Origin of the sequence: Pseudomonas sp. yb_5, assembly GCF_043103865.1 — a bacterium.
GTDB lineage: Bacteria > Pseudomonadota > Gammaproteobacteria > Pseudomonadales > Pseudomonadaceae > Aquipseudomonas > Aquipseudomonas putida_Y.
Window position 1 is genome coordinate 1 of the sequence record NZ_JBICKE010000101.1, and the last position, 57,671, is coordinate 57,671.

The 57,671-nt window shown below is 62.0% G+C and carries 49 protein-coding genes and 3 pseudogenes (1 of these 52 running past the window's edge); 26 read left to right on the plus strand and 26 right to left on the minus strand.

Going from position 1 to position 57,671, the window contains the following annotated elements; all coding sequences use genetic code 11:
* The first annotated feature begins 105 nt into the window (after positions 1-105).
* Positions 106-1,116: a DUF4917 family protein gene (locus ACF8GF_RS17720; protein ID WP_176682662.1), complete on the plus strand. Its 1,011-nt coding sequence runs from the start codon at positions 106-108 to the stop codon at positions 1,114-1,116.
* Positions 1,117-1,149: 33 nt separating this feature from the next.
* On the opposite strand, the gene ACF8GF_RS17725 is transcribed toward ACF8GF_RS17720, so the two are convergent.
* Together ACF8GF_RS17725 and ACF8GF_RS17730 are read right to left on the minus strand one after the other, a co-directional pair.
* Positions 1,150-2,364 (minus strand): class I SAM-dependent methyltransferase, encoded by a 1,215-nt coding sequence (locus ACF8GF_RS17725; RefSeq protein ID WP_392487744.1) that lies wholly within the window; start codon positions 2,362-2,364, stop codon positions 1,150-1,152.
* 88 nt (positions 2,365-2,452) lie between these two features.
* Complete coding sequence (locus ACF8GF_RS17730) at positions 2,453-3,070, minus strand: TPM domain-containing protein (protein WP_176682660.1); 618 nt, start codon at positions 3,068-3,070, stop codon at positions 2,453-2,455.
* A 186-nt stretch (positions 3,071-3,256) separates the two neighbouring features.
* Here ACF8GF_RS17730 and bglX point away from each other — a divergent pair, with 186 nt between their 5' ends.
* From bglX to ACF8GF_RS17760, 6 genes are all read left to right on the plus strand, one after another.
* Positions 3,257-5,548, plus strand: a complete 2,292-nt coding sequence (gene bglX / locus ACF8GF_RS17735) for a beta-glucosidase BglX (RefSeq protein WP_176682659.1) — start codon at positions 3,257-3,259, stop codon at positions 5,546-5,548.
* A 130-nt stretch (positions 5,549-5,678) separates the two neighbouring features.
* Positions 5,679-7,436 (plus strand): ATP-binding protein, encoded by a 1,758-nt coding sequence (locus tag ACF8GF_RS17740; RefSeq protein ID WP_176682658.1) that lies wholly within the window; start codon positions 5,679-5,681, stop codon positions 7,434-7,436.
* Positions 7,430-8,764: a sigma-54 dependent transcriptional regulator gene (locus ACF8GF_RS17745; RefSeq protein WP_176682657.1), complete on the plus strand. Its 1,335-nt coding sequence runs from the start codon at positions 7,430-7,432 to the stop codon at positions 8,762-8,764. The genes ACF8GF_RS17740 and ACF8GF_RS17745 overlap by 7 nt, the downstream gene beginning before the upstream one ends.
* 253 nt (positions 8,765-9,017) lie before the next feature.
* Complete coding sequence (locus ACF8GF_RS17750; RefSeq protein ID WP_176682656.1) at positions 9,018-10,337, plus strand: MFS transporter; 1,320 nt, start codon at positions 9,018-9,020, stop codon at positions 10,335-10,337.
* Between the two features lie 300 nt (positions 10,338-10,637).
* Positions 10,638-11,003: a heme utilization protein gene (locus tag ACF8GF_RS17755; protein WP_339442994.1), complete on the plus strand. Its 366-nt coding sequence runs from the start codon at positions 10,638-10,640 to the stop codon at positions 11,001-11,003.
* A 119-nt stretch (positions 11,004-11,122) separates the two neighbouring features.
* Complete coding sequence (locus ACF8GF_RS17760) at positions 11,123-11,728, plus strand: flavin reductase family protein (protein ID WP_010952506.1); 606 nt, start codon at positions 11,123-11,125, stop codon at positions 11,726-11,728.
* Here ACF8GF_RS17760 and ACF8GF_RS17765 read toward each other — a convergent pair whose 3' ends face one another.
* Together ACF8GF_RS17765 and ACF8GF_RS17770 are read right to left on the minus strand one after the other, a co-directional pair.
* Positions 11,729-11,995, minus strand: coding sequence for a hypothetical protein (locus tag ACF8GF_RS17765; RefSeq protein WP_014859143.1), 267 nt, complete (start codon positions 11,993-11,995; stop codon positions 11,729-11,731).
* A gap of 16 nt (positions 11,996-12,011) precedes the next feature.
* Positions 12,012-12,305 (minus strand): putative quinol monooxygenase, encoded by a 294-nt coding sequence (locus tag ACF8GF_RS17770; RefSeq protein WP_209963738.1) that lies wholly within the window; start codon positions 12,303-12,305, stop codon positions 12,012-12,014.
* A 202-nt stretch (positions 12,306-12,507) separates the two neighbouring features.
* On the opposite strand from ACF8GF_RS17770, the gene ACF8GF_RS17775 reads away from it, so the two are divergent.
* Positions 12,508-13,428 (plus strand): AraC family transcriptional regulator, encoded by a 921-nt coding sequence (locus ACF8GF_RS17775; protein ID WP_176682652.1) that lies wholly within the window; start codon positions 12,508-12,510, stop codon positions 13,426-13,428.
* A 124-nt stretch (positions 13,429-13,552) separates the two neighbouring features.
* Here ACF8GF_RS17775 and ACF8GF_RS17780 read toward each other — a convergent pair whose 3' ends face one another.
* On the minus strand, positions 13,553-15,190 hold the full coding sequence (locus ACF8GF_RS17780) for a 5-guanidino-2-oxopentanoate decarboxylase (RefSeq protein WP_392487745.1): 1,638 nt from the start codon (positions 15,188-15,190) through the stop codon (positions 13,553-13,555).
* A 114-nt stretch (positions 15,191-15,304) separates the two neighbouring features.
* On the opposite strand from ACF8GF_RS17780, the gene ACF8GF_RS17785 reads away from it, so the two are divergent.
* Positions 15,305-16,180, plus strand: coding sequence for a LysR substrate-binding domain-containing protein (locus ACF8GF_RS17785; protein ID WP_392460427.1), 876 nt, complete (start codon positions 15,305-15,307; stop codon positions 16,178-16,180).
* A gap of 154 nt (positions 16,181-16,334) precedes the next feature.
* Here ACF8GF_RS17785 and ACF8GF_RS17790 read toward each other — a convergent pair whose 3' ends face one another.
* Entirely contained in the window at positions 16,335-17,204 is an 870-nt protein-coding gene (locus ACF8GF_RS17790; protein WP_103463020.1) for an oxaloacetate decarboxylase, read from the minus strand.
* Positions 17,205-17,586: 382 nt separating this feature from the next.
* On the opposite strand from ACF8GF_RS17790, the gene ACF8GF_RS17795 reads away from it, so the two are divergent.
* The gene (locus ACF8GF_RS17795) at positions 17,587-19,038 is read left to right on the plus strand and encodes an MDR family MFS transporter (protein ID WP_176682648.1); all 1,452 of its coding nucleotides are present in this window, start codon (positions 17,587-17,589) and stop codon (positions 19,036-19,038) included.
* A gap of 117 nt (positions 19,039-19,155) precedes the next feature.
* Here ACF8GF_RS17795 and ttgR read toward each other — a convergent pair whose 3' ends face one another.
* A complete protein-coding gene (ttgR, locus tag ACF8GF_RS17800) occupies positions 19,156-19,788 on the minus strand; it encodes an efflux transport transcriptional regulator TtgR (RefSeq protein WP_176682647.1) in 633 nt (210 codons plus the stop codon).
* 256 nt (positions 19,789-20,044) lie between these two features.
* Here ttgR and ttgA point away from each other — a divergent pair, with 256 nt between their 5' ends.
* The 5 genes from ttgA (at position 20,045) to ACF8GF_RS17825 (ending at position 28,281) form a co-directional block, all read left to right on the plus strand.
* Positions 20,045-21,199 (plus strand): toluene efflux RND transporter periplasmic adaptor subunit TtgA, encoded by a 1,155-nt coding sequence (ttgA, locus tag ACF8GF_RS17805; RefSeq protein ID WP_392487746.1) that lies wholly within the window; start codon positions 20,045-20,047, stop codon positions 21,197-21,199.
* Positions 21,200-21,202: 3 nt separating this feature from the next.
* Positions 21,203-24,355, plus strand: coding sequence for a multidrug efflux RND transporter permease subunit TtgB (gene ttgB, locus ACF8GF_RS17810; protein ID WP_084850834.1), 3,153 nt, complete (start codon positions 21,203-21,205; stop codon positions 24,353-24,355).
* Complete coding sequence (locus tag ACF8GF_RS17815; protein ID WP_176682645.1) at positions 24,352-25,806, plus strand: AdeC/AdeK/OprM family multidrug efflux complex outer membrane factor; 1,455 nt, start codon at positions 24,352-24,354, stop codon at positions 25,804-25,806. Before ttgB ends, ACF8GF_RS17815 begins: the two co-directional genes overlap by 4 nt.
* 452 nt (positions 25,807-26,258) lie before the next feature.
* The gene (locus ACF8GF_RS17820; protein WP_103463025.1) at positions 26,259-27,515 is read left to right on the plus strand and encodes an OprD family porin; all 1,257 of its coding nucleotides are present in this window, start codon (positions 26,259-26,261) and stop codon (positions 27,513-27,515) included.
* 241 nt (positions 27,516-27,756) lie between these two features.
* Positions 27,757-28,281: a DUF962 domain-containing protein gene (locus tag ACF8GF_RS17825; RefSeq protein WP_176682643.1), complete on the plus strand. Its 525-nt coding sequence runs from the start codon at positions 27,757-27,759 to the stop codon at positions 28,279-28,281.
* An 82-nt stretch (positions 28,282-28,363) separates the two neighbouring features.
* On the opposite strand, the gene pcaC is transcribed toward ACF8GF_RS17825, so the two are convergent.
* From pcaC to pcaR, 8 genes and pseudogenes are all read right to left on the minus strand, one after another.
* Positions 28,364-28,756 (minus strand): 4-carboxymuconolactone decarboxylase, encoded by a 393-nt coding sequence (gene pcaC, locus ACF8GF_RS17830; RefSeq protein WP_010952489.1) that lies wholly within the window; start codon positions 28,754-28,756, stop codon positions 28,364-28,366.
* 10 nt (positions 28,757-28,766) lie between these two features.
* Positions 28,767-29,558 (minus strand): 3-oxoadipate enol-lactonase, encoded by a 792-nt coding sequence (gene pcaD / locus ACF8GF_RS17835; RefSeq protein WP_392460429.1) that lies wholly within the window; start codon positions 29,556-29,558, stop codon positions 28,767-28,769.
* Between the two features lie 11 nt (positions 29,559-29,569).
* The gene (locus ACF8GF_RS17840) at positions 29,570-30,922 is read right to left on the minus strand and encodes a 3-carboxy-cis,cis-muconate cycloisomerase (RefSeq protein ID WP_392460430.1); all 1,353 of its coding nucleotides are present in this window, start codon (positions 30,920-30,922) and stop codon (positions 29,570-29,572) included.
* 9 nt (positions 30,923-30,931) lie between these two features.
* Positions 30,932-32,221, minus strand: coding sequence for an MFS family transporter (locus tag ACF8GF_RS17845; RefSeq protein ID WP_176682640.1), 1,290 nt, complete (start codon positions 32,219-32,221; stop codon positions 30,932-30,934).
* A gap of 187 nt (positions 32,222-32,408) precedes the next feature.
* The gene (gene pcaF / locus ACF8GF_RS17850) at positions 32,409-33,614 is read right to left on the minus strand and encodes a 3-oxoadipyl-CoA thiolase (protein WP_176682793.1); all 1,206 of its coding nucleotides are present in this window, start codon (positions 33,612-33,614) and stop codon (positions 32,409-32,411) included.
* Positions 33,611-33,706, minus strand: a pseudogene (locus ACF8GF_RS17855) (CoA-transferase subunit beta); the annotation flags it as partial. The gene pcaF and the pseudogene ACF8GF_RS17855, both read right to left, overlap by 4 nt.
* A 219-nt stretch (positions 33,707-33,925) precedes the next feature.
* Positions 33,926-35,272 (minus strand): MFS transporter, encoded by a 1,347-nt coding sequence (locus ACF8GF_RS17860; RefSeq protein WP_019752479.1) that lies wholly within the window; start codon positions 35,270-35,272, stop codon positions 33,926-33,928.
* A 320-nt stretch (positions 35,273-35,592) separates the two neighbouring features.
* Positions 35,593-36,402, minus strand: coding sequence for a pca regulon transcriptional regulator PcaR (gene pcaR / locus ACF8GF_RS17865; RefSeq protein WP_033723735.1), 810 nt, complete (start codon positions 36,400-36,402; stop codon positions 35,593-35,595).
* Between the two features lie 547 nt (positions 36,403-36,949).
* Here pcaR and ACF8GF_RS17870 point away from each other — a divergent pair.
* Together ACF8GF_RS17870 and ACF8GF_RS17875 are read left to right on the plus strand one after the other, a co-directional pair.
* Positions 36,950-37,150, plus strand: coding sequence for a hypothetical protein (locus tag ACF8GF_RS17870; RefSeq protein WP_003251937.1), 201 nt, complete (start codon positions 36,950-36,952; stop codon positions 37,148-37,150).
* 311 nt (positions 37,151-37,461) lie between these two features.
* Positions 37,462-38,934, plus strand: a complete 1,473-nt coding sequence (locus ACF8GF_RS17875) for an inorganic phosphate transporter (protein ID WP_003251935.1) — start codon at positions 37,462-37,464, stop codon at positions 38,932-38,934.
* Between the two features lie 121 nt (positions 38,935-39,055).
* On the opposite strand, the gene ACF8GF_RS17880 is transcribed toward ACF8GF_RS17875, so the two are convergent.
* Positions 39,056-40,531: a helicase HerA-like domain-containing protein gene (locus ACF8GF_RS17880; RefSeq protein WP_209963716.1), complete on the minus strand. Its 1,476-nt coding sequence runs from the start codon at positions 40,529-40,531 to the stop codon at positions 39,056-39,058.
* Between the two features lie 169 nt (positions 40,532-40,700).
* On the opposite strand from ACF8GF_RS17880, the pseudogene ACF8GF_RS17885 reads away from it, so the two are divergent.
* The 5 genes and pseudogenes from ACF8GF_RS17885 to ACF8GF_RS17905 form a co-directional block, all read left to right on the plus strand.
* Positions 40,701-41,717, plus strand: a pseudogene (locus ACF8GF_RS17885) (cache domain-containing protein); the annotation flags it as partial.
* Positions 41,718-41,978: 261 nt separating this feature from the next.
* A pseudogene (locus ACF8GF_RS17890) lies at positions 41,979-42,575 on the plus strand (methyl-accepting chemotaxis protein); the annotation flags it as partial.
* Positions 42,576-42,743: 168 nt separating this feature from the next.
* Entirely contained in the window at positions 42,744-43,865 is a 1,122-nt protein-coding gene (locus ACF8GF_RS17895) for a glycosyltransferase family 1 protein (RefSeq protein ID WP_176682636.1), read from the plus strand.
* Entirely contained in the window at positions 43,858-44,622 is a 765-nt protein-coding gene (locus ACF8GF_RS17900; RefSeq protein WP_176682635.1) for a DUF2334 domain-containing protein, read from the plus strand. Before ACF8GF_RS17895 ends, ACF8GF_RS17900 begins: the two co-directional genes overlap by 8 nt.
* A complete protein-coding gene (locus ACF8GF_RS17905; RefSeq protein ID WP_176682634.1) occupies positions 44,619-45,617 on the plus strand; it encodes a lysylphosphatidylglycerol synthase transmembrane domain-containing protein in 999 nt (332 codons plus the stop codon). Before ACF8GF_RS17900 ends, ACF8GF_RS17905 begins: the two co-directional genes overlap by 4 nt.
* Here the strand turns inward: ACF8GF_RS17905 and ACF8GF_RS17910 are convergent.
* Both ACF8GF_RS17910 and purU read right to left on the minus strand, forming a co-directional pair.
* Entirely contained in the window at positions 45,523-45,756 is a 234-nt protein-coding gene (locus ACF8GF_RS17910; RefSeq protein ID WP_245354948.1) for a hypothetical protein, read from the minus strand. The two genes, ACF8GF_RS17905 and ACF8GF_RS17910, sit on opposite strands and share 95 nt — an antisense overlap.
* A 92-nt stretch (positions 45,757-45,848) precedes the next feature.
* Positions 45,849-46,700: a formyltetrahydrofolate deformylase gene (gene purU, locus ACF8GF_RS17915; protein ID WP_023378897.1), complete on the minus strand. Its 852-nt coding sequence runs from the start codon at positions 46,698-46,700 to the stop codon at positions 45,849-45,851.
* A 283-nt stretch (positions 46,701-46,983) separates the two neighbouring features.
* On the opposite strand from purU, the gene mvaT reads away from it, so the two are divergent.
* Positions 46,984-47,361, plus strand: a complete 378-nt coding sequence (gene mvaT / locus ACF8GF_RS17920) for a histone-like nucleoid-structuring protein MvaT (RefSeq protein WP_176682633.1) — start codon at positions 46,984-46,986, stop codon at positions 47,359-47,361.
* Between the two features lie 73 nt (positions 47,362-47,434).
* Here the strand turns inward: mvaT and sbcB are convergent, their stop codons facing one another.
* The 3 genes from sbcB to ACF8GF_RS17935 all read right to left on the minus strand — a co-directional run bounded on the left by sbcB (position 47,435) and on the right by ACF8GF_RS17935 (position 49,795).
* Positions 47,435-48,868, minus strand: a complete 1,434-nt coding sequence (gene sbcB / locus ACF8GF_RS17925) for an exodeoxyribonuclease I (RefSeq protein ID WP_209963702.1) — start codon at positions 48,866-48,868, stop codon at positions 47,435-47,437.
* Between the two features lie 57 nt (positions 48,869-48,925).
* On the minus strand, positions 48,926-49,285 hold the full coding sequence (locus ACF8GF_RS17930) for a PilZ domain-containing protein (RefSeq protein WP_176682631.1): 360 nt from the start codon (positions 49,283-49,285) through the stop codon (positions 48,926-48,928).
* A gap of 123 nt (positions 49,286-49,408) precedes the next feature.
* On the minus strand, positions 49,409-49,795 hold the full coding sequence (locus ACF8GF_RS17935; RefSeq protein WP_003251914.1) for a hypothetical protein: 387 nt from the start codon (positions 49,793-49,795) through the stop codon (positions 49,409-49,411).
* A 180-nt stretch (positions 49,796-49,975) separates the two neighbouring features.
* Here ACF8GF_RS17935 and pyk point away from each other — a divergent pair, with 180 nt between their 5' ends.
* A complete protein-coding gene (pyk, locus tag ACF8GF_RS17940; protein ID WP_021785800.1) occupies positions 49,976-51,430 on the plus strand; it encodes a pyruvate kinase in 1,455 nt (484 codons plus the stop codon).
* Positions 51,431-51,555: 125 nt separating this feature from the next.
* Here pyk and groL read toward each other — a convergent pair whose 3' ends face one another.
* The 5 genes from groL to ACF8GF_RS17965 form a co-directional block, all read right to left on the minus strand.
* Positions 51,556-53,196, minus strand: coding sequence for a chaperonin GroEL (gene groL, locus ACF8GF_RS17945; protein WP_176682629.1), 1,641 nt, complete (start codon positions 53,194-53,196; stop codon positions 51,556-51,558).
* Positions 53,197-53,246: 50 nt separating this feature from the next.
* On the minus strand, positions 53,247-53,540 hold the full coding sequence (locus ACF8GF_RS17950; protein ID WP_003251905.1) for a co-chaperone GroES: 294 nt from the start codon (positions 53,538-53,540) through the stop codon (positions 53,247-53,249).
* Positions 53,541-53,783: 243 nt separating this feature from the next.
* Positions 53,784-54,245, minus strand: a complete 462-nt coding sequence (locus ACF8GF_RS17955) for an FxsA family protein (RefSeq protein ID WP_003251903.1) — start codon at positions 54,243-54,245, stop codon at positions 53,784-53,786.
* A gap of 65 nt (positions 54,246-54,310) precedes the next feature.
* A complete protein-coding gene (locus ACF8GF_RS17960) occupies positions 54,311-55,042 on the minus strand; it encodes a DUF2470 domain-containing protein (RefSeq protein ID WP_176682628.1) in 732 nt (243 codons plus the stop codon).
* A gap of 82 nt (positions 55,043-55,124) precedes the next feature.
* Positions 55,125-56,135: a DUF481 domain-containing protein gene (locus ACF8GF_RS17965; RefSeq protein WP_176682627.1), complete on the minus strand. Its 1,011-nt coding sequence runs from the start codon at positions 56,133-56,135 to the stop codon at positions 55,125-55,127.
* Positions 56,136-56,298: 163 nt separating this feature from the next.
* Between ACF8GF_RS17965 and ACF8GF_RS17970 the strand changes: the two genes are divergently transcribed.
* Both ACF8GF_RS17970 and ACF8GF_RS17975 read left to right on the plus strand, forming a co-directional pair.
* Positions 56,299-56,652 (plus strand): MGMT family protein, encoded by a 354-nt coding sequence (locus tag ACF8GF_RS17970; RefSeq protein ID WP_176682626.1) that lies wholly within the window; start codon positions 56,299-56,301, stop codon positions 56,650-56,652.
* A gap of 43 nt (positions 56,653-56,695) precedes the next feature.
* Positions 56,696-57,671 carry the 5' portion of an AmpG family muropeptide MFS transporter gene (locus tag ACF8GF_RS17975; protein WP_176682625.1) on the plus strand. It continues 572 nt past the right edge of the window, so 976 of the gene's 1,548 nt are visible here — the first part of the coding sequence; it begins with the start codon at positions 56,696-56,698; the stop codon falls past the right edge of the window.

Sequence of the window (57,671 nt, forward strand, 5' to 3'; positions counted from 1 at the left end):
GGCCAGCACAGACAACCCAAAACCATCGCCTTGACACCAACCCTCGCACACCTCGCATGACATGCTAAAGTCGCCCCGTTCCCCGCACCACCCAACGGACCCAGCATGCCCGCACTCGATGCCACCCTTACCCCCTGGCCAGAACTCGCCGCCCGCCACCCCTGCGACGCCCTGCTGCTGGGCAACGGCGCCAGCCGCGCAGTATGGAAGCCGTTCGGCTACTTCTCGCTATTCGAGCAAGCGCAACGCGCGGGCCGCAAGAAAGGCCTGGCGGTCAGTGACCAGGCACTGTTCAAGTCCCTGGCCACGGAACTGTTCGAGCCGGTGCTCAGCGCCCTCAACACCACCGTGCGTACCAATGCCGCCCTGGCCATCAACTCCACCGCGCCGCTGAACCGCTACTACTCGATCAAGGAAGCGTTGATCCACGCCGTGCGCACGGTGCATCTGCCCTGGCCGCTGATGCCGAAGGCGACACTGACAACCCTCAATCAGGCGCTGCGCGGCTATCGAAGCGTCTACACCAGCAACTACGACCTGCTGCTGCCATGGGCCGTGCAGCACGCCCCGAATGGCTTCGCCGAACTGTTCGACGAACAAGGCTATTTCGACGTTCGACGCACCGGCAGCGAAGGCACCCGGGTGCTGCACCTGCACGGCGGCCTGCACCTGCTCAAGCTGCCCGACGGCACCACCCGCCAGCGCAGCGCTGAAAGTGCCGAACTGCTCGATGGGTTTGCCGTGAACATCCCGGGTGAAGTACCGCTGTTCGTCAACGAAGACCGCAGCGACGAGAAACTGCGCGCCATCCGCAACTCGGACTATCTGAGCTGGTGCCTGGGGCAGCTGGCAGGGGAAAGCCAGGGGCTATGCCTGTTCGGGCAGCACCTGGACAGCAGTGACCGGCACCTGCTCGACGCTGTGCGCCAAGCCCGTCCGCAACAGCTGTCCATTGCCATTCGGCCGCTGGGCGAGGCGTCAGTGATCAATCAGAAGCAGCATTTTGCAGATCGTTTCGGGGATTTGCCGGGGACGGCGCTGCATTTCTTCGATGCCAGCACCCATCCGTTGGGGCAGGCAGCATTGGCTGTCGAAGTGCCCTCTGCTCGGCGCTGACAGCGTCCCCTGCAGGCATGCCGGTGGGTGGCGTCAGAGCAACCCATCCGCCCGCAACAATGTTTCCAGGCAATGCTCCTGCACCCCATAGAACGCCTTGAGCTGGGCAATCTTCTCCAGCAACGCCCCGTTATCCCCCGCCTGGCGCCGCTTCACCGCAAGAATCATCTTGTTCTTGTTGGTGTGCTCCAGCGAGATGAACTCGAACACCTTGGTTTCATAGCCACAGGCTTCCAGATACAGTGCGCGCAGGCTGTCGGTGAGCATTTCGGCCTGCTGGCCCAGGTGCAGGCCGTACTGCAGCATGGGTTGCAGCAACCCCGGGCTGTGCAGTTGCGGGCGGATCTGTTTGTGGCAGCACGGCGAGCACATGATGATTGCGGCGTTGCAGCGGATGCCGGTGTGGATGGCGTAGTCGGTGGCGATGTCACAGGCATGCAAGGCGATCATCACCTCGATGGCCTCAGGTACCACGCTGCGTACGTCACCACACTGGAAATCCAGGCCCGGGTGGTCCAGGCGTGCGGCCGCGGTGTTGCACAGGTCGACCATATCCTTGCGCAGTTCCACGCCTGTCACCTGTGCGTCACGGCCCAGGCTGTTGCGCAGGTAATCGTGCATGGCAAAGGTCAGGTAGCCCTTGCCCGAGCCGAAGTCGGCCACCCGCAGTGCCTGCTCGGCCGGCACCGGGGCGCTGGCCAGGGCGTGGTCGAACACCTCGATGAATTTGTTGATCTGCTTCCACTTGCGCGACATGGACGGGATCAGTGCGCCTTGTGCATCGGTCACACCGAGGTCGCGCAGAAACGGCCGCGACAGCTCCAGATAACGCTTCTTCTCGCGGTCATGCCCACTGCCCGCGTCGGCCACGCGCGGCGCCTGGGCACCGTGGCGCTGGAGCATCGGCTTGCCCTTCTTGCTGAAGGTCAGCTGCACTTCGCCGTCAGCATCGAACAGGTGAGCATTGCGGAAGCTGTCCGGCAGCAGTTCGGAAACCAGCACCTGAGCCTGGTCCAGCGGCAGGTTGCGGGTGATGTCACGGGTCTGGTGGCGGTAGACCAGCGACAGGCACGGCTGGCCCTTGACCTGCAGCGGCTTGGCAATGATCCGTTGCAAGGTCTGGTCGGCACCGACATGGCGCGCCAGCACCAGTTTGACCAGGGTTTCGCCGTGCAGAGCGGCGTTCAGCAGGTCGAGAAACTGAGCGCGCGCATCCGGCGCGGAAGAGGCAGAAGTACTGGCGGGCATGAAAAAGGGGGCCTTGGGTAGCGGAACGCCTATTCTAACGTGCCCCAAGCACCCTGTGGGAGCGCTCTCCAGAAACGCTGGTGCTCCTTCAGTCGAGAATCACCAAGCGGTTGGGCAACTCGTTGCGGGCATGGGTTGGCGGCACGTGCCGGCTAAGCAGCTCGCCACACGCCTCGATGCACTCGACAAAGCCCTGCAAGGTACGGCCCTGGCGCACCTGCTCGGCCAAGCGGGCACCGATGGCCGCGCGGGCCTCGGCATCCAGGCAGTGTTCGATACCCCGATCGACCAAGATTTCCACATGCCGCTCCGCCTCGCTGACGAAAATCAGCACGCCCGTGGCGCCTGCTGTGCGCTGCAGGTTCTGCTCGCGAAACTGCTGGCGGGCCAGGCGTGAGGCTCGCCAGCGGCGCAAGGCACGGGGGATCAGCCAGTCGGCCAGGCGCGCGTTGCGCAGCAGCAGGCACAGACCGACGAACAACAGCACGTTGCCCAGCAGCACACCACGCACGCTGGGCCAAGCCAGCAGCCAGTGCAACAGACCCGGTACGGACAGCGCCAGCACAGCGGCGCAGAGCAACGGCCAATAGGCGTAGTCGTCGGCACGGCGGGCCAGCACCGTCACCAGTTCGGCATCGGTACGCCGTTCGGCACGGGCTATGGCTTCGGCAATCTGCCGCTGATGGTATTCGTCGAAGGGCGTCATGCCGTCGGTCTCTTGAGCGTTCTTATAGTTGTTATCCCGGCATTCGGGGCTTCATCCGCAGGCGATATATTCAGGCATAATCCGCCGCTGGAAGAATTGCCCGCAAATCGTACAACAATAGCCGCCTGAAAACTTCGGTCGCGCACGTATCACGGTGGATACGGCAGCGGCCCCATAACGGAATTGATGATGAAACTGTCTTTGCTGGGCCTGGCCATGGGCCTTGCCAGTCAGGCGGCCCTCGCCGCCCCCTCCGCGCCGCCCCTGCAGGACAAGCAGGCATTCATCGAGCATCTGATCAGCCAGATGACCGAAGCCGAGAAAATCGGCCAGTTGCGCCTGATCAGCATCGGCCCGGAGATGCCCCGCGACAAGATCCGCGAGGAAATCGCCGCCGGCCGCATCGGTGGCACCTTCAACTCTCGCACAGCCCCCGAAAACCGACCGATGCAGGACGCGGCCATGCGAAGCCGCCTGAAAATCCCGATGTTCTTCGCCTACGACACCGTCCACGGCGAGCGCACCATCTTCCCGATCGGCCTGGGCATGGCCGCCACCTGGGACATGGAGGCCGTCGCCAAGGTCGGCCGCACCGCGGCGATCGAAGCCTCGGCCGACGCCCTGGACATGACGTTCGCGCCAATGGTGGATATCGCCCGTGACCCGCGCTGGGGCCGCACCAGTGAAGGTTTCGGCGAAGACACCTACCTGACTTCGAAAATCGGCCAGGTAATGGTGCGCTCGTTCCAGGGCAGCAGCCCGGCCAACCCCGACAGCATCATGGCCATCGTCAAGCATTTCGCCTTGTACGGCGCAGTGGAAGGCGGGCGCGACTACAACACGGTCGATATGAGCCTGCCGAAAATGTACAACGACTACCTGCCACCCTATCGCGCCGCGCTCGATGCGGGCGCCGGTGGCGTGATGGTCGCGCTGAACTCGATCAACGGCGTACCAGCCACCTCCAACACCTGGCTGATGAACGACTTGCTGCGCAAGGAGTGGGGCTTCAAGGGCGTGACCATCAGCGACCACGGCGCCATCCAAGAGCTGATTCGCCACGGCGTCGCCCGTGATGGCCGTGAAGCCGCCAAGCTGGCGATCAAGGCCGGCATCGACATGAGCATGAACGATACCCTGTACGGCGAGGAGCTGCCGGGCCTGCTGAAGTCCGGCGAAGTGAGCCAGCGCGAACTGGACCAGGCGGTACGTGAGGTGCTGGGTGCCAAGTACGACATGGGCCTGTTCAAGGACCCATACGTGCGCATCGGCAAAGCCGAAACCGACCTGAAGGACTACTACGGCAACGACCGCCTGCACCGCGAAGCTGCGCGTGACGTGGCACGCCGCAGCCTGGTGCTGCTGGAAAACCGCAACCAGACCCTGCCGCTGAAAAAGGCCGGCACCATTGCCTTGGTCGGCCCGCTGGCCGATGCCCCGATCGACATGATGGGCAGCTGGGCCGCCGACGGTAAACCCGTCCACTCCGTGACCGTGCGCGAGGGCTTGCGCCGCGCCGTGGACGGCAAGGCCAAGCTGGTCTACGCCAAAGGTTCCAACGTCACGGGCGACAAGGCGATCCTCGATTACCTGAACTTCCTCAACTTCGATGCCCCGGAAATCGTCGACGACCCACGCCCGCCTGCCGTGCTGATCGATGAAGCAGTCAAGGCGGCGAAGCAATCCGACGTCGTGGTCGCTGTAGTTGGCGAGTCCCGCGGCATGTCCCATGAGTCGTCGAGCCGTACCACCCTGGAGATCCCGGCCAGCCAGCGCGAGCTGATCAAGGCGCTCAAGGCCACCGGCAAACCGCTGGTGCTGGTGCTGATGAACGGCCGTCCGCTGTCGATCAGCTGGGAGCGCGAGCAGGCCGACGCCATCCTGGAAACCTGGTTCGCCGGCACCGAAGGCGGCAATGCCATCGCCGACGTGCTGTTTGGCGACTACAACCCCTCCGGCAAGCTGGCCATTACCTTCCCTCGGTCGGTGGGGCAGATCCCGATGTACTACAACCACACTCGCATCGGCCGGCCGTTCACGCCGGGCAAGCCGGGCAACTACACCTCGCAATACTTCGAAGAACCCAACGGGCCCCTTTATCCGTTCGGCTATGGCTTGAGCTACAGCAGCTTCGAGCTGTCGGGCCTGAACCTGTCGGGCAAGGATCTCAAGCGCGGCGATACGCTGGAAGCCAAGGTAACGGTCAAGAACACCGGCAAGGTTGCAGGCGAGACGGTGGTGCAGCTGTACCTGCAGGATGTGTCGGCGTCGATGAGCCGCCCGGTGAAAGAGCTGAAAAACTTCCAGAAGCTGATGCTTGAACCTGGTGAAACCCGCACGTTGACCTTCCGCATCAGCGAGGACGACCTGAAGTTCTACAATGGCCAGTTGCAGCGGGTTGCCGAACCTGGGGAGTTCAATGTCCAGGTAGGGCTGGATTCCCAGGCGGTGCAGCAGCAGAGCTTCGAATTGCTTTGACTGAAAATGGCCGCCTGTTCCGGCCTTTTCGCGGCTAAACCCGCTCCTGCAGGTGCTGCAGAGTACCTGTAGGAGCGGGTTTACCCGCGAAGAGGCCGGCCCCGATATCCCACCACCGGATCCGCCCCCAATGCCCTTTTCCTTTCGCGCCCTGCGTCTGGGGCTGATCACCCTGCTGATCGTGCTGGGTACCGCACTCAGCGCCGGCTGGGCCATGCACCAGGCCAAGCGCCAGGCCATGGAAGACGACGCCAAGCGTGCCAGCCAGCAACTGGGCCTGTACGCCAACGCACTGCACACCCTGATCGAGCGCTACCGCGCCCTCCCCGCCGTGCTGGCGCTAGACCCGGAGCTGATCGCAGCCTTGCGCGGCCCGATCGATGAAGGCGTTCAGAACGCCCTGAACCACAAGCTCGAACGTATCAATGGCGCCGCCAATTCCTCCACCCTCGAACTGCTCGACCGCACCGGCCTGGCCATTGCCGCCAGCAATTGGCGGCTGCCCAGCAGCTACGTCGGCTCCAACTACGGTTTCCGTCCCTACTTCAAGCAAACCCGCAGCCAGGGCAGTGGCCGCTTCTATGCCGTGGGCGTGACCAGTGGCGTGCCGGGCTACTTTCTCGCCAGCGCGGTGAACGACGAGCACGGCCGCTTCCTTGGCGCCATGGTGGTGAAGCTGGAATTCCCCGAGCTGGAACGCGAGTGGCGACAGGGCAACGATATCCTGTTGGTCAGCGACGCCCGCGGTATTACTTTCATTGCAAACCAGGATGGCTGGCGCTACCGCGAGCTTCAGCCGCTCAGTGGTGCCGACCGTGCCGAGCTGGCCGAAACCCGTCAGTACGACAAGCAACCGCTGGTGCCGCTCCAGCATCAGGTGCTGACGCGGTTTGCCCCCTACAGCACCCTTAGCCGCGTGCAAGGCCCCGAGGGTAGCACCGAGTACTTGTGGGAAAGCCTGCCGCTGGAAGGCGAAAACTGGACCTTGCACCTGCTGCGCAAACCGCAGGTCGCTGCCGACGGCCGTAATGCCGCGCTTGGCGCCGCCGCCGTCTGGCTGAGCCTGGTGTTCGCCGTCCTTTTCGTCAGCCAACGCCTGCGCCTGGCACGCCTGCGCCAGCGCAGCCGGCAAGAACTCGAACGCCAGGTCGAGGAGCGCACCCGCGAGCTGCGCACTGCCCAGGAAGGCCTGGTGCAATCAGCCAAGCTGGCCGCACTCGGGCAGATGTCGGCGGCCATGGCCCACGAAATCAACCAACCGCTGACCACCCAACGTATGCAGTTGGAGACCCTGCGCCTGCTGCTTGACCATGGTCGCCACGACGAAGCACGGCAAGCGCTGGAGCCGCTGGAACAGATGCTCACGCGCATGGCAGCGCTGACCAGCCACCTGAAAACCTTTGCCCGCAACAGCCCGATGGGCCTGCGCGAACGCCTCGACCTGGCAACCGTGGTCGATCAGGCCTTGCACCTGCTGGAAGCGCGCATTCGCAGCGAGGAAGTGGAGGTGGCTCTGTACCTGGCACGCCCGGCCTGGGTACGCGGCGATGCCATCCGCCTGGAGCAGGTGCTGATAAACCTCCTGCACAATGCACTCGACGCGATGATCGACAAGCGCTACAAACGCCTGGAGATCCGCATCGAACCCGACGGAGAGCTATGGCGCCTGAGCGTGCTCGACTCGGGTGGCGGCATTGCCGAAGCCGACCTGCCCAAGGTCTTCGACCCGTTCTTCACCACCAAACCGGTGGGGGAAGGGCTAGGGCTGGGCCTGGCCATTTCTTACGGCATCGTCCATGAGGCCGGCGGCCAGCTGCGGGCCGAAAACCTGCCTGGCGGCGCGCGCCTGAGCCTTACCCTGCCCCGTGACCTGGAGCCTGTATGTTGAATTCGGTGATCGTCGTCGATGATGAAGCCAGTATCCGCACTGCTGTCGAGCAATGGCTGAGCCTGTCAGGCTTCAGCGTGCAGTTGTTCGCTCGCGCCGAAGAGTGCCTGGCGCACCTGCCGCAGCACTTCCCTGGGGTGATCATCAGCGATGTGCGCATGCCGGGTATGGATGGCCTGCAATTGCTCGAACGCCTGCAAGCGAACGACCCCGACCTGCCCGTGATTCTGCTGACCGGTCACGGTGATGTACCGATGGCGGTAGAAGCCATGCGCAGCGGGGCCTATGACTTCCTGGAAAAACCCTTCACGCCGCAAGACTTGCTGGGCAGCCTGCGTCGCGCCCTGGAAAAGCGCCAGCTGGTGCTGGAGAACCGCCGGCTCCACGAGCAGGCCGACCTCAAGTCACGCCTGGAAGTCACGCTGCTGGGCATGTCCCAGGGCCTGCAACAGCTGCGCCGGCAAGTCCTGGACCTGGCCAGCCTGCCGGTAAACGTACTGATCCGCGGTGAAACCGGCAGTGGCAAGGAGCGGGTGGCCCGCTGCCTGCACGACTTTGGTCCTCGCGCCGCCAAGCCCTTTGTAGCCCTTAACTGCGCGGCCATCCCCGAATCGCTGTTCGAGGCCGAACTGTTCGGCCATGAGAGCGGTGCCTTCACGGGCGCCCAGGGTAAACGGATCGGCAAGCTGGAGTACGCCAACGGTGGCACCGTGTTCCTCGACGAAATCGAGAGCATGCCACTGGCCCAACAAGCCAAGCTGTTGCGGGTGATTCAGGAGCAGAAGCTGGAGCGCCTGGGGGCCAACCAGAGCATCAGCGTGGACCTGCGCATCATTGCGGCGACCAAGCCCGACCTGCTCGGGGAGGCTCGTGCCGGGCGCTTCCGCGAAGACCTGGCCTACCGCCTGAATGTGGCCGAATTGCGCCTGGCACCGCTGCGCGAGCGGCGGGAGGATATTCCGCTGCTGTTCGAACACTTTGCCCGTGCTGCCGGTGAAAAGCTTGGTCGCGCTGCCCCGCCGCTATCGGGTGCACAGCTGGCGCAGCTGCTGTCACATGACTGGCCTGGCAACGTGCGTGAGCTGGCCAATGCGGCGGAGCGGCATGCGTTGGGGCTGGGTTCGCCAAACATCGAGGTTGCACCTGCCGGGCAGTCGCTGGGCGAGCAAATGGAAGCATTCGAGGCGCAATGCCTGCGTGCGGCCTTGCGTCAGCATGGGGGCGAGATCAAGTCGGTGATGGAGGCGTTGCAACTGCCGCGGCGCACGCTTAACGAGAAGATGCAACGGCATGGGCTGGTGCGCGAGGATTTTATTGGGCAGGCATGAGCGGAAATCCGCTTATGACCAGGACCTGGTAGGCGAAAAACTGCTCATCACATCGAGATTTCGGACTGCTTTGCAGCCCTTCGCGGTCAGGCCCGCGCCTGCATAGGGCGGCGCAAGGCCCACTACTGTGCCGGCTTGGGGTATTTGATGCCCTCAAATGAATCAGCCCGCACCCATTTGGCACACCTTCTGCAATTGCCTTGGCAAGCTGCGCCACGGCGCGCTCCACAAAAACAACGAGAAGGTATCCCTGATGGATAACGCCACCTCCCTGCCCGCCGGGGCGGCCACCGCGCCTGCCGCAGAAAAAACCACCGCCAGCCGCTTGAAGTCGATTTTCAGCGGGTCCATCGGCAACATGGTCGAATGGTACGACTGGTACGTCTACGCCGCATTCTCGCTGTACTTCGCCAAGGCCTTCTTCCCGGCCGGCGACTCCACCGCACAACTGCTCAATACCGCCGCGATCTTCGCCGTGGGCTTCCTCATGCGCCCGATCGGTGGCTGGCTGATGGGCCTGTACGCCGACCGCAAGGGCCGCAAGGCCGCGCTGATGGCGTCGGTCCTGCTCATGTGCGCCGGCTCGCTGGTCATCGCCCTGACCCCGGGTTACGAAACCATCGGCGTCGCCGCACCTGTCCTGCTGGTCATCGCGCGCCTGCTGCAGGGCCTGTCGGTGGGTGGTGAATACGGCACCTCGGCCACCTACCTCAGCGAAATGGCCAGCAAGGAGCGCCGTGGTTTCTTCTCCAGCTTCCAGTACGTGACCCTGATCTCCGGCCAGCTCATCGCCCTGGCGGTACTGATCGTCCTGCAACAGACCCTGACCACCGAGCAGTTGTACGCCTGGGGCTGGCGCGTGCCGTTCGTGATCGGTGCGCTGTGCGCGGTGGTGGCCCTGTACCTGCGTCGCGGCATGGAAGAAACCGCCTCGTTCACCAAGAAGGAAAAGGCCAAGGAAAGCCTGATGCGCACCCTGCTGCGTCACCCCAAGGAGCTGATGACCGTCGTCGGTCTGACCATGGGCGGTACCCTGGCCTTCTACACCTATACCACCTACATGCAGAAGTACCTGGTCAACACCGTAGGCATGAGCATCAGTGACTCGACCACCATCTCGGCCGCCACGCTGTTCCTGTTCATGTGCCTGCAGCCGGTGATCGGTGGTCTCTCCGACAAGATCGGCCGCCGTCCAATCCTGATCGCCTTCGGTGTGCTCGGCACCCTGTTCACCGTCCCTATCCTCAGCACCCTGCACACCATCCAGAGCTGGTGGGGTGCGTTCTTCCTGATCATGGCAGCGCTGATCATCGTAAGCGGCTATACCTCGATCAACGCCGTGGTCAAAGCCGAGCTGTTCCCTACCGAGATTCGCGCCCTGGGCGTGGGCCTGCCGTATGCCCTGACCGTGTCGATCTTCGGTGGCACCGCCGAATACGTGGCCCTGTGGTTCAAGAGCGCTGGTATGGAGAGCGGCTTCTACTGGTACGTCACCGCCTGTATCGCCTGCTCGCTGCTGGTTTACGCGACCATGAAAGACACCAAGCAGCACTCGCGGATTACCACTGAGTAACGCTGGCCTGGCAGTACTAAAAGGGGCGCTCCATTGCATGGAGCGCCCCTTTTCTATTCAGACTTTTCCTTCTTAACGCCCTATTAATTCCACCTCATCAAGCTGCAATGGCTGGCAGAACGTTGGCGCCCGCAAGGACGCTCCCTAGCCAGGCTTGCGGCCTGAAGCACGACATACGCGCCCAAACACATCGAATAAATAGATTATTAAGCGCTGTTTTTTGCGCTTTTTAATCAAATTATTCGGCGTAGGATTAAACCCATAGAAACAAACAACTCACAAACCCCTGGAGCAACGACCATGAAAAACAAACTGATCCTTACCCTGGCCCTCTCGGTTTTCGCAGCTGGCGCCTTCGCCGAAGATGGCTTCGACCGGACCGACGCTCACACCTTTGCCGCGGCTCAAACCCAGCCCGCCAGCTACGCTGAAGACGGCTTCGATCGCACCGGTGGCCAACGCTTCGCCGAAGATGGCTTCGACCGCACCGGCGGCCAACGCTTCGCCGAAGACGGCTTCGATCGCACCGGCGGCCAACGCTTCGCCGAAGACGGCTTCGACCGCACCGGCGGCCAACGCTTCGCCGAAGACGGCTTCGACCGCACCGGCGGCCAACGCTTCGCCGAAGATGGCTTCAACCGCACCAACGCGCACCGCATCAGCTGATACCTGATTGCGAGCACCCAGCCCGGCTTCGGCCGGGCTTGATCATTTGCACGCGAGCTCAGGCTTGGCACACTAGGCACCTTGTCCACCAGGAGGTAGGGCCAACAAGGCCAGCACAGATGTATTACTACGAACCCGCCAAAGGCCACGGCCTGCCGCACGACCCGTTCAATGCCATCGTCGGTCCCCGCCCGATCGGCTGGATCTCCTCTCAGGACCGCGAAGGCCGCCTGAACCTGGCGCCTTACAGCTTCTTCAATGCGTTCAACTACATCCCGCCGATCATCGGTTTCTGCAGCGTCGGGCGCAAAGACAGCCTGAACAACATCGAGCAGACCGGTGAGTTCGTCTGGAACCTGGCCACCCGCCCCCTGGCCGAGCAAATGAACCTGAGCTGCGCACCGGTTGCTGCCGAAGTAAACGAATTCGAATTGAGCGGCCTAACTGCCGCACCGTCGAGCATCGTCAAGGTGCCGCGCGTGGGTGAAACGCCGGTAGCCTTCGAGTGCAAGGTCAGCCAGATCGTCCAGCTCAAGCGCGCCGACCAGGAACAGGTGCCCAGCTGGCTTATCCTCGGGGAAGTGGTGGCGGTGCACATTGCCGAACACCTGCTGAACAACGGCATCTACGATACCGCTGCCGCCGAGCCTATTCTGCGGGGGGGTGGCCCGGCGGATTATTTCGAGCTGGGCAACCTGTTCAAGATGGCCCGGCCGCCGGCCTGATCACCAGACCAGCTCACCCTCTTCGCTGACGCCCTGCAGGCGTTGCAGTTCGGCGGTGGCCGCTTCGTCGGCGGCCACGGCGCCCTTGAATACCTGCCCGTCGAGAACCTTGTGAAAGCGCGGCGCGCCGCCCATGCCCAAGGCTTTGACCGCGATGGCTGCGTTGTAGCCGCCACCTTCCACCGGCACCATCGCCGATACCGCTTCGAAATGAGTGAATTCCCTACGTGCCATGTTGCTGTCCGCGTGATTGAACAAGGGCGTCACTTTACCTCATTCACGCTCAATCGAAGGTATGCAAGTCCAGGCTGCTGACCACCTGGGCCTGCACCAGCTCACCGAACACCTCCAGTGTCGGCGAAGCAAAGTAACCACTCATCGCCTGCTGGTCCTGCCAGCTTCCGCTGAGCAACCACAGGTCAGCATCAGCCTGCGAACGCTGCACGGTAAAACTCAGGCAACCCGGTGTACGCCGCGAGGGCTCAAGCAGGTCACGCAGGCGCGCGCCCAGCTCTGCCGAGCGCCCGCTGCTGGCACGGATGAAAGCAAGGTGGGTGACCGGTTGGTTAAGGGTCATTGCACAATCTCCTTGAAGCAGGCGGACGGAAAAGCCAGGCTGCCAAGGTTAGGCGCTCACCCGCGCGGCGCGTTAGGCCATTACTGCACGTCGATTGCCTGATCCTGCAGCGCGGCAGGATCAGGCAATCGACATGCAGCTTTCGACTAGCGCCCGTCTTTGCCCAAACCTATGCTGCGTCGGTCAGCAGAGGAAAGCCATCATGACCACCGCCACGTCCACCGAACCGACCCTGGAACTGCAGCGCCTGGAGCTGGCCGAGCTGATCAACCGCCACGCGGGCGAGCCCCATGGCCCGGCGTCGGCCATCGATGACCTGCACCTGGTGCGCTACACCGAAAATGTGCGTTCTGTGCCCACCCTGGCGCAGCCTGCCCTGTGCATCCTTGCCCAAGGCAGCAAAAGCCTGTTCCTGGGTGACGAGCAGTACGCCTACGACCCACTGCATTACATGGTCGTTTCGGTGACCTTGCCGCTCAGTGCCGTGAGGCTGGATGCCAGCCCCGAGAACCCAAGCCTGGGCCTGCGCATGGACCTGGACCCGGCCGAGATCAGCCAACTGATCGCCGAGAGCGGACCGATGCTGGTACCCAATCGACCTTCCGGCCGTGGTTTGTACGTGGAAAGGACAGATGCCGCATTGCTCGATGCCCTGCTGCGGTTGCTGCGCCTGCTTGACACCCCCCGCGATATCGCAATGCTGGCGCCGCTGTTCCGCCGCGAGATTCTCTACCGCCTGCTGCGTGGGCCGCAGGGTTACCGGCTGTATGAAATTGCCTTGGCCAACAGCCAGACCCACCGGGTTTGCCAGGCCATCACCTGGCTCAACAACAACTTCCAACAGCCGCTGCGTATCGAGGACCTGGCACGTGAGGTCAACCTCAGCACCTCGACCTTGCACCACCGCTTCAAGGCGGTGACCTCGATGAGCCCATTGCAGTACCAGAAGCAACTGCGCCTGCAGGAAGCCCGGCGACTGATGTTGAACGACGGGCTGGAGGCGGCGGTGGCGGCTTATCGGGTGGGTTATGAAAGCCCGTCGCAGTTCAGCCGTGAATACAGCCGGCTTTACGGCGCGCCGCCGATTCGTGATGTGGCTCGGTTGCGGGCTACTGCGGTCTGAAGCTCAACATTCGCCTGCACCGGCGCTTTCGCGGGTAAACCCGCTCCTACAGGTTTTTTGCACAGATGCGAAAATTGCGCGCTGCCTGCAGGCGCGAGAGGCCGATACAGGCAATCGCAATGCTTCAACCCAACACCGCGGCCTGCCACTGATTCTGATCCACCTGAATCAAGGTCGGCCCCGTGCGCTCCACCGCTTGCCCGAGCGCCGCCTGCAATTGGGCGATATCGGCCACGTTCTCTGCTGCCGCGCCCAACGCCCGCGCCACGCCGATGAAATCCGGGGTATGGATATCCACCCCGACCGGCTCGATCGCCCGATTGACCATGTATTTCTTGATTTCCTCGTACCCCTGGTTATTCCACAGCAGTACGATCAGCGGTACCTGCGCCTCCACTGCACTGGCCAGTTCCGGCAGGGTGAACTGCAAACCACCATCACCAATCAGGCACACCGCCGGAGCGCGTTCGACGGCCTGCTCGGCACTGCCCAACCAGGCGCCCATGGCTGCTGGCAACGCGTAACCCAAGGTGCCGTACCCGGTCGAGGCGTTGAACCAGCGCCGTGGCTGCTCCATGTCGAGTGTCAGGTTGCCGGTGTACACAGGTTGGGTCGAGTCGCCCACCAGAATCGCATTCGGCAGGCGCTCTAGTATGGCGCTCAGCAAGCGCGTCTGGCTCAGGGTGGGCTGGTCCCAGTCTGCCGCCAGGACCTTGCGCAGATTGGCCACGCGGGCCACGCCCCAAGTGCTTTCGTGCACTGGCTGCGGCTGGGCTTGCAGGGCACCGAGCAGCGCTTCGGCAGCCAGCTCGGCATCGGCTACCAGCGCCAGCTCCGGCAGATAATTGCGCACGGTCTGGTCCGGGTCGATGTCAATGCGCAGCAGACTGCCCGGGATCTCGAAGCCTCCCTTGAAGGTCACGTCATAATCGGTTTCGGCCAGTTCGGTGCCGATCGCCAGCACCACGTCAGCCTCGGCCACCAGCGCCCGTGTAGCCGGTAACGACTGGGTCGAGCCGATCTGCAATGGGTGGCTGGCAGGCAGCAAGCCTTTGGCATTGATGGTCAGCGCCACCGGGGCCTGAAGGTGTTCGGCCAGGCGTGCCAGCGCAGCGCCCGCAGCCAACGCCCCGCCACCGGCCAGAATCAGCGGCCGACGTGCACTGGCCAGTCGCTCAGCCATCTGCGCCACGGCCTGAGGTGCAGCCCCTGCCCGACTACCCCGTACAGGGCGTCCCGGCAGCAGGAAGTCGGCCGGTTCAACCAGCACATCGAGCGGGATTTCGATATGTACCGGACGCGGCCGGGCACTGTCGAACACGGCAAATGCCCGGGCCAGCACCTGCGGCAAGTCGGCTGCACTCATCAAAGTGTGGGAAAACGCTGCCACACCCGATACCAGCGCCGCTTGGTTGGGCAGCTCGTGCAGCTTGCCACGGCCACCGCCCAACTGGTCACGGGACTGCACGCTGGAAATCACCAGCATCGGGATCGAGTCGGCATAAGCCTGGCCCATGGCAGTGGTGATATTGGTCATGCCCGGCCCGGTGATAATGAAGCACACCCCGGGTTTGCCGCGGGTGCGCGCATAGCCGTCAGCCATGAACCCGGCACCTTGCTCATGACGTGGGGTGATGTGACGAATGGAAGAGCCCGCCAGGCCACGATAGAGCTCCACGGTATGTACACCGGGGATGCCGAAGACATGATCGACGCCATAGCCTTCAAGGAGATTGACCAGTACTTCGCCGCAGGTTGCCATCAGGGATCACCATGAATCGTGTTGGGGTATGCCCTTATTGGACCCAAGCCACGGCTATCGCCACAATGCAAAAAAACACATACTAGCCATGTCCTGTGATCATGGCTTACTGCAATGAAACGCCTCCCGCCCCTGCCTGCCCTGCACACGTTTCTGGTCACCGCCCAGCAGTGCAACTTCACCCGCGCCGGGCAGCAGTTGCACATCACCCAAGGCGCTGTCAGCCGCCAGATTGCATCCCTCGAAGAACACCTGGGTTATGCCCTGTTCAAGCGCGAGGCCCGCGGGTTAAGCCTGACCCGTGAAGGCCTGGACTGGCTGCCGCGGGTGCAGCAGGTGTTCGCGCTGATCGAACAAGGGGTGCGCGAAGTGGGCGAGCACAGCACCACCCTGCAGCTCAAGGCCCCCACCTGTGTGATGCGTTGGCTGCTGCCGCGCCTGATGGAATGGCAGGCACTGCGCCCGGATGTGCCGGTTGAGCTGACCACGACCGTGCAGCACGGGGTGGATTTGCGTCGCGAGGGCTTCGATGCGGCGGTGGTCTATGGCAATGCGCCAAACCACGGGCTGCACGTGCGCAAGCTGTTCGATGAGCAGCTGACCCCGGTGTGCGCACCGTCACTGCGTGAAGGGCCTGTGCCGTTGCAGCAGGTGGAAGACCTGGCCCGACATATGTTGCTGCATCCCTCGCGGGATGAACACGACTGGCGGTTGTGGTTGCAGGCGGCCGGAGTGACGCTGGCCACGCATGGACCCAAACAGCATTTCGAGACACTGGACATGGCGATGGCCATGGCTTCGCAGGGGACAGGAGTGGCGATCGGTGACTGGTCGCTGATTGGCGATGACCTGCGCGGTGGGCGGTTGTGCATGCCGTTTGCGCTGAAGGTGCTGACAGGCAAGGGGTATTACCTGGTGAGCCAGGCCAGGGGTTTGCCGCCGGGGTTGCTGGAGTTGCTGGACTGGCTGGAGGGCCAGGCCAGCCTGTGACAGCCCTTTCGCGGGGTCGCCCACAGGTATGCACATGCCTTGGGATCTGTGCGGTACCAGTGGGAGCGGGCATGCCCGCGAAGCAGGCGACTCAATGGCCGACTGTGGAGTGCAACCTTGAGCGCCGTCCGTTGAATGGACGGCGCCCTGCCGATCACTCTTCGACGCTCATGTATTCCTTGGCCCAGCGAATGTAGTCTTCAGGCTGGGTGTAGGTGTGCGAGAGTTCGGTGGCACTGAGGTTTTCCGACTTGTTCTGCCGGCCACGCTGCAGCCGCAGGCAGTCGTAAGTGGCCTTGATCGCGGCAAAGTAAGCCGCATGGCCATCGACCACGATGCGCACGCCCAGACGCGCCAGGCGTTCGTCATCGCGCAGGTTCGGGTTGCCATAGGTGACCAGCATCAGCGGCACCGTCAGGTGCTCGGCAATCTGCTCGAGCTGCTCGAAGTCCTTGACCCCTACCATGCAAATACCATCAGCGCCCGCCTTCTGGTAGCTCTGGGTACGCACGATGATTTCTTCGGTGCTGAGTACGCCCGCGTTGGTACGGGCAATGATCGACAGGGACGAGTCGACTCGTGCCTCCAGCGCCGCGCGGATCTTGCCAACCCCCTCCTCGACCGGGATCAGGTCGGTAGACTTGCGCCCGAACTGGGCAGGCAGCAGGGTGTCCTCGATGGTCAGCGCGGCCACACCGGCGCGCTCCAGTTCGGTCACCGTGCGCATCACGTTCAGTGCGTTGCCATAGCCGTGGTCGGCGTCGGCCAGTACCGGCAGTTGCGCGACCCGACCAATGCGGGTGGCCTGCTCGACGAACTCGCTGAGGGTGATCAGAGCGAAGTCCGGAGCAGCCAACACCTGCAACGAGGCGACCGAACCGCCGAGGATACCGACTTCGAAGCCCAGGTCTGCGGCAATGCGTGCCGACATCGGGTCGAACACCGAGGCAGTGTGGAAACAGGAACCTGAAGCGAGCAGCTCGCGGAAGGCAAAACGCAGATCTTGGTGGGAAGCCTTGGGCATGATCACTCCGCAATAATGTTGAAATTTGAACGGTAACTACCGACCCCTGTAATCGGGTCTACCTGACCTGTTCCAACCGTCGCCATCTGGGCGGTCATGCTCGACATGCAGGCAGAGGAATAAAAGGTGTGGGAGACAGCGGACTGAAAAACCTGCGGCAATATGTTGCACCAAGCTGGTGCAAGCCCCGGATTTCAGCCTCTGTGGCATACCAACGATATCACGCAGCCATGCAGCACTGGATGAATGCGCCAATGCCGATATTGCATAGGGGATGCAGATAGTACATAGGAAGCTACCTAACTCAGGGTACAATTCGGGGGCTTCTGTGAGAGCAGGCTTGCCCGCGAAGAGGCTGCCATAGACAAAACAAGGTATTCCCGTGACCGCCGCCCTGCCCCCCACCTCCCTGCGCAACGTGCTCACCGCCCTCATGCTCGCCATCTTCCTTGGCGCTCTGGACCAGACCATCGTCGCCGTCTCGCTGCCCGCCATCTCGGCACAGTTCAGCGATGTCGGCATGCTGGCCTGGGTCATTTCCGGGTACATGGTGGCAATGACCGTGGCCGTGCCGATCTACGGCAAACTGGGCGACCTTTATGGCCGGCGCCGGATGATCCTCACCGGCATCAGCCTGTTCACCCTGGCCTCCATTGCCTGCGCCATGGCCCAGGACATGCCGCAACTGGTGCTGGCCCGGGTACTGCAGGGTATCGGCGCAGGCGGCATGGTCTCGGTGAGCCAGGCAATCATTGGCGACTTCGTGCCCCCACGCGAACGCGGCCGCTACCAGGGCTACTTCAGCAGCATGTACGCCGCGGCCAGCGTGGCTGGGCCAGTGCTGGGCGGCTGGTTGACCGAGTACCTGTCGTGGCGCTGGGTGTTCTGGATCAACCTGCCGCTGGGGCTGGTCGCCTTGTGGGCCATACGCCGTGCGCTCGGCAGCATGCCGGTGCAGCGTCGCGAGGCACAGGTGGACTACCTTGGCGCCATGCTATTGATTCTCGGCCTTGGCAGCCTGCTGCTGGGCATTACCATGGTGGGCCAGGGCCACACCTGGGCCGACCCGGCCGTGCTGGCGCTGTTCGGCTGCGCCCTGCTTGGCCTCACGCTTTTCATCGCCCACGAACGGCGCTGCCCGGAGCCGCTGCTGCCGCTCAGCCTGTTCAGCAACCGAGTGGCAGTGCTGTGCTGGGCAGTGATCTTTTTCGCCAGTTTCCAGTCCATTTCCCTGACCATGCTCATGCCCTTGCGTTACCAAGGCATCACCGGCGCCGGTGCCGACAGCGCCGCCCTGCACCTGCTGCCGCTGGCCATGGGGCTGCCCATGGGCGCCTTCACAGGAGGCCGCATGACCAGCCGGACCGGGCGCTACAAGCCGCAGATCCTGGCCGGTGCACTGCTGATGCCAGTGGCCATTTTCGCGATGGCACTGACTCCGCCGCAATCCGCGTTGCTCGCTGCGCTGTTCATGCTGCTGACCGGCATAGCCTGCGGGCTGCAATTCCCGACCTCGCTGGTGGGCACACAAAGCGCGGTGGCCAGCAAGGACATCGGCGTGGCCACCAGCACCACCAACCTGTTCCGTTCGCTGGGCGGAGCCATGGGCGTGGCGTGCATGTCCAGCCTGTTGCTGGCACTGCTGCATCAGGGTGGTTTCGAACTGTCGGTCAATCCGTTGCTGGGGAGCTTGAAGGCCGCAGAGGTGGACCTGGTGACTCAGGGACGATTGCTGGAGACGTTCAGACAACTGTTGATGGGGAGTGCGCTTGTCGCGGTGCTGGGCCTGTTTGCGGCATTCGCGCTACCCGACCGGCAATTGCGCGGCCGCTGAAAGTTGCGCAATCGCTGCGAGAGCCGCCTTGTGCTGCGCACAGCCGCAAGGCAGCCGCGCCCTTAATCCCCCCTTAACACAAACGGGAAACACTCCCTCACAATCCTTCACAAAGTGTCATTTGCGCAGAGCCGGGCTCAAGCGCAGCATATCCAGCCCGGTGTCGACCCATTTTTCGACATCACCCAACAGATCGACACTGTCAGGCAGCAAGAGCCAGCGCCCGATCAGGCCATCGACATAGGCAAACATGGCCACCGCCGCGCGCTCGACATCCAGCTCGCCAGGCAACTGGCCCCGGCGTACGGCATTGGCCAGCGCCAGGGTGATGCCCTTGTGGCAATCCAGCACCGCACACTGGCGCTGCTGGCGAATTTCACACATATCATCGGTGAACTCGCACTTGTGATGCAGGATTTCATTGATACGACGGGTTCGGGCATCGAGCACCAGCTCGTTGAACACCTGCAACAGCAGCTTGCGCATGCAGCCAAGCGGGTCGACTTCATCCTCGCTTTCGCTAGCGCGCGCCAAATGGTCATGGGTCTCGTGCAGGCTGTCGAGCAACGCCTGCACCAGCTCGGCCTTGTTATTGAAGTGCCAGTAGATCGCCCCCCGCGTCACACCCGCCAGTTCGGCGATGTCGGCCAGGGTGGTTCGCGCAACCCCGCGCTTGTAGAAAGCCCTTTCCGCCGCCTCGATGATCTGGGCGCGGGTTTCCTGGGCTTCTTCTTTGGTTCTACGGACCATGGCAGTACAACCTCATCTGGCCCGAACGCGCAGCGCGTGCGGGAAACGCTCCGGGGAACCTCTGCAGGGGCCTCTCGGATGAGCTAATCAAACGCTGAGGCAGTACCGGAGTACAGCCCAGCAGTATTTACAAACAACCATGAATGTAAGTATATTTCTTAGCAAGCTATTTATCCACCGGATAGCATTTTTTCCAGATCAAGATCTCTTCCATTACTCTTGAGCGTCTCCCTGCTCCAGCGACCCGAGGATCCTCATGCAATTCAAGCCAGCCGTTACCGCTCTGGTTTCCGCCGTCGCCCTGGCAACACTGCTCAGTGGCTGTAAGAAAGAAGAAGCAGCGCCAGCGGCGCAGGCTCCTCAGGTCGGCGTCGTGACCATCCAGCCGCAAGCCTTCACCCTCACCTCGGAATTGCCGGGGCGTACCAGTGCCTACCGCGTCGCCGAAGTGCGCCCGCAGGTCAACGGCATCATCCTCAAGCGCCTGTTCAAGGAAGGCAGTGAGGTCAAGGAAGGCCAGCAGTTGTATCAGATCGACCCTGCCGTGTACGAAGCCACCCTGGCCAATGCCAAGGCCAACCTGCTGGCTACACGCTCGCTGGCCGAACGCTACAAGCAACTGATTGACGAACAGGCCGTCTCCAAACAGGAATATGACGACGCCAATGCCAAACGATTGCAGGCCGAGGCTTCGCTCAAGAGCGCACAGATCGACCTGCGCTACACCAAGGTTCTGGCGCCGATCAGCGGCCGTATCGGCCGTTCTTCGTTCACCGAAGGTGCACTGGTGAGCAATGGTCAGACCGATGCCATGGCCACCATCCAGCAGCTCGACCCTATTTATGTCGACGTTACCCAGTCCACCGCCGAGCTGCTCAAGCTGCGCCGTGACCTGGAAAGCGGTCAGTTGCAGAAGGCTGGCGACAACGCCGCCTCGGTTCAGTTGGTGCTGGAGGACGGCAGCCTGTTCAAACAGGAAGGCCGCCTGGAATTCTCCGAAGTCGCGGTCGACGAGACCACAGGCTCTGTGACCCTGCGCGCCCTGTTCCCCAACCCCGATCACACCCTGCTGCCAGGCATGTTCGTGCATGCGCGGCTCAAGGCCGGTGTCAACGCCAACGCCATCCTGGCACCGCAACAAGGCGTGACCCGCGACCTCAAGGGCGCACCAACCGCCCTGGTGGTCAACCAGGAGAACAAGGTCGAACTGCGCCAGCTCAAGGCGAGCCGCACCTTGGGTAGCGACTGGCTGATCGAGGAAGGCCTCAACCCGGGTGACCGCCTGATCACCGAAGGGCTGCAGTACGTGCGCCCGGGCGTCGAGGTGAACGTCAGCGAAGCCACCAACGTCAAGAAGCCGGCCGGCCCTGTTCAGGCCAACGCGGCGAAAGCAGACGCCAAAGCGGAGTAAACCATGTCGAAGTTCTTTATCGATCGCCCGATCTTCGCCTGGGTGATCGCGTTGGTGATCATGCTGGTCGGGGCCTTGTCGATCCTGAAGCTGCCGATCAACCAGTACCCCAGTATCGCGCCGCCGGCCATCGCCATCGCCGTGACCTACCCGGGCGCCTCGGCGCAAACCGTGCAGGACACCGTGGTGCAGGTGATCGAGCAGCAGCTCAACGGTATCGACAACCTGCGTTATGTGTCGTCGGAAAGTAACTCCGACGGCAGCATGACCATTACCGCCACCTTCGAACAGGGCACCAACCCCGACACCGCGCAGGTACAGGTACAGAACAAGCTGAACCTGGCCACACCACTGCTGCCGCAGGAAGTGCAGCAGCAAGGTATCCGCGTCACCAAAGCAGTGAAGAACTTCCTGCTGGTGATCGGCCTGGTCTCCGAAGACGGCAGCATGACCAAGGACGACCTGGCCAACTACATCGTCTCGAACATGCAGGACCCGATCTCGCGTACTGCGGGTGTGGGTGACTTCCAGGTGTTCGGTGCGCAGTACGCCATGCGTATCTGGCTCGATCCGGCCAAGCTGAACAAGTTCCAGCTGACCCCGGTCGACGTCAAGACCGCCGTGGCCGCACAGAACGTGCAGGTGTCCTCCGGCCAGCTCGGCGGCCTGCCAGCCCTGCCGGGCACCCAGCTGAACGCCACCATCATCGGCAAGACCCGCCTGCAAACCGCCGAGCAGTTCGAGAATATCCTGCTGAAGGTCAACAAAGACGGTTCACAGGTGCGTCTGGGCGACGTCGCCCAAGTGGGCCTGGGGGGTGAAAACTACGCAGTCAGCGCCCAGTTCAACGGCAAGCCGGCTTCCGGCCTGGCGGTAAAACTGGCAACCGGCGCCAACGCCCTGGACACCGCCAAGGCACTGCGCCAGACCATCGCCGACCTGGAACCGTTCTTCCCGCCTGGAGTGAAAGCGGTATTCCCGTATGACACCACCCCAGTGGTCACCGAATCGATCAGCGGCGTGATCCACACCCTGATCGAAGCCGTGGTTCTGGTGTTCCTGGTGATGTACCTGTTCCTGCAGAACTTCCGCGCCACCATCATCACCACCATGACCGTACCGGTCGTATTGCTGGGTACCTTCGGCATCCTTGCCGCCGCGGGCTTCAGCATCAACACCCTGACCATGTTCGCCATGGTCCTCGCCATCGGCTTGCTGGTGGATGACGCCATCGTCGTGGTGGAGAACGTCGAGCGGGTAATGTCCGAGGAAGGCTTGCCGCCCAAGGAGGCTACCAAGCGCTCGATGGAACAGATCCAGGGTGCCTTGGTGGGTATCGCCCTGGTGCTCTCGGCCGTACTGCTGCCCATGGCGTTCTTCGGCGGCTCCACGGGTGTGATCTACCGGCAGTTCTCCATCACCATCGTCTCGGCCATGGGCCTGTCGGTGCTGGTTGCGCTTATCTTCACCCCGGCGCTTTGCGCAACCATGCTCAAGCCGCTGAAGAAGGGCGAGCACCACACCGCCAAAGGCGGGTTCTTCGGCTGGTTCAACCGCAACTTCGACCGCAGCGTCAATGGCTACGAGCGCAGTGTAGGCACCATCCTGCGCAACAAGGTGCCATTCCTGCTGGCCTATGCGCTGATCGTGGTCGGCATGATCTGGCTGTTCGCCCGCATCCCCACCGCGTTCCTGCCGGAAGAAGACCAAGGCGTACTGTTCGCCCAGGTGCAGACCCCGGCCGGCTCCAGTGCCGAGCGTACACAGGCTGTGGTCGACCAGATGCGCGAATACCTGCTCAAGGACGAAGCCGATACCGTATCGTCGGTATTCACCGTCAACGGTTTCAACTTCGCAGGCCGCGGCCAGAGCTCGGGCATGGCATTCATCATGCTCAAACCATGGGATGAACGCTCGAAGGAGAACAGCGTGTTCGCCCTGGCACAGCGTGCCCAGCAGCACTTCTTCACCTTCCGCGATGCAATGGTGTTCGCCTTCGCCCCGCCAGCGGTGCTTGAACTGGGTAACGCCACCGGCTTCGACGTGTTCCTTCAGGACCGCGGCGGTGTCGGCCACGAGAAGTTGATGGAGGCGCGCAACCAGTTCCTGGCCAAAGCCGCGCAGAGCAAGATCCTCAGCGCCGTGCGACCGAACGGCCTGAACGATGAACCGCAGTACCAGCTGACCATTGATGACGAACGTGCCAGCGCCTTGGGCGTGACCATTGCCGACATCAACAACACCCTGTCGATTGCGCTGGGCGCCAGCTACGTCAACGACTTCATCGACCGTGGCCGGGTCAAGAAGGTGTACATCCAGGGCGAACCAAGCGCGCGGATGAGCCCGGAAGACCTGCAAAAATGGTACGTGCGCAACGGCGCAGGCGAGATGGTGCCGTTCTCCTCCTTCGCCAAAGGCGAATGGACCTACGGCTCGCCAAAGCTGTCGCGTTACAACGGTGTCGAAGCGATGGAGATCCTCGGTGCACCGGCGCCTGGCTACAGTACCGGTGAAGCCATGGCCGAGGTCGAGCGCATTGCTGGCGAGCTGCCAAGCGGTATCGGCTTCTCCTGGACCGGCATGTCCTACGAGGAAAAACTCTCCGGCTCGCAGATGCCGGCGCTGTTCGCCCTCTCGGTACTGTTCGTGTTCCTGTGCCTGGCAGCCCTGTACGAAAGCTGGTCGATCCCGATCGCCGTGGTGCTGGTAGTACCGCTGGGTATCATCGGTGCACTGATCGCCACCAGCCTGCGCGGCCTGTCCAACGACGTGTACTTCCTGGTTGGCCTGTTGACCACCATCGGTCTTGCGGCGAAAAACGCCATTCTGATCGTCGAGTTCGCCAAGGAGCTGCACGAACAAGGCCGTAGCCTGTACGACTCAGCGATCGAAGCGTGCCGCATGCGTCTGCGCCCGATCATCATGACCTCGCTGGCGTTCATCCTGGGCGTGGTGCCGTTGACCATCGCCAGCGGCGCCGGCGCCGGCAGCCAGCACGCCATCGGTACTGGCGTGATCGGCGGCATGATCAGTGCGACCGTGCTGGCTATCTTCTGGGTACCACTGTTCTTCGTCGCAGTGTCGTCGCTGTTCGGCAGCAAAGAGCCGGAAAAAGACGTCACCCCTGAAAATCCACGTTATGAGGCTGGGCAATGACCAAGTCTTTGTTGTCCCTGGCGGTAACCGCTTTCATTCTTGGCGGCTGCTCGCTGATCCCTGACTACCAGACCCCGGAAGCGCCGGTGGCTGCGCAGTGGCCACAAGGCCCTGCCTATTCGCCGACGCAATCGGCGGATGTCGCCGCTGCTGAACAGGGCTGGCGTCAGTTCTTCCACGACCCAGCGCTGCAACAGCTGATCCAGACCGCGCTGGTCAATAACCGCGACCTGCGCGTTGCGGCGCTGAACCTCGACGCCTACCGTGCGCAATACCGCATTCAGCGCGCCGACCTGTTCCCGGCGGTTTCGGCCACCGGCAGCGGCAGCCGCCAGCGTGTCCCGGCGAACATGTCGCAAACAGGTGAATCTGGCATCACCAGCCAGTACTCGGCCACTTTGGGCGTCAGCGCCTACGAGCTGGACCTGTTCGGCCGCGTGCGCAGCCTGACCGAGCAGGCCCTGGAAACCTACCTCTCCAGCGAGCAGGCGCGTCGTTCCACGCAGATCGCCCTGGTAGCCAGCGTGGCCAACGCCTACTACACCTGGCAGGCCGACCAGGCCCTGTTCAAGCTGACCGAAGAAACGCTGAAGACCTACGAGGAAAGCTACAACCTCACCCGTCGCAGCAATGAAGTCGGCGTGGCCTCGGCCCTGGACGTCAGCCAGGCGCGCACCGCCGTGGAAGGCGCCCGGGTCAAGTACTCGCAGTACCAGCGCCTGGTCGCCCAGGACGTCAACAGCCTGACTGTGCTGCTGGGTACCGGCATTCCTGCCGACCTGGCCAAGCCGCTGGCGCTCGATGACGACCAACTGGCCGAAGTACCGGCCGGCCTGCCATCGGATATCCTCCAGCGTCGCCCGGACATTCAGGAAGCCGAGCACCTGCTCAAGGCCGCCAACGCCAACATTGGCGCAGCCCGCGCAGCGTTCTTCCCGAGCATCAGCCTGACCGCCAACGCCGGCAGCCTGAGCCCCGACATGGGCCACCTGTTCTCGGGCGGCCAGGGCACCTGGCTGTTCCAGCCGCAGATCAACCTGCCGATCTTCAACGCCGGCAGCCTGAAAGCCAGCCTGGACTACTCGAAAATCCAGAAGGACATCAACGTCGCCAAGTACGAAAAAACCATCCAGACGGCCTTCCAGGAAGTCTCCGATGGCCTGGCGGCGCGCAAGACCTTCGACGAGCAGTTGCAAGCCCAGCGCGACCTGGTGCAGGCAAACCAGGACTACTACCGCCTGGCCGAACGCCGCTACCGCATCGGGATTGACAGCAACCTGACCTTCCTCGACGCCCAACGCAACCTGTTCAGTGCCCAGCAAGCACTGATCGGAGACCGCCTGTCGCAGCTGACCAGCGAGGTCAACCTGTACAAGGCGCTTGGCGGTGGCTGGTACGAGCAGACCGGGCAGGCCAACCAGCAAGCATCGGTGGAAACACCGAAAGGCTGATCGGCCTTGTTACAAAAGTAGAAAGCCCACCCTTAGCGGTGGGCTTTGCTTTTTTTACTGCCTGTGCCGGCCTTTTTGCGGACGAGCCCGCGCAAGGGCCGGGCCTGCTGGCCAGTATCCCCTGGCGATTCACCGTCGCAGCCACCACCGTATTCGCGGGTGAACCCGCTCCTACACGGATCGTGTGGTGGACACATATCGGTGGTTGGGCGCAAGCCGTTGCAGGAGCGGGTTTACCCGCGAAGAGGCCAGCACAGGAGACTTATTAACCAACCAGAACATTCCGTTCGATTATCGCCCCGTTCCGTTTGCGGCGAATTGCCTCACCCCCGCACAACCCCGCACCATCCCCCCCACGCAACGTTGCCCAAGTTCATCAAAAAACACCCGCACCTGCAGGCCCGATCCCGCAGTGCACTGGCTCGACCATAAAAACAAGAGATTCACGACAGATGAGCATTTCGCTACCCGCACGCCAGCTGCTGCCCGGCCTGCTGGCCATGTCCTGCGCCCTCCCCGTGTTCGCCGCCAACGAAGGTGGTTTCATCGAGGACGCCAAGGCCACCCTCAACCTGCGCAACTTCTACATCAACCGCAACTTCGTCGACCCGGCCCACCCACAGGGCAAGGCCGAGGAATGGACGCAAAGCTTCATCCTCGATGCCCGCTCCGGTTTCACCCAGGGCACGGTCGGCTTCGGCGTGGACGTACTGGGGCTGTACTCGGTCAAGCTCGACGGCGGCAGAGGCACCACCAACACTCACTTGCTACCTGTGCATGACGACGGGCGCCCGGCCGATGACTTCGGCAGGCTGGGTGTGGCGCTGAAAGCCAAGCTGTCCGAAACCGAGCTGAAAGTCGGTGAATGGATGCCGGTACTGCCAATCCTGCGTTCAGATGATGGTCGCTCGTTGCCGCAAACCTTCCGCGGTGGTCAACTGACCTCCAGGGAAATCGCCGGCCTGACCCTGTACGCCGGCCAGTTCCGCGGCAATAGCCCGCGCAACGATGCCAGCATGGAAGACATGTCGCTCAACGGCAAAGCTGCCTTCACCTCCGACCGTTTCAACTTTGGCGGCGGTGAGTACAGCTTCAACGACAAGCGCACCATGATCGGCCTGTGGGATGCCCAGCTCAAGGACATCTACCGCCAGCAGTACCTCAACCTGACGCACAGCCAACCGCTGGGCGACTGGACGCTGGGCGCCAACCTGGGCTACTTCATCGGCAAGGAAGATGGCGCCGAACGTGCCGGCAAGCTGGACAACCGCACCGCCTCCGCCCTGCTTTCAGCGCGCTACCAAGGCCACACTTTTTACGTTGGCCTGCAGAAGGTCAGCGGCGATGACGCCTGGATGCGGGTCAATGGCACCAGTGGCGGTAGCCTGGCCAACGACAGTTACAATTCAAGCTTCGACAATGCCAAGGAGCGTTCCTGGCAGGTTCGCCATGACTTCAACTTCGCCGCCGTCGGCGTACCCGGCCTGACCCTGATGAACCGTTATATCAAGGGTGAAAACGTCACCGTGGGCAGCGTGGACGATGGCAAGGAATGGGCGCGGGAAACAGAGCTGGCCTATGTGGTGCAGTCGGGCAGCTTCAAGGACCTGTCGGTGAAATGGCGCAACTCGACCATGCGTCGCGACTTCAGCACCAACGCGTTCGATGAGAATCGCTTGATTGTGAGTTACCCGCTGAACCTTCTGTGAATCAAATGGCCTCTTCGCGGATGAACACGCGAAGAGGCCAGATGCCCCTCAAGTGACCTAAAGCTATAAACATTCATGCACCTTCTTTGAGGGCATGATTTGCTACAGCTGAATAAAACCCTGCCATGAATTTGCCAGTGCGAGCTGCCGCCATTCGCTGAGATGATGATAGTGGCGACTGCAGGCTATCCTGATCACTATCCGCTACAGGTGAAACCAAGCTGAACAGGGAGGCACAACAATGAAAACCCTCGTCGACCACCTGAGCCAATACGCCAACTATCACCGCGACCCGCGCAACATCTTCACCCACTTCATCGGCATCCCCATGATCGTGCTGGCAGTCACCATCCTGCTGTCACGTCCAGGCTGGGAGATAGCTGGCATCTGGCTGTCCCCCGCCCTGCTGGCAGCGGCGGCGTCGGTGTGGTTCTACCTGCGCCTGGACCTGCGCTTCGGGCTGGTGATGGGGCTGTTGCTGGGCCTATGCCTGTGGGTCGGTGAGGCGCTGGCAGTGCAGTCGACAACACTATGGCTCGGCGCCGGGCTGGGGGCGTTCGTGGTGGGCTGGATCATCCAGTTCATCGGCCACTACTACGAAGGCCGCAAACCGGCATTTGTCGACGATGTGAGCGGCCTGATCATCGGGCCATTGTTCGTGGTGGCGGAAGCTGCGTTCATGCTGGGCCTGTGCCCGACACTGAAGCATGCCGTGGAAACCAAAGCCGGCCCGGTTGCCATGCGGGAGAAAAAGGCGTCGGTGTAAGGGCCATTGCGGGCAAGCTCCCTGCCACAGGTCTGCAGGGTTATGCAGGACCTGTGGCAAGGAGCTTGCCCGCGAACACGATTTACTGGCGCGACTCTACGCCAAGTTCATCCCACACCGACTCAGCCAGGTGGAACGTGGCATTGGCCGCCGGAATGCCGCAGTAGATCGCGCTCTGCATCAGCACTTCCTTGATCTCGTCGCGGGTCACGCCATTGTTGGCCGCCGCACGCAGGTGCAGCTTCAGTTCGTCGTTGCGGTTCATGCCGATCAGCATGGCGATGGTGATCAGGCTGCGGGTATGGCGCGGCAGCCCCGGGCGGGTCCAGATGTCACCCCAGGCGTGGCGGGTGATCATTTCCTGGAACTCGCCATTGAAGTCGTTGAGCTTCTCCAGGCTGCGGTCCACATGGGCATCGCCCAGCACTGCGCGGCGCACTTGCATGCCAGCGTCGTAACGTTGTTTCTCGTCCATGGCGTTGTCCTCAGTGAGCCAGCAGGAAATCGAGCACGCGACGGCTGAAGGCCTCGCCAATCTCGACGTTGGACAGGTGCGCCGCCGGGAAGTCGACGTACTCGGCACCTTGGATACCGGCCTGCATGAAGCGGCCATGCTCAGGGGTGGTCACCACGTCTTCAGTACCGGCAACGATCAGCGCGGGCACCTGGATGCGGCCCAGTTGCTCACGATAATCAGCGTCACGTACCGCTGCGCAGTTGCCGGCATAGCCTTGCGGGCTGGTTTGCGCCAGCATCTGGCAGATACGCTGAGCCTGCTCCGCCTGCGCCTCGGCAAAGCCCGGTGTAAACCAGCGGGCGATGGAGGCATCCCGAAGGTCGACCATTGCCTGCTGGCCACCTTTGAGCACAGTGTCGATACGGGTGTTCCACACCTCGTCGTTGGCGATCTTGGCGGCCGTGTTGCACAGGGTCAGGCTGCGCAGGCGCTCACCTGCATTGATGCCCAGCCACTGGCCGATCAGGCCACCCATCGACAGGCCGACGAAGTGAGCCTTCTGGATGTCCAGGCCATCGAGCAGGGCCAGCACGTCTCGGCCCAGCTGTTCGATGCTGTAAGGGCCTTCAGTGACCAGCGATGCACCGTGACCGCGGGTGTCGTAGCGCAGCACCCGGAAGTGCTGGCTCCACAACGGAATCTGGGTGTCCCACATGCCCAGGTCGGTACCCAGCGAGTTGGACAGGACCAGCACCGGGGCGTCTTCCGGGCCATCGATCTGATAATTCAAAATGCCATCAGCCAGTTGCAAATGCGCCACAGCGGTCTCCTTCAGGCAGTGAAACGTTGATGTTCGGACACGGCGCGCGCCACCCAGACGCGCGCCTGGCCCAGGTAATGGGCAGGGTCAAGCAGGCGATCGAGCTCTTCGCCAGACAGCTCGGCGCTGACCTGCGGTTCGTCACCCAGCACGGCACGCAAGTGCCGCTGTTCGGCCACCGCGCGCTGGCAGCATTGTTCCAGCAGGTGGTGGGCACGGTCGCGCCCCAGCCGCTGGGCAAGGACGATGCTCACCGCTTCGGCCAGCACCAGACCTTGTGTCAGGTCGAGGTTACGGCGCATGCGCGCGGCATCCACCTCCATGCCCTCGGCAATCATTTGAGCCTGGCGCAGGGCGCCAGAGACCAGGCAGCAGATATCCGGCAGGGTTTCCCACTCGGCATGCCATAGGCCCAGGCTGCGTTCGTGCTCCTGGGGCATGGCCGCGAACAGCGTCGACAGCAGACCCGGCACGCGGGTTGCGGCACCGATCAATACGGCGGCCCCCACCGGATTGCGCTTGTGTGGCATGGTCGAAGAACCACCTTTACCCGGCGCAGAAGGCTCAAACACCTCCCCCGCCTCGGTTTGCATCAGCAGGCTGATATCGCGACCGAACTTACCCAGGCTGCCGGCAACCAGGCCCAGTACCGAGGCAAACTCCACCAGGCGGTCACGCTGGGTGTGCCAGGGCTGTTCGGGCAGGGACAGCTTGAGCTGTTCGGCCAGCGCTTCGGCCACCGGCATCGCCTTGCTGCCCAAGGCCGCCAGGCTGCCCGAGGCACCGCCGAATTGCAGGACCAGCAGGCGCGGGCGCAATTCCTGCAGGCGCTGACGGTGGCGGGTCAAAGCGCCCAGTACACCGGCCAGCTTCATGCCCAGGGTCACCGGGGTAGCATGCTGCAACCAGGTACGCCCCACCAGTGGCGTATCGGCATGCTTCAACGCCTGCTGCGACAGGGTATCAGCCAGCTTGCCGAGGTCGGCCTCGATCAAGTCCAGAGCATCGCGCAACTGCAGAACCAGACCGGTGTCCATCGCATCCTGGCTGGTGGCCCCGAGGTGCACATAGCGCTCAGCTTCAGGCACGCCAGTGGCGATCACCTTGCCCAACGCTTTCACCAACGGAATTGCCGAGTTACCCGCGGTGGCAATGGCATTGGCCAGCGCGCCAACGTCATAGCGCTCGGCCTGGCAGGCCGCCTCGATGGCCGCCACCGCGCTGTGCGGGACCAAACCGGTAGAGGCTTCGGCACGGGCAAGCGCTGCTTCGAAATCCAGCATGCCCTGCAGGCGGCCACGGTCGGAGAAAATCTCGCGCATGGCCGGCGCGGTGAAATAGGCGTCGAACAGTTGGTTGCTCATGCAGCGTCCTTAATCATCATGGTGCAGGTACGCCGCCTGCTTCGGCAGGCGCAGGCTGAACAGGAAGGCAATCGCCATCATCGCCGTCACGTACCAGTAGAAAGTGTTTTCCATCCCGAGGCTCTTCAGGCCCAAGGCCACATACTCGGCCGAACCGCCGAATGCTGCGTTGGCCACCGCATAGGCCAGGCCCACACCCAGTGCCCGCACCTGTGGCGGGAACATCTCAGCCTTCACCAGACCGCTGATCGAGGTGTAGAAACTGACGATACACAGGGCCAGGCTGATCAGCACGAAGGCCATGATCGGGCTGGTCACGGTTTTCAGTGCCATCAGCAGCGGCACTGTGCACAGGGTACCCAGCGCACCAAACAGCAGCATCGAATTGCGCCGACCGATGCGGTCGGACAACATGCCGAAGAACGGCTGCACCACCATGAACAGAAACAACGCCCCGGTCATCACGTAGCTGGCGTTCTTGGCTGTCATGCCCGCAGTGTTGACCAGGTACTTCTGCATATAGGTGGTGAAAGTATAGAAAATCAGCGAGCCACCAGCGGTGTAGCCAAGCACCGTGATGAACGCCGCTGCGTGATTGCGGAACAGGCCACCGATCGAACCTGCATCCTTGTCATTACGGGCTTCGGCGCTACTGGTCTCGTGCAGCGAACGGCGCAGCATCAGCGAGATCAGGGCGGCGATGGCCCCCACCACGAAGGGAATGCGCCAGCCCCAGGCCCGCAGTTCATCTTCAGTCAGCAGCTGTTGCAGGATCACCACGACCAGTACCGCCAGCAACTGGCCGCCGATCAGGGTGACGTACTGGAACGAAGCAAAGAAACCACGCTGCCCACGCAGGGCCACTTCACTCATGTAGGTGGCCGTGGTGCCGTATTCGCCTCCTACCGACAGGCCCTGGATCAGCCGGGCCAGCAATAGCAGCGCCGGGGCCCAGGTGCCGATGCTGGCATAGGTGGGCAGGCAGGCGATCATCAGGGAGCCGAAGCACATCATCAGCACCGAGATCATCAGGGAATTCTTGCGACCATGACGGTCGGCGAGACGGCCGAAGATCCAGCCACCAATGGGGCGCATCAGGAAGCCTGCGGCAAATACACCCGCCGTGTTCAACAGTTGCACGGTGGGGTCGTCGGAGGGGAAGAAGGCTGGGGCGAAGTAGATCGCGCAGAAGGCGTAGACGTAGAAATCGAACCATTCCACCAGGTTGCCTGACGAGGCACCGACAATAGCGAAGATGCGCGAGCTGCGCTCTTCGCCGGTGTAATAGGTTGAGGTCATGAGGGTTTTACTCCTGGTGGGTACTAGGTAAATCTAGACATACCTGGTAACACACTCGTTCCGCTATCTGGCTGGCAATTGGCCTTATGTCTCACAGGACAGGCCTCTTCGTGGGCAAGCCAGCCCCCACAGGGGATTGCGTGGATCCCTGTGGGAGCTGGCTTGCACGCGAAGAGGCCGGTACAGGTCAAACCCGCTCGATGGCCAGCGCCAGACCTTGGCCGACACCCACACACATGGTCGCCAGGCCTTTACGCCCACCACTCTTCTCCAACTGGTGCAGCGCAGTCAGCACCAGGCGCGCACCGCTCATGCCCAGCGGGTGGCCCAGGGCAATGGCGCCGCCATTAGGGTTTACCTGTGGCGCATCGTCAGCGACACCCAGCTCACGTAGCACTGCCAGGCCTTGGCTGGCAAACGCTTCGTTAAGCTCGATCACGTCGAAATCACTTACCGCCACCCCCAGACGCTCGGTCAGCTTGCGCACCGCCGGCACCGGGCCAATGCCCATGACACGTGGAGCAACGCCGCCGCTGGCCATGCCCAGAACGCGGGCACGCGGGGTCAGGCCATGTTTCTTCACCGCTGCGGCCGAGGCCAGGATCATCGCCGCAGCACCGTCGTTCACGCCCGAGGCGTTGCCGGCGGTGACCGTCTTGTCCGGGCCGTTGACCGGTTTGAGCTTGGTCAGCGCCTCCAGCGTGGTTTCCGGGCGCAGGTGTTCGTCACGTTCGACGATGATTTCGCCCTTCTTGTGAACGATACGCACCGGCACAATTTCTTCGGCGAAGAAGCCGGCAGCCTGCGCAGCGGCAGCCTTCTGCTGACTGCGCAGGGCGAACGCGTCCTGGTCAGCACGCGAAACCTGATAGTCGTCAGCCACGTTGTCGGCGGTTTCCGGCATGGAATCCACACCATACTGGCTCTTCATCAGCGGGTTGATGAAACGCCAGCCAATGGTGGTGTCTTCCAGCTTCATGTTGCGCGAATAGGCGCTTTCAGCCTTGCCCATGACGAACGGAGCGCGCGACATCGACTCGACGCCACCCGCAATCACCAGTTCCATCTCGCCGCTGGCGATGGCGCGGAAAGCGGTGCCGATGGCATCCATGCCCGATGCACACAGGCGGTTCAGGGTGACGCCCGGGATGCTTTCCGGCAGGCCGGCCAGCAGCAACGCCATGCGGGCGACGTTGCGGTTGTCTTCACCGGCCTGGTTGGCGCAACCAAAGAACACTTCGTCTACCTGGTCCCACTGCACGCCTGGGTTGCGCTCTACCAGCGCCTTCAGCGGCACGGCTGCCAGGTCGTCGGCCCGTACGCTGGCCAGGGCGCCGCCGAAGCGGCCGATCGGGGTACGGATGGCATCACAGATGAATACGTCGTGCATCAGGCTTCTCCTGCCAGCTGGCCATGGGCCGCGGCGGTACGGGCGTCGAGGTCACACATGGTGGACAGCTCGATTGGGGTGGGTTCGGAAATGGTCTGCGCGTGGCATTTGGAGGCTCCTGGTCAGGGTGCTTCGGTGAACCCAGATTAAGGAGACTGGTAGGTACCTTACAATCCGATAATCGACTATCTGTGCGATTAACGAACCATTTGTTGCGCGGCTATCCAGGGCAGCTGTGCGCCCTGATCGCAGCACAACGCCGCTCTGCCGGAGCAGCCTTGTGCTGCAAATGGGCCGCAACGCGGCCCTCGCCCTCAGGTCGCGTCAGCGTGGCTGACCAGCCCCTTGACGACCACACCCACGGTCGCCAGCGCCGCCGGCACCAGCAACGCCGTCAGCACCTGCTCGAAGTTCCAGCCCAGGCCCAGCAGCGTGGCGCCACTCCAGGCCCCGAGAATCGCACCAAAGCGGCCAATACCCAGCATCCACGATACACCCGTGGCCCGGCCCTGGGTGGGATAGAAGCGTGCCGCCAGCGATGGCATTGCCGACTGCGCACCGTTCACGCACATACCGGCGACGAGTACCAGCGTGGCTAACACGGTGATGTTGCCCAGGCTCTGCCCCACTGCGTAGGCGAACACCCCGGCCAGCAGATAGAAAATGCCGATCACCTTGTGCGGATTGAAACGGTCCATGGCCCAACCCACGCCGACTGCACTTAGCACTCCGCCAAACTGGAACAGCGCGCCAATGAATGCGGCCTGTTCCATGCTCGCACCACTGTCACGCATCAGGGTTGGCAGCCAGCTGGTCAAGAGGTAGACAATCACCAGACCCATGAAATAGGTCAGCCACAGCAGCACGGTACCCAAGCCGTACGTGCCAGAGAAGATCACCGCGAACACGTTGCGTGCAGCCACCGCCTTTTGCTCCGGCACGCTGAAACTGCCGGCCTCGGCCACCACTTGCGGCGCGATTGGCGACAAGGTCTTGCGCACCTTGTCGGTGCCGCGGTTGCGCACCACCAGGAACCGCGCCGACTCCGGCAGCCAGACCATCAGCACCAGCGCCAGCAGCAACGGCAGCACGCCACCGATGACCAGCAGGCTGTGCCAGCCGTAGGCCGGGATCATCTTGGCGGAAATGAAGCCTCCACCCGCCATGCCCAGGTTGAAGCCACAGAACATGCTGGTCACCAGCAGCGATTTGAGGCGCTCCGGGGTGTATTCGGACAACAGCGTGGTGGCGTTGGGCATGCCTGCACCCAGGCCCAGGCCAGTCAGGAAGCGCAACACCAGCAACTGGTCGACGTTGGTGGCATAGGCCGAGGCGAGGCTGAAGCCACCGAACACCAGCACCGCCCCCACCAGCACGCCCTTGCGGCCAAAGCGGTCAGCCAGCGGCCCGGAGCCCAGGGCGCCGAACACCATGCCGATCAACGCGGCACTCATGACCGGTCCAAGGCTGGCGCGATCGATCCCCCACTCTTGCGACAGTGCCGGGGCGATGAAACCCATGGCAGCGGTGTCCAGGCCATCGAGGAAGACGATCAGGAAGCACAGCAGCACGACCCGCCACTGATAGCGGGACAGCGGCTGCTGATTGATGAACGACTGAACGTCGAGGCTTTTGCCGACGTTGGTTTGCGCTTGGTTCATTATTGTTATCCAGAATGTGGGGCACAGTCAGGCCATTGCACGCGGGCAACCGGTACAAGGGCGATGATTGGGGTAAAGGGCCTGGGTCAGCCTGGATACAACGGTACTGCATGCGGGTGCGGCCGCAGCAGCGAGGTGACAGTATTCATGAGTAAGTGCCTCTTGTGTTTTTCTTGTTCGGTCGGCTAGCCGACCGTTGCGAGAGACATTAATCAGCGGGCCGAGGTGAAGCAATTCACCCGGCACGACACTGTGCGTTTATCGCACAAGAAACGGTTTTGCCTGTTCTGATCCGGGGCCGCAAAGTGCTCCCTGCGGTCTCAACCAAACAACTGATGGCAAAGGTCCCGGCTGGCTGCCAGCAAAATCGGCAAGAACCGCTGCTCCAACTCACTGCGGGTCACCCGCCCGACATGGGTACTTACATTCAACGCAGCCAACACCTGCCCCGAAGCGTCGTACACCGGCACTGCAATCGATCGCAGCCCCTGTTCCAGTTCCTGGTCCACCACGCACCAGCCTTGGGCGCGCACCTGCTGGATGCAGGCAAACAACGACTCAGGGTCATTCAGGGTACGGCTGGTGCGCGCCTTGAGGTCGGCACGTTCCAGGTACTCACGCAGGCTGGTGTCGTCCATGGCCGCCAGCAGAATGCGCCCCATCGACGTGCAATAGGCCGGCAGGCGCCCACCCACCGACAGATCGACCGAGATCAGCCGCTCGACCGTGGCCGAGCGGGCTATATAAAGGATGTCGTCACCTTCGAGGGTGGCCATGTTGGCCGCCTCATGCAACTGGTCGCTGATGCGATCCAGGTACGGCTGGGCAGAAATTGCCAGCGGCGTCGACGACAGGTAGGCATGCCCCAGGGTCAGCACTTTGGGCAGCAGCGAATAGGTACGCCCGTCGGTGGTGGCGTAACCCAGCTTGATCAACGTGTGCAGGCACCGGCGCACGGCTGCGCGAGGGATTTCGGTACGGTGGCTGATCTGGGCGATGGTCAGGTGACGCTTGCGCTCCTGGAATGCCTGGATCACGGCCAGGCCACGCGCCAGTGAGGTCATGAAGTCAGGGTCACCGGTAAAGGCCTGGATGCGTTTGGCCGGGGACGCCACGATCGGCGGCGCCATGGCCGTCGAAGCAGGCCGCGCCACCTCCGGATTGGCGGAATCGTTGCCCAGGGTTTCGTCACTCATCGCACACCTCAAAAAAAACACCCGTTCGTGCGATTATCGAACAAACGGCCGATAATCGCAATTGACCGCCGACACGTTTGCTTATACCTTTCCCATGCCACTTGTGGCTTCTTTGGAGAGACTGGTCAGGTACCCACCGTAGAAGTCCCCAGGCAACGGCCTCGCCTTTTCGGGCGAGGCCGTTTTTCATTACGGCCTGCCCTGACAATGCAGCGAACTTCTATCCGTCAATCCTTTCAAACTTGTACGAAAGGTCCCAACTGTTCGCGGACACATCCTGCTAGTTACGCCAGATGATGTCAGGGTTGAGTAAATTAACGATGTTCGGCGAATTATCGGTTGCTATAATCGATTGCGCAGGCCCTCCGCTTACCGTGGTCATAGAACCTTCCGCTTTATCAAGCCGTTGCGGCCAGCAAGGCAATATGCATGTGGCACAATGCATGACAACAGTCATTACACTTTTTTTCAGGTACTGCACGTGACGAAAGATGAACTGCGCGCGGAACTCGAGCGCCAGGCTGAACGTTACAAGGATGTTTATGGTGGCGAAGTCACCACTTACGCCGCACAACCGGATCCGGAACGCAAACCCTGGCGCAAGCGTGCCAGCGTTCGCGACCAGGCCTTCAGCCAGGAACTGGAACGCATCGAAAAAGAACTGCGCAGCGACAACCCCTGAGTCTCGGGGCCCCTGCGCGTCGTCGCCCGGTCAGCCCGGGCGAGGTCGATCTTTACTGTCTGGCCGATGATGAAATGGAATTACACAAATTTCATACGGCCGTTTGAAATTTTGCGAAATGGACATTTCTCAACATTTAGGCCATTTTTCGCTATGATTTTCGACTTTTAGCCGCCATTTACCCCACTGAACGCCCCCCTCTGCACGACACGCTTGCACCATGAAGGCTGTCATCTGTCTGTTGCAAGTGCATCGATTGCAAAGGTTTTCTGGCATAATCCCGCCCCCCTATGACCCGCCAGACAACCTTCATGATCGATTTATTCAGCGGACTGGATGCCTGGGTGTTGGTGAGCCTGCTGCTCGCCTTGACCTTCGTACTCGCCTTCGAGTTCATCAATGGCTTTCATGACACCGCCAACGCGGTAGCTACCGTCATCTATACCAAAGCCATGCCACCGCACCTCGCCGTGTTCTTCTCCGGCGTGTTCAACTTCCTTGGCGTTCTGCTCGGCGGTGTAGGGGTGGCCTATGCCATCGTGCACCTGTTGCCGGTAGAGCTGCTGATCAATGTGAACACCGGACACGGCCTGGCCATGGTCTTCTCGTTGCTGGCCGCGGCCATCACCTGGAACCTGGGCACTTGGTACTTTGGCATCCCCGCCTCCAGTTCGCACACGCTGATCGGCTCCATTCTCGGCGTCGGCCTGGCCAACGCCCTGATCAACGACATTCCGCTGGGCGACGGCGTCAACTGGCAGAAAGCGATCGATATCGCCATGTCGCTGGTGGTCTCGCCAATGGCCGGCTTCGCCGTTGCTGCCCTGGTGCTGATCGGCCTGAAATGGTGGCGCCCGCTGTCGAAGATGCACAAGACCCCGGAACAGCGCCGCAAGCTCGACGACAAGAAGCACCCGCCCTTCTGGAACCGTCTGGTCCTGGTGGTTTCCGCCATGGGTGTGAGCTTCGTGCACGGCTCCAACGACGGCCAGAAAGGCATCGGCCTGATCATGCTGGTGCTGATCGGTATTGTCCCGGCCAAGTTCGTACTCGACCTGAACAGCACTACCTACCAGATCGAGCGTACTCGCGACGCCACGCTGCACATGAGCCAGTTCTACCAGCGCAACGCCGCCACCCTGGGCGAGTTCCTGGCACTGGGCAAGGCCAAGGCCAGCGATCTGCCGGAGCAGTTCAGCTGCAACCCACAGCAGACCGAACCGACCATTGCTGCGCTGCAGACCTCGCTGAAGGGCGTGACGGACTACCACAGCCTCGATGCCGAGAAGCGCGTTGAAGTACGCCGCTACCTGTTGTGCCTGGATGACACTGCGAAGAAGGTTGGCAAGCTGCCAGGCCTGGACGCCCGTGAAAAATCCGACCTTGAAAAGCTGCGCAAAGACCTCACCGCCACTACCGAATACGCCCCGTTCTGGGTGATCGTGGCCGTCGCCCTGGCCCTTGGCCTGGGCACCATGGTGGGCTGGAAGCGCGTCGTGTTGACCGTAGGCGAGAAGATCGGCAAGCAAGGCATGACCTATGCCCAAGGTATGTCGGCACAGATCACCGCAGCCTGCGCCATCGGCATGGCCAACGTATTCGCCCTGCCGGTATCGACCACCCACGTGCTGTCGTCCGGCGTGGCCGGCACCATGGTCGCCAACAAAAGTGGCCTGCAAGGCGGTACTGTGAAGACCATCCTGCTGGCATGGGTCCTGACCCTGCCTGCCTCGATGGGCCTGGCGGCCGGCCTGTTCTGGCTGGCCTCCAAAGCCATTGGCTGAGTGACACCGCAATGAATGAAGGCGCCCACGGGCGCCTTTTTCATGGCCGTCATTCCTGTGCCGCCCTGTTCTTTACCGGGGCAGCCTTGCGCTCCTGAAGGCATGGGTCGGCGCAGGAAGACTACCTTTTCTTGCTCCCTAACAACGATCCCATCAACCCGCGCACCAACTGCCGCCCCAACTGGTTAGCTGCCTGACGCACTGCCGACTTGATCGCCTGCCCCGCTGCACTCTGCAAGAATTCGCCAGCCTTGTCGGCAAAACTCTCTTCATCCGCCTTCGGTTGTGGCGCCGGTTCCACTGGCTCGCCCTTACGCTGGCTCAGCATTTCATAGGCAGACTCACGGTCCACCGGTTTGTCATAGCGCCCCGCCAATGGCGAAGCGGCAATCAGCGCACTGCGCTCAGTCGCGCTCAGCGGCCCTATACGCGACTGCGGCGGTGCAACCAGCACCCTCTGCACGATGGCCGGCGTACCCTTTTCCTCCAATGTACCCACCAGCGCTTCGCCAATACCCAGTTCGGTCAGCACTGCCAGGGTGTCGAACGCCGGGTTGGGGCGGAAACCATCGGCTACCGCCCGCAGCGACTTCTGCTCCTTGGCAGTGAACGCCCGCAAGCCGTGCTGAATGCGCAAGCCCAACTGGGCCAGCACCGCGTCGGGCAAGTCTCCCGGCGATTGGGTAACGAAATAGACCCCCACTCCCTTGGAGCGGATCAGCCGGACCACTTGCTCAAGACGGTCCTGCAAGGCCTTGGGCGTGCCGTTGAACAGCAAGTGCGCTTCATCGAAGAACAGCGCCAGCACCGGCTTGTCGGCATCACCGCGCTCGGGCAACTGCTCGAACAGTTCGGCCAGCAGCCACAACAGAAACGTCGCGTATACCTTAGGTGCTTCGTGCACCAATCGGCTGGCATCGAGCAGGTGGATACGCCCACGGCCATCCGGATCAGGGCGCAGCAGATCCTCCAGTTGCAATGCCGGCTCGCCGAACAGTGCTTCGGCGCCCTGCTGCTCCAAAGTAGCGAGCCGTCGCAACAAGGCCTGGGTGGAAGCCGTGGTCATCAGCGCGCTGTCTTCGCCGAGCAGCTGCGGGTTGTCCTTCAGATGCGCCAGCAGGGCTTTGAGGTCTTTGAGGTCCAGCAGCAGCAGGCCTTCGCGGTCGGCCACCTTGAATGCTGCATATAGCGCAGCCTGCTGGCTGTCGGTCAGCTCCAGCAAGTTGCCCAGCAGCAACGGCCCCATTTCACTGAGGGTGGTGCGCAGCGGGTGGCCAGACTGCCCCTCGATATCCCACAAGCTCACCGGATAGGCCCGGGGCGTATGCCCCAGCCACGGCATGCCGGCGATACGCTCAGCCACCTTACCCTGTGGCGCACCGGCAGCCCCCAAACCACAGAGGTCGCCTTTGACATCGGCGGCGAACACCGCCACCCCAGCGTCGCTGAACACCTCCGCCAAGTGCTGCAGGGTGACGGTCTTGCCGGTACCGGTTGCGCCAGCCACCAGGCCGTGGCGGTTGGCCAGGCGCATCGCTTGCCCGACTGGCTGGCCATCCGGCCCCGCTCCTACAACGATGGTCGAATATTCCGACATCTTTTTAATCCTCTGCTCAAGCTTTAGCTTAATTCGGCCGATACCTGTGGGTGATATTCGCCTTAATAGAGAGGAACAACCGAAAGGGGACTTCTCGGGATGTTGCACAACCTACGGCTCCACTCGTGCGAACGCCTGATATAGAACCTTAGCGGAACCGATTACGCCCATGAACAAAAGCCTTCGTTTCAGCCACAAGATTCTTTTGGCGGCATCACTGATCGTGATCCTCGCCTTCAGCCTTTTCACCCTCTACAACGATTACCTCCAGCGTAATGCGATTCGCGAGGACCTGGAAAACTATCTGGCTGAAATGGGCACCTCCACGTCGACCAATATTCGCAACCTGTTCGAGGGCCGGATAAAACTGGTGGAGAACCTGGCGCAGAACATTGCCCAGGACCCGGCCAGCGCCGAAACCCTGATGAGCCAGAATGCGCTGACCTCCAGCTTCCTCACGGTCTACCTGGGCAAAGTCGACGGCGGTTTCAGCGTGCGCCCGGACGCGAAGATGCCCGACGGCTACGACCCGCGCACCCGCCCTTGGTACAAGGACGGCATGAACGCCAGCGGCGCGACCCTGACCGAACCTTACATCGATATGACCACCAACAAGATGGTCATTGGCATCCTCAACAAGGTCTCCAGCAGCGTTGGCGTGGTCGGCGGCGACCTGGCCCTGGACGGCCTGGTGCAGATCATCAACTCGCTGAACTTCGGCGGCATGGGGTACGCCTTCCTGGTCAACGACCAGGGCAAGATCCTGGTGCACCCCGATAAAGATCTGGTCATGAAGTCGTTGTCGGACCTGTTCCCGCAGCACACGCCGAAACTGACCGGTGAGCTGACCGAAGTGCAAAGCGATGGCCAGACCCGCCTGCTGACCTTCAGCCCGATCACCGGCCTGCCGTCGGCGAACTGGTACATCGGTCTTTCGGTGGACAAGGACAAGGCCTTCTCGATGCTCAGCACCTTCCGCACCTCTGCGGTGATCGCCACGGTAGTGGCGGTGGTGATCATCATCGGCCTGCTCGGCTTGCTGATCCGCGTGTTGATGCAACCGCTGCACACCATGACCCGCGCCATGGAAGACATTGCCGAAGGTGAAGGCGACCTTACCAAGCGCCTGCACATCCACAACCACGACGAGTTCGGTGTCCTCGGCAACGCCTTCAACCGCTTCGTCGAACGCATTCACAGCAGCATTCGAGAAGTGTCCTCGGCCACCGAACAGGTCAATGAAGTGGCCCTGCGGGTGATCAGTGCTTCGAACTCGTCGATGACCAACTCCGACGAGCAGTCGAACCGCACCAACAGTGTCGCTGCCGCCATCAACGAACTGGGAGCTGCTGCTCAGGAAATTGCCGGCAACGCCGCCCAGGCTTCGCAGCACGCAACCTCCGCGCGCCTGCTGGCAGAAGAAGGCCAGCAAGTGGTCGAGCGCAACATTGCCGCGATGAACCGCCTGTCCGACCTGATCGTTACATCCAGCGCGCACATCGAAACACTGAACAGCAAGACCGTGAATATCGGCCAGATCCTCGAAGTGATCACCAGCATTTCCCAGCAGACCAACCTGCTGGCGCTGAATGCTGCCATCGAGGCAGCCCGCGCCGGTGAGGCCGGGCGTGGCTTTGCCGTGGTCGCCGACGAGGTGCGCAACCTCGCGCACCGCACCCAGGAATCGGCGCAGCAAGTGCAAACCATGATCGAAGAGCTGCAGGTCGGTGCCCGCGAGTCGGTCGATACCATGGACCAGAGCCAGCGCCACAGCCAGGACAGCATGCAGATCGCCAACCAGGCGGGTGAGCGACTGGACAGCGTTACCGTGCGCATTGGCGAGATCGATGGCATGAACCAGTCAGTGGCCACTGCCACCGAGGAGCAGACCGCCGTGGTCGAGGCGATCAACATGGACATCAGCGAGATCAACATGCTCAACCAGGAAGGCGTGGAGAACCTGCAAGCGACCCTGCGCGCGTGCTCCGACCTCGAGCAGCAGGCTGGCCGCCTGAAGCACCTGGTGGGCAGCTTCCGTATCTGATAACTGCTACACCTTCGCCTGGCGCAGCCTTCTTGCTGCGCCAGGCACTGCGCATTTCCCCCCCCTCAAACTGATCGAACAAACTATCCTTCTGATAGGTCCATCTTTAGGCGTGTCATCGCCGGCAATTCGACGCTGGATGACAGACCCGAAGACGATCCCGGAGGGATGCTGATCGTGCACATCGCCGACATCACCATGTTCTACGCCCCGGCCAGCGGTGGCGTACGTACCTATCTTGATGCCAAACATCACCGTCTCGACGCCATTCATGGCGTACGCCACAGCCTGTTGATTCCCGGTGCCAGCGCCCAACACGCCGATGGCATCTACCAGGTGCCTGCGCCGCCCTTGCCGTTTGGCAAAGGCTACCGCTTTCCGGTACGCCTGGCCCCCTGGTGCAACACACTGCGCACGCTCAAGCCCGACCTGATCGAAGTCGGCGACCCCTACCTGACCGCCTGGGCGGCGCTGGAAGCACGGCGCCAACTCGACGTACCAGTGATCGGTTTCTACCATTCCGACCTGCCGTTACTCGTCAGCAACCGCATGGGCAACTGGTTCGCCCCCAATGTCGAGGCCTACGTCAGCAAGCTATACGGCAATTTTGACCGGGTACTGGCCCCCAGCCAGGTGATGGCCGACAAATTACGCCGTTTGGGCGTGCGCGATGTCCATGTGCAGCCGCTGGGCGTTGATCTTGCCACTTTCCACCCCGCCCGGCGCGACCCACATGTACGTGCCGAACTGCGCATTGCCGACACCAGCCGCCTGTTGATCTTTGCCGGCCGCGGCTCGCGGGAAAAGAACCTGCCGGTGCTGCTTGACTGCATGCAGCAACTCGGCGCCCCCTACCACCTGTTACTGGTAGGCTCGAACATGCCGGCCAGCGTGCCACACAACGTCAGCGTCATCGATCACTTCTGCCCGGCTGCAGAGGTGGCCCGGCTGATGGCCAGCGCCGACTTGCTGGTGCATGCTGGCGACCAGGAAACATTCGGCCTGGTCATTCTCGAAGCGATGGCCAGCGCCACGCCCGTGGTGGCCGTGCGCGCCGGTGCGTTCCCTGAAATCATCAACGAACAGTGCGGCCGCCTGTGCATGCCCAACGATGGTCGGGCCATGGCGTCAGCCGTGCGCGAGGCGTTCGAGGCAGGTGTACGCGAGCTCGGTGTGCAGGCCCGTCACCATGTAGAGCAACATTATTCATGGGACAACGTGGTGGCTGGCCTGCTGCAGCACTACCAGGCCGTGCTCGGCCACCAGCCACAGGTGCGCGCCCATGCTTGAGCCCTCCGCGAGCCAGCGCAGCCTCATGCTGGTGTTGCATGATGTTGCCCCGGAAACCTGGCCGGACTATGAACCGTTCGTAGAGGCCGTGGACGCGCTGGGCAACGTGCCAATGACATGGCTGGTGGTCCCGGACTTCCATCGGCGTAATCCGCTGCACCGGGCACCTACGTTCTGCCGCCTCCTGGATGCACGCCTGGCCAAAGGCGACGAGCTGGCACTTCATGGCTATGCCCATGCTGACGAAGGACCCGCACCGCGCAGCCCCGTCGACTACTTCATGCGGCGCATCTATACGCATGAAGGCGAGTTCTACAGCCTTGATGAGGACGAAGCGCTGACCCGCCTACAGGAGGGCCTGGCACTGTTCGAGGGCCAAGGTTGGCCGGTGGCAGGGTTTGTCGCACCAGCCTGGCTCATGAGCCAGGGCACACGGCAAGCGCTGTGCCGCCTGCCACTGAAATACACCAGCACACCGCAGCATCTGTACCGCTTGCCGGACTTTACGGCCATTGATGCGCCAGGCCTGGTCTGGAGCGCCCGGAGCGCATGGCGTCGCAAACTGTCCCGCACGCTCTGCGACTGGCAATGCCAGCGCTGGCGGGGTGCAAGCACGTTGCGCATGGGACTGCACCCTGTAGACATGCGTCATCGCTCATCCCGCGACTATTGGCTGCGCACGCTGGAAAAACTGCTCAAGGAGGGCCGTGAACCGCTGACCAAATCCGCCTGGCTGGAGCGCCAGGGGGCCGCATGAAGCGCTGGGCCTGGCTGGCGCTGGCATTGCTGGGTGCAGCACTGGTGCCAGCGTTGCTGGGTGGTAGCGAACTGCTGCCGAGGCTGAGCCGGTTCGACCCGCACCTGATGATCATGCTGCTAGGCATGATTCTGTTGTGCTGGGTCATCAATGCGCTGCGCCTGCGCCTGTTGCTGGGTGAGCAGGCGAAACAGTTGAGCCATGCTCGCAGCCTGGGCGTTGTCATGGCCACCGAGTTTGCCATCTGCACCACCCCTGGCGGTAGTGGTGGGCCGCTTACCCTGATGGCCCTGCTGGCGCGAGACCGCATCTGCCCGGCGCGCAGCGGCGCCGTCTTTGCCATGGACCAGTTGAACGACCTGGTGTTCTTCTTCTGCGCAATGCTGGCGATTGCCGGATACGCGCTGTTCCACAGCCTGGGTCGCAGTCAGGAAAGCATGTTGCTTGGCAGTGCGTTACTGCTGTGCACAGCGTTGGCCGGGGTGATCGGGCTGTTGCGCTACCTGCGCCCGATAATGCGCATGAACGGCAGGCTGTTGCAGCGCATGGGGATGGGGATGGGCCACCCGCGCAAACGTCGCTGGGCGCGCAAACTGCTGCACTTCGTCGCAGCACTGGCGCAGACCTGGCGCCTGCCCAAGCGCACGCTGAGCCTGGTGTTCACCCTGACCTGCGCCCACTGGGGGCTGCGCTACAGCGTGCTGTACCTGGTGCTGCGAGGCTTGGGGGTAGACCTGCAGTGGATTCCCAGCTTCCTGGTGCAGATGCTGTCGCTCAGCGCCGGCCAATTCAGCCTGCTGCCTGGCGGGGCCGGGGCCGCCGAGCTGACGTCGGCCAGCCTGTTGACACCCTTGGTGGGCAGTTCGACCGCCGCTGCGGCAATCCTGATATGGCGGGCGGTTACTTACTACTTTTATCTGCTGGCTGGGGGGCCGGTGTTTGTCTGCCTGCTGGGGCGTCCGCTGCTGGAACGCTGGCGGCGTCAGGCGGGTTGAGCTGCTGCCAGAGTTCGGCGGCGCCGGGGAAGTCGGTGCCATCCGTGTCATCCAGGGCTTCAGGGTCGTAGCGGGCCAGGCAGCCTTCGCCAAGGGTCGGTGGAGGTGAGGCGGCGGGGTTGTTGCGTTGCCTGGCCATTAGCGTTTCACCCAAGATTGCCGGGGCGCTTTGCGCCCCTGTCGCGACGGGGCTGCACAGCAACCCAGAATCTCACAGCAAGCCCGATGGCGTCAGTCGAACACCACCGTCTTGTTACCATGCACCAGCACGCGGTCTTCCAGGTGATAACGCAGGCCACGGGCCAGCACCATCTTCTCCACATCACGGCCAAAGCGGACCATGTCCTCGATGCTGTCGGCATGGCTGACTCGCACCACATCCTGCTCGATGATCGGACCGGCGTCCAGCTCTTCGGTGACGTAATGGCACGTCGCGCCGATCAGCTTCACCCCACGCAGGGCGGCCTGGTGGTATGGCTTGGCGCCGACGAACGACGGCAGGAAGCTGTGATGGATGTTGATCACCTTCTCGGCATAGTCCTGGCACAGTTGTGGCGGCAGGATCTGCATGTAGCGGGCCAGTACCACGACGTCGGCGGCATGCTCCTGCACCAGACGCGACACTTCGGCAAAGGCCGGGGCCTTGTCCTTAGGGTCGACCGGTACATGGAAGAACGGAATACCGTGCCACTCGACCATGCTGCGCAGGTCGTTGTGGTTGGAAATCACGCAAGGGATCTCGCAGTCCAGTTCATCGGTGTGCCAGCGGTGCAGCAGGTCTGCCAGGCAGTGCGACTCGCGGCTGGCCATCAACACCACACGTTTTTTCTGTGCCGAGTCGGTAATGCGCCAAGTCATGGAGAACTCTTCAGCGATCGGCGCAAACGCCTCACGGAAAGCTTCGATACCGAACGGCAGCGACTCAGCGCGGATTTCATGACGCATGAAGAACCAACCGCTCTGCTCATCGGAGTGGTGGCTGGCTTCGTTGATCCAGCCATTGTACAAGGCCAGGAAATTACTGACTTTCGCCACGATGCCTACACGGTCGGGGCAGGCGATCACCAGACGATAGGTGCGCATGAATGAGACTCCAGAACTTCGCAAAGGCGCCTATTCTAGCGGTCCGCCAGAAAAAACGCAGTATTGATCGCTGCCGCGATGGCATATGCAGGCGCGAAACGCTGCAAGGGCGCTGTCTGACAGACATGACGAATCGCCTGGGCCGTATGTAAAATTTTGTTCACGTAGAGAAATGCTGTCACAGCTTAATTAACAGTTAATTGCCCATTCTTATGTTTACTTGCGAGTATTGCCTGTCTATTATTGGCCCACACATTTCTGAACACGCATTAAGGAACACTCCATGTCCCTGATCAACGAGTACCGCGCTACCGAAGAAGCCATCAAGGAACTTCAGGCCCGCCTGGCCAATCTGTCGCAGGATGACAAGCTGAAGAAAGAACTGGAGTTCGAAGGCAAACTGCGCACACTGATGGGCGAGTACTCCAAGTCGCTGCGCGACGTGATTGCCCTGCTCGACCCAGAGTCGAAACTGAGCAAGGCACCTCGTGGTTCGGTCAAGACTACCGGCACCAAGCGTGCGCGCAAGGTCAAGCAATACAAGAACCCGCACAACGGTGAAGTGATCGAAACCAAAGGCGGCAACCACAAGACCCTGAAAGAGTGGAAAGCCACTTGGGGCGGCGACGTGGTTGAAAGCTGGGCAACCCTGCTGGACTGATTATCCGCATACGCCCTCTTGCTTCGCACAATAAAAACGCCGGCACATTGCCGGCGTTTTTGTTTACCAGCCATCAGCCGATTGAATAGTTTTCCTGCAATTGTCGAGCATGCATTTGCCAGGCCTCCAACACCCGCCTGCCCGCCTCGTCGGCGCCCTCCCAGGCTTGCTGGCGTGCTCGTTCGAAGTCGCCCAAGGTATTCGGCGCGCCCCACTGCGGGTCGCTCAGGCGTTGCTGGCAGAAGCCATACCAACGTTGCCGCTCTTCGCGGGTCAAGGTTTCAGGGAAGTTGCGTGCCCGATAGCGGAAAAACAGCTCCGGCAAACGCGAATCATCGAACATCCAGTGGCCATGGCTCAACTGCGCCGGTTCCAGCGCACGCACTTGCTCGCATAAGCGCCGGTCGCGGTCACCTATAAAACCATCATACAACTGCTGTTCCGGGTCCTCACTCGGGGCGAACTCGTCCTTGCCATAGATGTGTTCCAGCTTTTCCTGCCATTGCCCCTGCTGACTGGCCAATTGTTCGCCGCGCGACTGTAACAACGTCAAGTCCAGGCCCAATCGTTGTTGATCGACCGGGCGCAATACCGACAGCGGCGCCACTACCGGGCAACGATTGATCTGCACCAATTTGAGCGGTACCGGTAATTCACCTTCAGCCAATTCATCATGCCGGGTGTACAAGCGCTGACGTAAAACTTCAGCACTTTCCCGCAGTAACGGTAGGGTTTCCTGATGCAGGTCGCAGACAATCAGTGCATTGCGATTACGCGGGTGCCAGGCCAATGGCAATACGACCCCCAGGTAATTGCGCGCCGCCGAAAAACGCCCGGATATATGCACCAGTGGCTGCAACAAACGGATCTGCTCCATCACTTTATGCTTGCTGCGCAACTGAAACAGCCAGTCATATAACTTGGGTTGTTTCTGCCGAATCAGGCGGGCCAGGGCAATGGTTGCCCGCACGTCGGAAAGCGCTTCGTGGGCATGCCCGTGGTCAATGCCATTGGCCTTGCTCAGCAGCTCCAGACGCAGGCTGGTGCGCCCGTCCTGTTGTGGCCATTGAATGCCTTCCGGTCGCAGGGCATAGGCGGTGCGCACAATATCGATCAGGTCCCAGCGACTATTGCCTCCCTGCCATTCACGGGCATACGGATCGAAAAAGTTGCGGTAAAGGCTGTAGCGGGTCACTTCATCGTCGAAGCGCAGGGTGTTGTAGCCGGCACCACAGGTGCCCGGTTGCGCCAGCTGGGCATGCACACGAGTCATGAACTCGGCTTCGCACAGGCCCTGCTCCGCCAGCAGCTGCGGCGTGATACCTGTCACCAGGCAGGCCGCCGGGTGCGGCAGGATGTCGTCCGACGGCCGGCAATAAAGGCTGATCGGCTCGTCGATCTCGTTGAGGTCGAAGTCAGTGCGCACGCCGGCCACCTGCAGCGGCCGATCGCAGCGCGGGTTGATGCCGGTGGTTTCATAGTCGTGCCAGAAAATGCTGGAGGTCACGGGGTCGTCCTGTATCGAGGTCGACCCGATTCTAGCGCGATTGTGAAGAACGAACGTTCAGACGGGCGCGTTGGCGGGGCGGAAACTGAAATAATCGCGCAACGAACGGACGAAATCATCGTACTCGCGCGGAGACTGCAACAGCATGAAGCCCGAATCGTAGTGCCCAGGCGTCTGGTCCTCGCGGCACCACAGGCAACTGGCAGTGAGGTTGACGAACTGGTGCCCGCCGCCATGCAGGGGCATACGCAGCTGCAGCTCGTAATCGGGCCCGACCAGCACGGGTAGCTGGCTGATGACCATCAGACCATTTTCAGAGGCATTGCCTAGCTGACCGATCTCCTGACCGGTAAAGCGGTTGAACACCTTGAGGACACAAGGTAGCTGATGACGTTCGATGTTGCGCTTGTTGAACATGATCGCGGGTGTATTCCGTACCTGATGCCAGGAATACAAGGTACTGGCGGTTGTTGTAACAACTGAGTTACAGATTAGCGCAGCACGCGCAGCAAATCTCGTGAAATAAACCACACCTTTGTGTTAGCGCCAAGGTACGGTCGTCACCGGGTTGGCCACGGCCGTTTCTGCACCGCGCAAATGGCCGAGTTTTTCCAGTGTCTGCAGACGCGCTCGGGCGCGATAGGCATATTCGTTGCCTGGGTATTGCTGGATCAGGTACTGATAGGTCTGCGCCGCGTCCACGTACAACGCCTGACGCTCCAGGCACTGGCCGCGCAGCAGTGACACTTCGGGGTGGATGAACGGCCGGGCCCGGCTGGTGCGATCAACCTGCGACAGTTCGAGCATGACCCGTGCGCAATCGCCGCGGTCGTAGGCGCGGTAAGCATTGTTCAAGTGGTGGTCCATGGACCAGCGGGTGCAGCCGACGGCGCTGGCGGCCAGGGCTAAAACGATCAGGGCTCGCATGGGGATCTCCTTTGATGCCAGTGTATCGGCGTTTGCCTGCAAATCTTCACACCCTTTTGCAAGGATACCCTGCGCCGTTCAAATGCCACCCTGCCCTGGGCGTAGGTAGTGCAACGGAACAATGACTACAGCGAGATTCAGGAGTAGCCTTTCGCTGCGCTTCACTATAGGAGTCTGTGCATGAGCATCCGCCGCACCAAAATCGTCGCCACCCTTGGCCCCGCCAGCAACTCGCCGGAAGTGATCGAACAACTGATCCTCGCCGGCCTGGACGTGGCACGTCTGAACTTCTCCCACGGCACGCCGGACGAGCACAAGGCCCGCGCGCGCCTGATTCGTGACATCGCCGCCAAGAACGGCCGCCATGTTGCACTGCTGGGCGACCTGCAGGGTCCGAAGATCCGCATCGCCAAGTTCGCCAACAAGCGCATCGAACTGAAGATCGGTGACAAGTTCACCTTCTCCACCGCCCACCCGCTGACCGAAGGCAACCAGGACATCGTCGGTATCGACTACCCCGACCTGGTCAAGGACTGCGGCGTTGGTGACGAACTGCTGCTCGACGATGGCCGTGTGGTCATGCGCGTCGAAACCGCCACGGCAGACGCCCTGCACTGCGTGGTGATCATCGGTGGCCCGCTGTCGGACCACAAAGGCATCAACCGTAAAGGTGGTGGCCTGACCGCACCGGCCCTGACCGAAAAAGACAAGGCCGACATCAAGTTGGCTGCGGAAATGGACCTGGACTACCTGGCCGTGTCCTTCCCGCGTGACGCCAGCGACATGGAATACGCGCGCAAGCTGCGTGACGAAGCCGGCGGCAGCGCCTGGCTGGTGGCCAAGATCGAACGCGCCGAAGCAGTTGCCGATGACGAGACCCTCGACAAGCTGATCGCCGCCTCCGACGCGGTGATGGTTGCCCGTGGTGACCTGGGCGTGGAAATCGGCGACGCCGAGCTGATCGCCATCCAGAAGAAGATCATCCAGCACGCCCGCCGCAACAACAAGGCAGTCATCGTGGCGACCCAGATGATGGAGTCGATGATCCAGAACCCGATGCCGACCCGCGCTGAAGTGTCCGACGTGGCCAACGCCGTGCTGGACAACACCGATGCGGTGATGCTGTCGGCCGAAAGCGCCGCCGGTTCCTACCCGATCGAAGCGGTTCAGGCCATGGCACGCATCTGCCTGGGTGCCGAAAAGCACCCGACCAGCCAGAAGTCCAGCCATCGCCTGCACACCACCTTCGAGCGCTGCGACGAAAGCATCGCCTTGGCGGCCATGTACACTGCCAACCACTTCCCGGGCGTAAAGGCGATCATCGCCCTGACCGAAAGCGGCTACACCCCGCTGATCATGTCGCGCCTGCGCTCGCATGTACCGATCTTCGCCCTGTCGCCGCGCCGCGCCACCCAGGCGCGCGCCTCGATGTTCCGTGGCGTGTACCCGATTGCCTTCGACCCGGCCGCGCTGCCGGCCGACAAGGTGAGCCAGGCGGCGGTCGACGAGCTGCTCAAACGTGGCCTGGTGGAGCAAGGTGACTGGGTGATCCTGACCAAGGGTGACAGCTACCACACCATCGGTGGCACCAACGGCATGAAAATTCTGCACGTCGGTGATCCGCTGGTCGGTTGATCCACTCTTTCACAGCACAAGGCTCAAGCGCAGCCTTGTGCTGCGAAGAGGCCCCGACAGCAATAAAAAAAAGCCCCGGTTCTCGCGAACCGGGGCTTTTTGATGGTGCAGGGGGTAAGGCTGGCTTACATCATGCCGCCCATGCCACCCATGCCGCCCATATCAGGCATGCCAGCAGCTGGCTTGTCTTCCGGCAGGTCGGCAACCATGGCTTCGGTGGTGATCATCAGACCGCCGATCGAAGCAGCAGCTTGCAGCGCCGAGCGAGTAACCTTGGCTGGGTCCAGGATACCCATCTCGATCATGTCGCCGTATTCACCGGTAGCGGCGTTGTAGCCGAAGTTGCCCGAACCTTGCTTGACCTTGTCAGCAACCACGCTTGGCTCATCACCGGCGTTGGCAGTGATCTGGCGCAGCGGGGATTCAACAGCGCGACGCAGCAGCGCGATACCGACGTTCTGGTCTTCGTTGTCGCCTTTCAGGTCGATGATGGCTGCCAGGGCGCGAACCAGGGCAACACCACCGCCAGGCACCACGCCTTCTTCAACGGCTGCACGGGTAGCGTGCAGGGCGTCTTCAACGCGGGCTTTCTTCTCTTTCATTTCAACTTCAGTGCCGGCACCCACCTTGATCACGGCAACACCGCCAGCCAGCTTGGCCAGACGCTCTTGCAGCTTCTCACGGTCGTAGTCCGAGGAAGTTTCTTCGATCTGGGCACGGATCTGCTTGACGCGTGCTTCGATCTCGGTATCAGCACCAGCACCGTCGATGATGGTGGTGTTTTCCTTGGACAGGATGACGCGCTTGGCGTTACCCAGGTGCTCCAGGGTAGCGGTTTCCAGGGACAGGCCGATTTCTTCGGAGATGACCTGGCCGCCAGTCAGGACGGCGATGTCCTGCAGCATGGCCTTGCGGCGATCGCCGAAGCCCGGAGCCTTGACTGCAGCAACCTTGACGATGCCGCGCATGTTGTTGACTACCAGGGTAGCCAGCGCTTCACCTTCAACGTCCTCGGCAACGATCAGCAGTGGGCGGCCGGCCTTGGCAACGGCTTCCAGAACTGGCAGCAGCTCACGGATGTTGGAGATTTTCTTGTCGACCAGCAGCAGCAGCGGGCTTTCCAGCTCGGCAACCATGGTGTCCGGCTTGTTGACGAAGTACGGCGACAGGTAGCCGCGGTCGAACTGCATGCCTTCTACGACGGACAGTTCGTTTTCCAGGCCCGAGCCTTCCTCAACGGTGATCACGCCTTCTTTACCGACTTTTTCCATGGCTTCGGCAATGATTTCACCGATGGAGCTATCGGAGTTGGCAGAGATGGTACCTACCTGGGCGATGGCCTTGGAGTCGGCGCATGGCTTGGACAGGTTCTTCAGCTCGGCAACGACGGCAGCAGTTGCCTTGTCGATACCGCGCTTCAGGTCCATCGGGTTCATGCCGGCAGCGACGGCTTTCAGGCCTTCGTTGACGATGGCCTGAGCCAGAACGGTAGCGGTGGTGGTGCCGTCACCGGCAGCGTCGTTGGCCTTGGAAGCAACTTCCTTGACCAGCTGGGCGCCCATGTTTTCGAAAGCGTCTTTCAGCTCGATTTCTTTGGCGACGGAAACGCCGTCCTTGGTGATGGTCGGGGCGCCGAAGCTCTTGGCCAGTACCACGTTACGGCCTTTCGGGCCCAGGGTCGCTTTTACCGCGTCAGCCAGAACGTTGACACCAACCAGCATTTTCTTACGAGCGGAATCACCAAATTTTACGTCTTTAGCAGCCATGATCGTTTAATCCTTGAAAAACTTTGGAGTAACGGGAAGTCGGGGGGAAATCAGCCTTCGACAACGGCGAGGATTTCGTTCTCGGCCATGACCAGCAGGTCTTCGCCATCGACTTTCACGGTGTTGCTGCCCGAGTACGGGCCGAAAACCACTTTGTCACCCACTTTCACGGCCAGCGCGCGAACTTCGCCGTTGTCCAGGACGCGACCGGTGCCGACGGCTACAACTTCGCCGCGGTTTGGTTTTTCAGCGGCCGAACCCGGCAGGACGATACCGCCAGCGGTTTTCGATTCTTCTTCGCTGCGACGGATGACTACGCGGTCATGCAGAGGACGAAGTTTCATTGTCGATCTCTCCCAAATTGTGGTTTTCATCGGCCGGTTCGACACCGGCGGTTTTGATGCTGTCCGGCGTTGCCGGGGGCGGCCCGCTGTGAGCGAACCACCTGTGTAATGTCTGGTGTTGCCACCAGAAACCTTGCGGTGACCACATACATGAGGCCGCCATATTCAATTACAAGGCTCGATATGGAAAATTTTTCATCAGGCCGAAAAAAACCGGGGCCGCTTGCGCGGCCCCTGTCTTTTTTATTTGTCTCGGCGCTCGTACTCGCCTTCGATCACGTTCGGGCGGTGTCCGCCATCTCGCGGCTGCGCCTGGAAGGGGTCATCCTGAAATGCACGCTGGCGCATGGCCTGGGCCTCGGCACGCTCGCGCATCTTGCGCGCAGCCAGGCGGCGGGTGAACGGCAGCAGGCACAGCACACCCAACACGTCGCTGATGAAGCCTGGCAGCAGCAACAGGCCACCACCCACGGCCAGCATCATGCCCTGGAACATGTCCTCGGCGGGCAATTCACCGCGCTGCAGGCTTTCACGGGCGCGCAATGCGGTAGCCAGGCCGGCTACCCGCATGACCAGCACACCCAAGGCGGAGCCGGCGATGATCAGCAGCAACGCCGGAAAGAAACCGATTGCCGCGCTGACCTTCACGAAGACGAACAGCTCCAGCACAGGAAAAATCAGAAACAGCAGTAGAAAAGCACGCATCAAGGGTTCCTCGACGGAAGATAACCTTCCAATAAGACCTCAGATGGATGCCTGCGCTCCGGATTTCAACCCTCGGCTTGCATCATATGCGCCCACTTGTCGGCGCGAGCCAGCAAAACCAAGGCCTCGCGGACTTGTGTCGGCGTGTTGCAAGTAGTCGGGAAAGGCAACCAGTGCACTGCCTGACCGATGCGCAGGTGCATCCCTTCACTGTCTACCCCGACCATCTGCGCCGGTACGTGTTGTGGCAACCCGGTCAGTTCGACGTAGTGGGCAATGGCACTGGCGTGATCGCTGTTCATGTGTTCGATCATGCTGCCCTCGGCCTTGCCGGCGAACGGGTTGGCCAAGGTCACCTGGTCGAGCCAGTGGATCGCACCGAAGCCGCCAATGTAGCGGTGACGCACCGGCTGCAGCACCCAGAAATCGAAGTCGTGGGCCTTGTGGTAGTTGGCCGCGTCCGGGAAATAGCGGTAATAGCGTTCGGCGGCGGCCTCGATGACGGCCTCGTCGACCAGCTTGTGCGCTTCGGCCATCACCGTCAGGCGCCCTACCGCCTGCACATCTTCAGCCTCGCGCTCACCCACCAGCAGCGAACACTTGGGGTCCTTCAGCAGGTTGTGGGTGTGCTGGGCAATGCGGCTGATCAGGATCAGCGGGTTGCCCTGGGCGTCCAGGCAGTACGGCACGACCGAACCGAAGGGGTAGCCAGGCATCGACCTGGAATGTGTCGAAAGCACGCCGCGGTATTCCTTGAGCAGCAGTTCCCGGGCGGGGCGAATGGCGTTGGTACTCACTTGAGGGCGGCTCCTGGCGGACGGGTTGGGGACAAGATAAGCATTATCCGCTGCCTGTGCCACTGACCTGCATCCAGACGCCTTACCAGGTAACGCCAAAGCCCGCGGTATAGCGTGTCTTGTCCAGGTCACTCTCACGCGTGCCCGTGATGATATCCTTCTCTGCCTTGAGGTTGAGCGAAGCCCACTCGGTGACCTTGTAGCGCAGGCCAACCTCGGCATCCAGCGAATAGTCGGCCACGCCACCCAGCGGCTTGGCGAACTCGCCGTTGGTGAACAGCTGCACGTTCTTGCCGATCAGGTAGCGGGTGTAATCCCACTTCACGGCCGCAGAATAGAAATTATCCTTTCCGCCGTCCCGATACTCGAAATCAGTGCGGTTGATCAGTGAACCCAGCGAGAACGCACCCAGCTCATCGTCCCAGAACTGGTAACCCGGGCCTGTACCCACGGTGCGCTGGCGGGCCAGGTCTTCGATGTGATCGCGTTTGTATTCCGCACGCCCCTGCCAGAACCACTTCTCGGTAATAAAGCGGTCCAGAGCGTACTCGGCGCTCCAGTTGTTGGTGGTGGTGATGTCGTCCTTGGTCTCGCGGTTGTACTCACCCTCGGCGTTGTGCCGCCAACGGCCATGGCGGGCAGTGGTCTTGAAGCCCACGTCGTAATCGTCGGTGTCGTTCTCGGCGCGCTTGTAGTCCAGCGCCACGTCGACATTGCCTTTCCACACGAAATCCTCGATCAGCGGCCTGGGCTTCATGATCTGCTCGATGCTGGCCAGCTCCACCGTCTTCGGTGAATCGCCATTGGCCAAGGTCACCTTGCCTGGCTCGGCGGCCTTGAGCGACTTGGCTTTCTCTCCGCTGTAGGCGTCCTGCTTGACCAGCATCTGCTGGTCGCTTTCCAACGTCTGGACCTGTTTCCAGTCCAGGGCGATTGACCCGCCATAAGGGGTTTCCAGCAGCAGCTTGCCGCCGTCGAAGACCTTGATCTTGCCACTCAGCCGGTCACCGTTCTTCATCCACACAGTGTCGGCGAACACCGGAGAGGCGCACAGGGAAACAGCAAGAAGGCACAACAAGGATCTAGAATTCATAAACGGACTTTGGTTGCGGACTAGGGTTCGATTTGACGAAAAAGCCGGGCATTATCCAGATACCGACGACCAGAGCAAGGACAGACCGGGAGCATGCCGTTGAGTTCAACTCTCATTTGCCGGACCACCGGTCCGGTTTCATCTGCAGCCCAAGGCGGGCGAGATGTCTGATGGATATGAGCACGCCCTTGATTCGGCCGAGGGCCGACGAACGGCGCTGTATTCAGTACTTGGCCAAGTGCCACCCGGCAAGGTGGTGAGCTATGGCCAACTGGCCGAACTGGCTGGGCTTGGCCGTGCGGCGCGCTGGGTTGGCCGCACCTTGGGGCAGTTGCCTGCAGACACTCGCCTGCCTTGGCATCGGGTGCTTGGCGCAGGTGGCCGGCTGAGCCTGGCGCTGGGCACGCCGTCGGGCGATGAACAACGGGCGCGGTTACGCGAGGAAGGTGTGAATGTAAGCAACAATCGTGTGGATATGACGCGCCATGGCTGGCGCCCAATGGAGCACAGCGGTTAGAGTGCGCGCTTTGTTTTCGAAAACTTGAGGCAGATGTTGGCCCATGCCCCGTAAAACCTGGCGCGCTGCGCTTGCTGCCTATGCCAGCCCGTCAACCTTGGTACTTTTGCTACTCGGTTTCGCCGCCGGCCTGCCCTACATGCTGGTGTTCTCGACCCTGTCGGTATGGTTGCGCGAAGCCGGCGTTGCCCGTGAAACCATCGGTTATGCCAGCCTGATTGGCTTGGCCTACGCCTTCAAGTGGGTCTGGTCACCGCTGCTCGACCAATGGCGTCTGCCGTTGCTTGGCGGCCTCGGGCGCCGGCGTTCGTGGCTGCTGTTGTCGCAAGCGCTGGTGGTAATCGGGCTGGTCGGCATGAGCCTGTGCGACCCGCAACAACACCTCTCCTGGCTGATTGCCATGGCCGTACTGGTGGCCTTCGCCTCGGCTACCCAGGACATCGCTGTCGACGCCTACCGCCTGGAAATTGCCGACGACCAGCGCCAGGCCGCGCTTGCTGCCAGCTACATGGCCGGCTATCGGGTGGCTGCCTTGCTCGCCACGGCCGGTGCCCTGTTCTTCGCCGAGTGGTTCGGCTCTACCGGCTTCAGCTACCTGCACAAGGCCTGGGCCGGTACTTACGTGATGTTCGGCGTGATGATGCTGCCCGCCCTGTTCACCACCTTGGTCATGCGCGAACCGTCAGTGCCCATGCGCACCCAACTGTCGGCCGCGCGCTACGGGCTGGTGCACCAGATGGCCTCGGTGTTCGTGCTGATCATCCTGCTGGTCTCGGTACCGGCCAGCTTCACCCAGATGTTCAATACCGGCTGGTCCAGTGTGATCTCCGGTGATGCCACGCCGCTTGACCTGCTGCTGGAAGACCGCGCCTTCCTGCGCCTGATCCTCTACGTGCTGTTGTCCTGGGCCTGCCTGTCGAGCCTCGGTCGTCGCGGCCTGGCCCCCGTGCTGACCCCGATCAACGACTTCATCACCCGCTACCGCTGGCAGGCTCTGCTGCTGCTAGGCCTGATCGCCA

Coding starts and splice junctions, on each gene's coding strand:
- ACF8GF_RS17720 (WP_176682662.1), top strand. CDS start 106: ATGCCCGCACTCGATGCCACCCTTACCCCCTGGCCAGAACTCGCCGCC.
- ACF8GF_RS17725 (WP_392487744.1), bottom strand. CDS start 2,364: ATGCCCGCCAGTACTTCTGCCTCTTCCGCGCCGGATGCGCGCGCTCAG.
- ACF8GF_RS17730 (WP_176682660.1), bottom strand. CDS start 3,070: ATGACGCCCTTCGACGAATACCATCAGCGGCAGATTGCCGAAGCCATA.
- bglX (WP_176682659.1), top strand. CDS start 3,257: ATGATGAAACTGTCTTTGCTGGGCCTGGCCATGGGCCTTGCCAGTCAG.
- ACF8GF_RS17740 (WP_176682658.1), top strand. CDS start 5,679: ATGCCCTTTTCCTTTCGCGCCCTGCGTCTGGGGCTGATCACCCTGCTG.
- ACF8GF_RS17745 (WP_176682657.1), top strand. CDS start 7,430: ATGTTGAATTCGGTGATCGTCGTCGATGATGAAGCCAGTATCCGCACT.
- ACF8GF_RS17750 (WP_176682656.1), top strand. CDS start 9,018: ATGGATAACGCCACCTCCCTGCCCGCCGGGGCGGCCACCGCGCCTGCC.
- ACF8GF_RS17755 (WP_339442994.1), top strand. CDS start 10,638: ATGAAAAACAAACTGATCCTTACCCTGGCCCTCTCGGTTTTCGCAGCT.
- ACF8GF_RS17760 (WP_010952506.1), top strand. CDS start 11,123: ATGTATTACTACGAACCCGCCAAAGGCCACGGCCTGCCGCACGACCCG.
- ACF8GF_RS17770 (WP_209963738.1), bottom strand. CDS start 12,305: ATGACCCTTAACCAACCGGTCACCCACCTTGCTTTCATCCGTGCCAGC.
- ACF8GF_RS17775 (WP_176682652.1), top strand. CDS start 12,508: ATGACCACCGCCACGTCCACCGAACCGACCCTGGAACTGCAGCGCCTG.
- ACF8GF_RS17780 (WP_392487745.1), bottom strand. CDS start 15,190: ATGGCAACCTGCGGCGAAGTACTGGTCAATCTCCTTGAAGGCTATGGC.
- ACF8GF_RS17785 (WP_392460427.1), top strand. CDS start 15,305: ATGAAACGCCTCCCGCCCCTGCCTGCCCTGCACACGTTTCTGGTCACC.
- ACF8GF_RS17790 (WP_103463020.1), bottom strand. CDS start 17,204: ATGCCCAAGGCTTCCCACCAAGATCTGCGTTTTGCCTTCCGCGAGCTG.
- ttgR (WP_176682647.1), bottom strand. CDS start 19,788: ATGGTCCGTAGAACCAAAGAAGAAGCCCAGGAAACCCGCGCCCAGATC.
- ttgA (WP_392487746.1), top strand. CDS start 20,045: ATGCAATTCAAGCCAGCCGTTACCGCTCTGGTTTCCGCCGTCGCCCTG.
- ttgB (WP_084850834.1), top strand. CDS start 21,203: ATGTCGAAGTTCTTTATCGATCGCCCGATCTTCGCCTGGGTGATCGCG.
- ACF8GF_RS17815 (WP_176682645.1), top strand. CDS start 24,352: ATGACCAAGTCTTTGTTGTCCCTGGCGGTAACCGCTTTCATTCTTGGC.
- ACF8GF_RS17820 (WP_103463025.1), top strand. CDS start 26,259: ATGAGCATTTCGCTACCCGCACGCCAGCTGCTGCCCGGCCTGCTGGCC.
- ACF8GF_RS17825 (WP_176682643.1), top strand. CDS start 27,757: ATGAAAACCCTCGTCGACCACCTGAGCCAATACGCCAACTATCACCGC.
- pcaC (WP_010952489.1), bottom strand. CDS start 28,756: ATGGACGAGAAACAACGTTACGACGCTGGCATGCAAGTGCGCCGCGCA.
- ACF8GF_RS17840 (WP_392460430.1), bottom strand. CDS start 30,922: ATGAGCAACCAACTGTTCGACGCCTATTTCACCGCGCCGGCCATGCGC.
- ACF8GF_RS17845 (WP_176682640.1), bottom strand. CDS start 32,221: ATGACCTCAACCTATTACACCGGCGAAGAGCGCAGCTCGCGCATCTTC.
- ACF8GF_RS17860 (WP_019752479.1), bottom strand. CDS start 35,272: ATGAACCAAGCGCAAACCAACGTCGGCAAAAGCCTCGACGTTCAGTCG.
- pcaR (WP_033723735.1), bottom strand. CDS start 36,402: ATGGCGCCGCCGATCGTGGCGTCCCCGGCCAAACGCATCCAGGCCTTT.
- ACF8GF_RS17875 (WP_003251935.1), top strand. CDS start 37,462: ATGATCGATTTATTCAGCGGACTGGATGCCTGGGTGTTGGTGAGCCTG.
- ACF8GF_RS17880 (WP_209963716.1), bottom strand. CDS start 40,531: ATGTCGGAATATTCGACCATCGTTGTAGGAGCGGGGCCGGATGGCCAG.
- ACF8GF_RS17895 (WP_176682636.1), top strand. CDS start 42,744: ATGCTGATCGTGCACATCGCCGACATCACCATGTTCTACGCCCCGGCC.
- ACF8GF_RS17900 (WP_176682635.1), top strand. CDS start 43,858: ATGCTTGAGCCCTCCGCGAGCCAGCGCAGCCTCATGCTGGTGTTGCAT.
- ACF8GF_RS17905 (WP_176682634.1), top strand. CDS start 44,619: ATGAAGCGCTGGGCCTGGCTGGCGCTGGCATTGCTGGGTGCAGCACTG.
- ACF8GF_RS17910 (WP_245354948.1), bottom strand. CDS start 45,756: ATGGCCAGGCAACGCAACAACCCCGCCGCCTCACCTCCACCGACCCTT.
- purU (WP_023378897.1), bottom strand. CDS start 46,700: ATGCGCACCTATCGTCTGGTGATCGCCTGCCCCGACCGTGTAGGCATC.
- mvaT (WP_176682633.1), top strand. CDS start 46,984: ATGTCCCTGATCAACGAGTACCGCGCTACCGAAGAAGCCATCAAGGAA.
- ACF8GF_RS17930 (WP_176682631.1), bottom strand. CDS start 49,285: ATGTTCAACAAGCGCAACATCGAACGTCATCAGCTACCTTGTGTCCTC.
- ACF8GF_RS17935 (WP_003251914.1), bottom strand. CDS start 49,795: ATGCGAGCCCTGATCGTTTTAGCCCTGGCCGCCAGCGCCGTCGGCTGC.
- pyk (WP_021785800.1), top strand. CDS start 49,976: ATGAGCATCCGCCGCACCAAAATCGTCGCCACCCTTGGCCCCGCCAGC.
- groL (WP_176682629.1), bottom strand. CDS start 53,196: ATGGCTGCTAAAGACGTAAAATTTGGTGATTCCGCTCGTAAGAAAATG.
- ACF8GF_RS17950 (WP_003251905.1), bottom strand. CDS start 53,540: ATGAAACTTCGTCCTCTGCATGACCGCGTAGTCATCCGTCGCAGCGAA.
- ACF8GF_RS17955 (WP_003251903.1), bottom strand. CDS start 54,245: ATGCGTGCTTTTCTACTGCTGTTTCTGATTTTTCCTGTGCTGGAGCTG.
- ACF8GF_RS17965 (WP_176682627.1), bottom strand. CDS start 56,135: ATGAATTCTAGATCCTTGTTGTGCCTTCTTGCTGTTTCCCTGTGCGCC.
- ACF8GF_RS17970 (WP_176682626.1), top strand. CDS start 56,299: ATGTCTGATGGATATGAGCACGCCCTTGATTCGGCCGAGGGCCGACGA.